The organism is Ruegeria sp. CL7 (assembly GCF_056536445.1).
Map to the genome: position 1 here is coordinate 1,235,349 of NZ_JBQFPQ010000001.1, position 57,192 is coordinate 1,292,540.

At 57.2% G+C, this 57,192-nt stretch carries 56 protein-coding genes and 1 tRNA gene (2 of these 57 running past the window's edge); 25 read left to right on the plus strand and 32 right to left on the minus strand.

From position 1 onward, the window contains the following. Together ACR0LI_RS06265 and infC are read left to right on the plus strand one after the other, a co-directional pair. Positions 1–158 carry the 3' portion of a ferredoxin--NADP reductase gene (locus ACR0LI_RS06265; protein ID WP_152457833.1) on the plus strand. It extends 676 nt beyond the left edge of the window, so only the last 158 of its 834 coding nucleotides appear in the window; its start codon lies off the left edge, out of view; its stop codon occupies positions 156–158. Between the two features lie 245 nt (positions 159–403). Next, on the plus strand, positions 404–865 hold the full coding sequence (gene infC / locus ACR0LI_RS06270) for a translation initiation factor IF-3 (protein ID WP_480608886.1): 462 nt from the start codon (positions 404–406) through the stop codon (positions 863–865). 57 nt (positions 866–922) lie between these two features. Here the strand turns inward: infC and ACR0LI_RS06275 are convergent, their stop codons facing one another. Genes ACR0LI_RS06275 through ACR0LI_RS06285 form a run of 3 tightly spaced genes read right to left on the minus strand, consistent with a single transcriptional unit; the run spans position 923 to position 3,477 of the window. Next, positions 923–1,336, minus strand: coding sequence for a hypothetical protein (locus ACR0LI_RS06275; RefSeq protein ID WP_480490073.1), 414 nt, complete (start codon positions 1,334–1,336; stop codon positions 923–925). Positions 1,337–1,390: 54 nt separating this feature from the next. Continuing rightward, positions 1,391–2,707: an aspartate aminotransferase family protein gene (locus ACR0LI_RS06280; RefSeq protein ID WP_209833265.1), complete on the minus strand. Its 1,317-nt coding sequence runs from the start codon at positions 2,705–2,707 to the stop codon at positions 1,391–1,393. Continuing rightward, complete coding sequence (locus ACR0LI_RS06285) at positions 2,704–3,477, minus strand: beta-keto acid cleavage family enzyme (protein ID WP_171723364.1); 774 nt, start codon at positions 3,475–3,477, stop codon at positions 2,704–2,706. Before ACR0LI_RS06285 ends, ACR0LI_RS06280 begins: the two co-directional genes overlap by 4 nt. A gap of 88 nt (positions 3,478–3,565) precedes the next feature. Between ACR0LI_RS06285 and ACR0LI_RS06290 the strand changes: the two genes are divergently transcribed. After that, complete coding sequence (locus ACR0LI_RS06290; RefSeq protein ID WP_480490070.1) at positions 3,566–4,465, plus strand: MurR/RpiR family transcriptional regulator; 900 nt, start codon at positions 3,566–3,568, stop codon at positions 4,463–4,465. A 65-nt stretch (positions 4,466–4,530) separates the two neighbouring features. Here the strand turns inward: ACR0LI_RS06290 and ACR0LI_RS06295 are convergent, their stop codons facing one another. Together ACR0LI_RS06295 and ACR0LI_RS06300 are read right to left on the minus strand one after the other, a co-directional pair. After that, positions 4,531–5,532, minus strand: coding sequence for a molybdopterin-binding protein (locus ACR0LI_RS06295; protein ID WP_480718193.1), 1,002 nt, complete (start codon positions 5,530–5,532; stop codon positions 4,531–4,533). After that, positions 5,529–6,497, minus strand: coding sequence for an XdhC family protein (locus tag ACR0LI_RS06300; protein ID WP_171723367.1), 969 nt, complete (start codon positions 6,495–6,497; stop codon positions 5,529–5,531). Before ACR0LI_RS06300 ends, ACR0LI_RS06295 begins: the two co-directional genes overlap by 4 nt. A 228-nt stretch (positions 6,498–6,725) precedes the next feature. Here ACR0LI_RS06300 and ACR0LI_RS06305 point away from each other — a divergent pair, with 228 nt between their 5' ends. Further along, entirely contained in the window at positions 6,726–7,226 is a 501-nt protein-coding gene (locus tag ACR0LI_RS06305; RefSeq protein ID WP_171632817.1) for a hypothetical protein, read from the plus strand. Positions 7,227–7,230: 4 nt separating this feature from the next. Here ACR0LI_RS06305 and ACR0LI_RS06310 read toward each other — a convergent pair whose 3' ends face one another. Both ACR0LI_RS06310 and ACR0LI_RS06315 read right to left on the minus strand, forming a co-directional pair. After that, the gene (locus ACR0LI_RS06310) at positions 7,231–8,490 is read right to left on the minus strand and encodes a vWA domain-containing protein (RefSeq protein WP_480718194.1); all 1,260 of its coding nucleotides are present in this window, start codon (positions 8,488–8,490) and stop codon (positions 7,231–7,233) included. A 6-nt stretch (positions 8,491–8,496) separates the two neighbouring features. Then, the gene (locus tag ACR0LI_RS06315; protein WP_171632821.1) at positions 8,497–9,405 is read right to left on the minus strand and encodes an AAA family ATPase; all 909 of its coding nucleotides are present in this window, start codon (positions 9,403–9,405) and stop codon (positions 8,497–8,499) included. 162 nt (positions 9,406–9,567) lie between these two features. Here ACR0LI_RS06315 and pyrC point away from each other — a divergent pair, with 162 nt between their 5' ends. Further along, entirely contained in the window at positions 9,568–10,605 is a 1,038-nt protein-coding gene (gene pyrC / locus ACR0LI_RS06320; protein ID WP_480718195.1) for a dihydroorotase, read from the plus strand. Here the strand turns inward: pyrC and ACR0LI_RS06325 are convergent. Together ACR0LI_RS06325 and ACR0LI_RS06330 are read right to left on the minus strand one after the other, a co-directional pair. Continuing rightward, a complete protein-coding gene (locus ACR0LI_RS06325) occupies positions 10,602–11,894 on the minus strand; it encodes an MmgE/PrpD family protein (protein WP_480718196.1) in 1,293 nt (430 codons plus the stop codon). The two genes, pyrC and ACR0LI_RS06325, sit on opposite strands and share 4 nt — an antisense overlap. A gap of 37 nt (positions 11,895–11,931) precedes the next feature. Next, a complete protein-coding gene (locus tag ACR0LI_RS06330) occupies positions 11,932–12,378 on the minus strand; it encodes a type II toxin-antitoxin system RatA family toxin (protein ID WP_171633839.1) in 447 nt (148 codons plus the stop codon). Positions 12,379–12,450: 72 nt separating this feature from the next. Here ACR0LI_RS06330 and hpt point away from each other — a divergent pair, with 72 nt between their 5' ends. Together hpt and ACR0LI_RS06340 are read left to right on the plus strand one after the other, a co-directional pair. Next, positions 12,451–12,993 (plus strand): hypoxanthine phosphoribosyltransferase, encoded by a 543-nt coding sequence (hpt, locus tag ACR0LI_RS06335; protein WP_171632829.1) that lies wholly within the window; start codon positions 12,451–12,453, stop codon positions 12,991–12,993. Positions 12,994–13,017: 24 nt separating this feature from the next. Next, on the plus strand, positions 13,018–13,470 hold the full coding sequence (locus tag ACR0LI_RS06340; RefSeq protein WP_480490061.1) for a hypothetical protein: 453 nt from the start codon (positions 13,018–13,020) through the stop codon (positions 13,468–13,470). Between the two features lie 11 nt (positions 13,471–13,481). Here the strand turns inward: ACR0LI_RS06340 and ACR0LI_RS06345 are convergent, their stop codons facing one another. Together ACR0LI_RS06345 and lipA are read right to left on the minus strand one after the other, a co-directional pair. Next, entirely contained in the window at positions 13,482–14,633 is a 1,152-nt protein-coding gene (locus tag ACR0LI_RS06345) for an amidohydrolase (protein ID WP_171723373.1), read from the minus strand. Further along, entirely contained in the window at positions 14,630–15,580 is a 951-nt protein-coding gene (lipA, locus tag ACR0LI_RS06350) for a lipoyl synthase (protein ID WP_152457817.1), read from the minus strand. The genes ACR0LI_RS06345 and lipA overlap by 4 nt, the downstream gene beginning before the upstream one ends. A gap of 263 nt (positions 15,581–15,843) precedes the next feature. On the opposite strand from lipA, the gene ACR0LI_RS06355 reads away from it, so the two are divergent. Beyond that, entirely contained in the window at positions 15,844–16,392 is a 549-nt protein-coding gene (locus ACR0LI_RS06355; protein ID WP_480718197.1) for a redoxin family protein, read from the plus strand. Between the two features lie 48 nt (positions 16,393–16,440). Here ACR0LI_RS06355 and ACR0LI_RS06360 read toward each other — a convergent pair whose 3' ends face one another. Then, a complete protein-coding gene (locus ACR0LI_RS06360) occupies positions 16,441–17,520 on the minus strand; it encodes a DUF6456 domain-containing protein (RefSeq protein WP_480490057.1) in 1,080 nt (359 codons plus the stop codon). Between the two features lie 240 nt (positions 17,521–17,760). Between ACR0LI_RS06360 and ACR0LI_RS06365 the strand changes: the two genes are divergently transcribed. Further along, entirely contained in the window at positions 17,761–18,060 is a 300-nt protein-coding gene (locus ACR0LI_RS06365; RefSeq protein WP_480718198.1) for a DUF6477 family protein, read from the plus strand. Here ACR0LI_RS06365 and ACR0LI_RS06370 read toward each other — a convergent pair whose 3' ends face one another. Together ACR0LI_RS06370 and ACR0LI_RS06375 are read right to left on the minus strand one after the other, a co-directional pair. After that, on the minus strand, positions 18,061–19,605 hold the full coding sequence (locus tag ACR0LI_RS06370; RefSeq protein ID WP_171632846.1) for a trimethylamine methyltransferase family protein: 1,545 nt from the start codon (positions 19,603–19,605) through the stop codon (positions 18,061–18,063). Between the two features lie 123 nt (positions 19,606–19,728). Beyond that, positions 19,729–20,178, minus strand: coding sequence for a GNAT family N-acetyltransferase (locus tag ACR0LI_RS06375; RefSeq protein WP_209833274.1), 450 nt, complete (start codon positions 20,176–20,178; stop codon positions 19,729–19,731). Between the two features lie 93 nt (positions 20,179–20,271). Between ACR0LI_RS06375 and guaA the strand changes: the two genes are divergently transcribed. From guaA to ACR0LI_RS06420, 9 genes are all read left to right on the plus strand, one after another. Continuing rightward, positions 20,272–21,831, plus strand: coding sequence for a glutamine-hydrolyzing GMP synthase (gene guaA, locus ACR0LI_RS06380; protein ID WP_480718199.1), 1,560 nt, complete (start codon positions 20,272–20,274; stop codon positions 21,829–21,831). A gap of 203 nt (positions 21,832–22,034) precedes the next feature. Continuing rightward, the gene (locus ACR0LI_RS06385) at positions 22,035–22,940 is read left to right on the plus strand and encodes a DMT family transporter (protein ID WP_480718200.1); all 906 of its coding nucleotides are present in this window, start codon (positions 22,035–22,037) and stop codon (positions 22,938–22,940) included. 129 nt (positions 22,941–23,069) lie between these two features. Next, on the plus strand, positions 23,070–24,233 hold the full coding sequence (locus ACR0LI_RS06390; protein WP_171723378.1) for an OmpP1/FadL family transporter: 1,164 nt from the start codon (positions 23,070–23,072) through the stop codon (positions 24,231–24,233). A gap of 101 nt (positions 24,234–24,334) precedes the next feature. Next, a complete protein-coding gene (locus ACR0LI_RS06395) occupies positions 24,335–25,231 on the plus strand; it encodes a DMT family transporter (RefSeq protein WP_480487400.1) in 897 nt (298 codons plus the stop codon). 48 nt (positions 25,232–25,279) lie between these two features. Further along, positions 25,280–26,152, plus strand: coding sequence for an ATPase (locus tag ACR0LI_RS06400; RefSeq protein WP_171613846.1), 873 nt, complete (start codon positions 25,280–25,282; stop codon positions 26,150–26,152). Positions 26,153–26,188: 36 nt separating this feature from the next. Next, a complete protein-coding gene (gene metA / locus ACR0LI_RS06405; protein WP_171632856.1) occupies positions 26,189–27,106 on the plus strand; it encodes a homoserine O-acetyltransferase MetA in 918 nt (305 codons plus the stop codon). After that, the gene (locus ACR0LI_RS06410; RefSeq protein ID WP_480718201.1) at positions 27,096–28,049 is read left to right on the plus strand and encodes an alpha/beta fold hydrolase; all 954 of its coding nucleotides are present in this window, start codon (positions 27,096–27,098) and stop codon (positions 28,047–28,049) included. Before metA ends, ACR0LI_RS06410 begins: the two co-directional genes overlap by 11 nt. Positions 28,050–28,098: 49 nt before the next feature. Next, the gene (ppk2, locus tag ACR0LI_RS06415) at positions 28,099–28,968 is read left to right on the plus strand and encodes a polyphosphate kinase 2 (RefSeq protein ID WP_480718202.1); all 870 of its coding nucleotides are present in this window, start codon (positions 28,099–28,101) and stop codon (positions 28,966–28,968) included. Positions 28,969–29,081: 113 nt separating this feature from the next. After that, positions 29,082–29,696 carry a TetR/AcrR family transcriptional regulator gene (locus ACR0LI_RS06420; protein WP_152457804.1) on the plus strand — a complete coding sequence of 205 codons (615 nt, stop codon included), beginning with the start codon at positions 29,082–29,084 and terminating at the stop codon, positions 29,694–29,696. A 5-nt stretch (positions 29,697–29,701) separates the two neighbouring features. Here the strand turns inward: ACR0LI_RS06420 and ACR0LI_RS06425 are convergent, their stop codons facing one another. Together ACR0LI_RS06425 and ACR0LI_RS06430 are read right to left on the minus strand one after the other, a co-directional pair. Further along, positions 29,702–30,760 (minus strand): adenylate/guanylate cyclase domain-containing protein, encoded by a 1,059-nt coding sequence (locus ACR0LI_RS06425; protein WP_171632863.1) that lies wholly within the window; start codon positions 30,758–30,760, stop codon positions 29,702–29,704. After that, on the minus strand, positions 30,757–31,125 hold the full coding sequence (locus ACR0LI_RS06430; protein WP_152457802.1) for a group I truncated hemoglobin: 369 nt from the start codon (positions 31,123–31,125) through the stop codon (positions 30,757–30,759). The genes ACR0LI_RS06425 and ACR0LI_RS06430 overlap by 4 nt, the downstream gene beginning before the upstream one ends. Positions 31,126–31,527: 402 nt before the next feature. Here ACR0LI_RS06430 and speB point away from each other — a divergent pair, with 402 nt between their 5' ends. Then, positions 31,528–32,502, plus strand: a complete 975-nt coding sequence (gene speB, locus ACR0LI_RS06435) for an agmatinase (protein WP_480718203.1) — start codon at positions 31,528–31,530, stop codon at positions 32,500–32,502. Between the two features lie 33 nt (positions 32,503–32,535). On the opposite strand, the gene ACR0LI_RS06440 is transcribed toward speB, so the two are convergent. The 7 genes from ACR0LI_RS06440 to ACR0LI_RS06470 all read right to left on the minus strand — a co-directional run bounded on the left by ACR0LI_RS06440 (position 32,536) and on the right by ACR0LI_RS06470 (position 40,773). Continuing rightward, positions 32,536–33,756: an aminopeptidase P family protein gene (locus ACR0LI_RS06440; protein WP_480619244.1), complete on the minus strand. Its 1,221-nt coding sequence runs from the start codon at positions 33,754–33,756 to the stop codon at positions 32,536–32,538. Positions 33,757–33,918: 162 nt separating this feature from the next. Further along, a complete protein-coding gene (locus ACR0LI_RS06445; protein WP_171723384.1) occupies positions 33,919–35,130 on the minus strand; it encodes an ABC transporter permease in 1,212 nt (403 codons plus the stop codon). Between the two features lie 5 nt (positions 35,131–35,135). Further along, entirely contained in the window at positions 35,136–36,410 is a 1,275-nt protein-coding gene (locus ACR0LI_RS06450; RefSeq protein ID WP_171723385.1) for an ABC transporter permease, read from the minus strand. 72 nt (positions 36,411–36,482) lie between these two features. After that, a complete protein-coding gene (locus tag ACR0LI_RS06455) occupies positions 36,483–37,574 on the minus strand; it encodes an extracellular solute-binding protein (protein ID WP_171632876.1) in 1,092 nt (363 codons plus the stop codon). 108 nt (positions 37,575–37,682) lie between these two features. Next, a complete protein-coding gene (locus tag ACR0LI_RS06460; RefSeq protein WP_171632879.1) occupies positions 37,683–38,783 on the minus strand; it encodes an ABC transporter ATP-binding protein in 1,101 nt (366 codons plus the stop codon). Positions 38,784–38,920: 137 nt separating this feature from the next. Beyond that, positions 38,921–39,631, minus strand: coding sequence for a maleate cis-trans isomerase family protein (locus ACR0LI_RS06465; RefSeq protein WP_171723386.1), 711 nt, complete (start codon positions 39,629–39,631; stop codon positions 38,921–38,923). Further along, positions 39,628–40,773 carry a M24 family metallopeptidase gene (locus tag ACR0LI_RS06470; RefSeq protein ID WP_209833282.1) on the minus strand — a complete coding sequence of 382 codons (1,146 nt, stop codon included), beginning with the start codon at positions 40,771–40,773 and terminating at the stop codon, positions 39,628–39,630. The genes ACR0LI_RS06465 and ACR0LI_RS06470 overlap by 4 nt, the downstream gene beginning before the upstream one ends. Positions 40,774–40,968: 195 nt before the next feature. On the opposite strand from ACR0LI_RS06470, the gene ACR0LI_RS06475 reads away from it, so the two are divergent. Next, positions 40,969–42,153: a M24 family metallopeptidase gene (locus tag ACR0LI_RS06475; protein ID WP_480619242.1), complete on the plus strand. Its 1,185-nt coding sequence runs from the start codon at positions 40,969–40,971 to the stop codon at positions 42,151–42,153. A 33-nt stretch (positions 42,154–42,186) separates the two neighbouring features. On the opposite strand, the gene ACR0LI_RS06480 is transcribed toward ACR0LI_RS06475, so the two are convergent. Next, positions 42,187–43,029: a LysR family transcriptional regulator gene (locus ACR0LI_RS06480; protein ID WP_171723389.1), complete on the minus strand. Its 843-nt coding sequence runs from the start codon at positions 43,027–43,029 to the stop codon at positions 42,187–42,189. Positions 43,030–43,135: 106 nt separating this feature from the next. Between ACR0LI_RS06480 and ACR0LI_RS06485 the strand changes: the two genes are divergently transcribed. From ACR0LI_RS06485 to ACR0LI_RS06505, 5 genes are read left to right on the plus strand one after another with little or no spacing between them, the layout of a single operon-like run. Continuing rightward, positions 43,136–43,735 carry an amino acid synthesis family protein gene (locus tag ACR0LI_RS06485; RefSeq protein ID WP_480718204.1) on the plus strand — a complete coding sequence of 200 codons (600 nt, stop codon included), beginning with the start codon at positions 43,136–43,138 and terminating at the stop codon, positions 43,733–43,735. Continuing rightward, positions 43,707–44,495 carry an alpha/beta fold hydrolase gene (locus ACR0LI_RS06490; protein ID WP_480718205.1) on the plus strand — a complete coding sequence of 263 codons (789 nt, stop codon included), beginning with the start codon at positions 43,707–43,709 and terminating at the stop codon, positions 44,493–44,495. Before ACR0LI_RS06485 ends, ACR0LI_RS06490 begins: the two co-directional genes overlap by 29 nt. Beyond that, the gene (locus ACR0LI_RS06495; RefSeq protein ID WP_480718206.1) at positions 44,492–45,409 is read left to right on the plus strand and encodes a flavin reductase family protein; all 918 of its coding nucleotides are present in this window, start codon (positions 44,492–44,494) and stop codon (positions 45,407–45,409) included. Before ACR0LI_RS06490 ends, ACR0LI_RS06495 begins: the two co-directional genes overlap by 4 nt. Before the next feature lie 3 nt (positions 45,410–45,412). Beyond that, positions 45,413–46,447 carry an LLM class flavin-dependent oxidoreductase gene (locus tag ACR0LI_RS06500; protein WP_171632899.1) on the plus strand — a complete coding sequence of 345 codons (1,035 nt, stop codon included), beginning with the start codon at positions 45,413–45,415 and terminating at the stop codon, positions 46,445–46,447. Between the two features lie 9 nt (positions 46,448–46,456). Continuing rightward, positions 46,457–47,935, plus strand: a complete 1,479-nt coding sequence (locus tag ACR0LI_RS06505) for an aldehyde dehydrogenase (protein ID WP_171723650.1) — start codon at positions 46,457–46,459, stop codon at positions 47,933–47,935. Between the two features lie 405 nt (positions 47,936–48,340). On the opposite strand, the gene ACR0LI_RS06510 is transcribed toward ACR0LI_RS06505, so the two are convergent. From ACR0LI_RS06510 to ACR0LI_RS06545, 8 genes are all read right to left on the minus strand, one after another. After that, a tRNA-Ser gene (locus ACR0LI_RS06510) sits at positions 48,341–48,430 on the minus strand. Positions 48,431–48,564: 134 nt separating this feature from the next. After that, positions 48,565–50,991 (minus strand): DUF3772 domain-containing protein, encoded by a 2,427-nt coding sequence (locus ACR0LI_RS06515; protein ID WP_480718207.1) that lies wholly within the window; start codon positions 50,989–50,991, stop codon positions 48,565–48,567. Further along, positions 50,991–52,025: a cysteine synthase A gene (locus tag ACR0LI_RS06520; RefSeq protein WP_480619234.1), complete on the minus strand. Its 1,035-nt coding sequence runs from the start codon at positions 52,023–52,025 to the stop codon at positions 50,991–50,993. The genes ACR0LI_RS06515 and ACR0LI_RS06520 overlap by 1 nt, the downstream gene beginning before the upstream one ends. 68 nt (positions 52,026–52,093) lie before the next feature. Then, complete coding sequence (locus tag ACR0LI_RS06525) at positions 52,094–53,209, minus strand: NUDIX domain-containing protein (protein WP_209833298.1); 1,116 nt, start codon at positions 53,207–53,209, stop codon at positions 52,094–52,096. Between the two features lie 27 nt (positions 53,210–53,236). Next, complete coding sequence (locus tag ACR0LI_RS06530; RefSeq protein WP_480718208.1) at positions 53,237–53,677, minus strand: TrgA family protein; 441 nt, start codon at positions 53,675–53,677, stop codon at positions 53,237–53,239. 15 nt (positions 53,678–53,692) lie between these two features. Further along, positions 53,693–54,901 carry a class I SAM-dependent methyltransferase gene (locus ACR0LI_RS06535; RefSeq protein ID WP_480718209.1) on the minus strand — a complete coding sequence of 403 codons (1,209 nt, stop codon included), beginning with the start codon at positions 54,899–54,901 and terminating at the stop codon, positions 53,693–53,695. Between the two features lie 69 nt (positions 54,902–54,970). Next, complete coding sequence (locus ACR0LI_RS06540; protein ID WP_480718210.1) at positions 54,971–56,395, minus strand: cryptochrome/photolyase family protein; 1,425 nt, start codon at positions 56,393–56,395, stop codon at positions 54,971–54,973. Between the two features lie 50 nt (positions 56,396–56,445). Further along, positions 56,446–57,192, minus strand: partial view of an aminotransferase class V-fold PLP-dependent enzyme gene (locus ACR0LI_RS06545; protein WP_171723399.1) — the 3' portion only. It continues 480 nt past the right edge of the window; 747 of the gene's 1,227 nt are visible here — the last part of the coding sequence; its start codon lies off the right edge, out of view — the gene reads right to left on this strand; the stop codon is at positions 56,446–56,448.

Sequence of the window (57,192 nt, forward strand, 5' to 3'; positions counted from 1 at the left end):
TTGAAGGCGGAATCAAACCCGAAACCGATCGCGCCATGGTCTGCGGGTCGCTGGCTTTCAACCTGGACATCAAGGAAATCCTTGAAGGTTTTGGTCTGCGCGAAGGCGCGAATTCCGAACCCAAAGAGTTTGTGATCGAAAAAGCCTTTGTCGGCTAAAGGCACCTTGCGTTCGGAACTTTGCAGCCCCGAACGCAAAATTCAGCGGACAAAACACTGTTTTTTCGCAACTGCCGGTGTTTATGCCGCTTGAAGTGTGGCCCGGCCCGGTTTAAATTCCGGGCTCGAAATTCTGCAATTATCAAAGGAATGAACCCATAGCTCGCAGACCTCACAACGCGCCGCCACAACGAGACACCGGCCCGCGCGTCAATGATAAGATCCGTGCCCCCGAAATTCGCCTGATTGGCGCCGAAGGTGAAAATGTCGGGGTGGTTCATCCCGCCAAAGCCATGCAGATGGCCGCTGAGGCCGGTCTTGATCTGGTCGAAATTTCGCCCAATGCGAACCCACCGGTCTGCAAGATCATGGATTTCGGCAAATTCAAATATGAAACGCAAAAACGCGAAGCCGAAGCCCGCAAGAAGCAAAAGATCATCGAGGTAAAAGAGGTCAAATTCCGACCCAACACCGACACGCATGACTATGACGTCAAAATGAAGAACGTCTTCAAGTTTCTGGAAAAAGGCGACAAGGTCAAAGTTACCCTGCGTTTTCGCGGTCGCGAAATGGCACACCAGAACCTTGGCCGCGAATTGCTGCAGCGTGTCGCCGAGGACGTCAAGGACTTGGGCAAGATCGAAAACATGCCCAAGATGGAAGGCCGTCAGATGATCATGATGATCGGCCCGCTGCCGCAGAAATAATCCGGTCCAAAGATCGAAACGGTCCAAGCCCCTTCTCTTTTGAAGGGGCTTTTTCGTTCAGGGCGATCGCCTGCTGCGCAGCCAACGGGCCGCGTCCCGGAAATCGAACACCAGCGAGGTGATATCGACGATCAGAAGCACCCGGAGAAAGCAAACAAAGGCTGGGCTCAGGGGGTCTTCGGAAAACAGCAGAAGCGTCACGATGATGACCAACGGCACCCAGCACAGAATGTGTGGCAACGCCATCGCGCCGCTCATCCCGCGTGCACCCAACATGATCGGCACGTTCAGCGCCATGCCCGAAAATGCAAGCAATGCAATCAGGTGCCCCTTTGGCTGATCCAGAAATGCCAGCGGAAGCAGGTTTACCGGTACCAAAATGAACGCTACCCAGACCTGAACCCACACAGGGAGCGTTCGGAAACTGCGCCAGATATCCAGCACCATGGACGTCGCCTTTTCCAGATCCATTGCCCACGACACATAGCAAACGTGTCGCAGGCAAACAGGGTGCTCACGGTATTGTCAGAGAACGGCTGAAAAAGAGCGTTCCAGTTTGCTGACAAGTTCGCCTATCTGGGCCTCTTCTATGATGAAAGGCGGCGCGAGAAGTATATGGTCTCCGTTCCGGCCATCCCGGGTGCCCGCCATGGGATAACAGATCAGGCCTTCGGCCAGCGCCGCCTTCTTTATCTTTCCGGCAATGCCCAACGATGGATCAAAGGGGGTCTTCGTCTCGCGATCCGCTACCAATTCCACACCCCGGAACAGGCCCCGGCCACGCAAATCGCCCACGTTCGGGTGCTGTCCAAACGCGGCTTCCAGTGCGGAATGCACTTTGCTGCCCATACGTCCGGCGCGCGCCGGTAAATCACCCTCTGTCAGTTCACGGACCACCGCAAGAGCCGCAGCCGTGGCGACGGGATGGCCGATATAGGTATGCCCATGTTGGAAAAACCCTGACCCATCGCGAATTGCGCCATAGATTTTACCGGTGCACAGCATCGCCCCGATTGGTTGATATCCTGCGCCCAACCCTTTGGCGATGCACAGAATATCCGGTGCAGCACCGTCGTGATCGCAGGCGAACAGATGACCGGTGCGCCCCATGCCGCACATCACCTCATCCAGAATCAGCAACACGCCATATTGGTCGCAGATTTCCCGGATGCGTTTGAAATACCCCTCAACCGCCGGAACCGCGCCAAGTGTAGCACCAACAACCGGCTCGGCCATGAAGGCCATAACCGTTTCGGGACCAAGGCGCAGAATTTCCGCCTCCAGCTCATTGGCGACGCGCTGACCATAGTCAAAGCTGCTCTCACCCTCGGGCTTTTCGGCATATTCATAGCAGGCCGAGATATGGGTCATTTCGATCAGCATCGGCGCGAATTGGGCCCGTCTCCAGGCATTTCCCCCGGCAGACAAGGCCCCCAGAGTGTTGCCATGATAGCTTTGCTTGCGCGCGATCACGTGGCGGCGCTCGGGCTGCCCTATTTCCAGAAAATACTGGCGCGCCAATTTGATGGCCGCTTCGGTCGCCTCGGACCCACCCGATACGAAATACACCCGGTCCAGATCCCCCGGCGCGTGCTGGATCAGAAGATCGGCCAATGCCTCGGCCGGTTCCGAAGTCATGAACCCGGTATGGGCGAATGCGATCTGTTCCACCTGCTGTTGCACGGCCCGGATCACTGCCGCGTTGGAATGCCCCAGACAGGACACGGCCGCATCGCCGCAATCCAGATATCGCTTGCCGTCGGCATCAATTAGGTATGCGCCGTCGCCACCCGCCGCGACGGGAAGTTCAGATTTGGTGTGGCGTGGGAAAACATGACTCATGTTCCGGTCCTTCCAAGTGTTTCTACCAAAGCCGCGACCGAGGCCGCGTTGTCCGTCCAGAGCGTGCCATCCGGTGCCGTCAGGCTGTTTTCGAATCCAACACGCAAGTCACCGCCGCGCCGCGCGGTTTCGACAAGACAATCATGTTCCTGCGTCCCAAAGGCGCACACCATCCATTTGGCCGGGCTGGATGGAAACGCATCCAGATCCGCTGGCACGGATTGCTGATTCTGACTGTAGCGTCCCAACACAAGCAATCGGTCTGTTTGGTCCGGCTGGACGATACCTTTTGACTGCCAGTCTTCCAGCAGCTTCACATCTTCCAAGTCGTAGAGAATATGCTGAACCCGCGTGCCCTGAGCCGCACATAGCGCATAGACCCGAGGCGCAAGATCAAGGGCCCGCGCGATTTCCCGGACTGAGATCGAGGCCCATTCAGGCTGAACCAGTTGCAGGCATTCAAACTGCGACTGGACATCGAACACGCCTGCTGCCTCGGTGGTGATCTGAACATCCATGCCCGGCACTTCCCTTTTCAGTTCCGCGATTGTTTCGCGATACAATCCGGCATCCAGCGTGTGATGTCCGTCGGCATCCCGTACATGCAGGTGGATGCCATTTGCACCAGCCTCGTGGCAGCCCCGCGCCGTTGCGACGATCTGATCCGTCGTGACTGGCAAAGCCGGGTGATCCGCGCGGCCCCGCCGGGCCCCGTTCGGAGCAACCAGTATATATGGTTTCCCGGTGGTTTTCACTGTGCTCTTGGTCATTGCGCCCTCGTGATCGTCTGTCCTCAGCTAATGAGCCCAAGCTTCGTTTTCAATTTACCAACTAGAAAACATATGTTTTGTTTACCGCATGACCCGCACTCTAACTGCCATCGTTACGCAATTGCGCCGCGAGATCGATGAAATGCCTGCGCAAATGCAGGTCGCTGTAAAGTATATCATCGATCATCCCGGCGAATTCGCGTTGAATTCGATCCGCACCACCACCGATCGCATCGGCATCAGCTCGAACGTTCTGATCCGGCTGGCGCAACGCATGGGGTATGACAGCTTTGACGCTTTTCGGCTCCCATTTCGAAACGCTCTGACAACCGATGGTGAGGACAGGTTTGGGCAGGATTGGCTGGAACACCTAAAGGAACAAGGGCAGTTTGGTGCGGCGCAGGCACGATTTGCGCAGAACGAAATAAATGTCGTGGCCAGATCGCTGCGCCTCATGGCCCCCCATTTGACGGAACAGGCCGTCGCATACATCAGGTCGGCGCGCCGCTGCTATGTGACGGCCACACGATCCAGCCATGCGCTGGCCTATTATTTTCACTACGCCGCACGCATGGCCCATCCCGGGCTTCAGCTGGTGCCCCGCCACATGGGTTCGGCCATCGACGATCTGGTCGAAGCCACCGCCGAGGATTGTCTGTTTGCAATCACGGTTCACCCCTATTCAGCCGACACGATTCAGGCGATGCGGTGTGCTCGGGACCGGTCGATGCGCATCGTCCTGTTGTCGGATAGCGAGGTCATCGCCCCGGGGGTTGAACCGGATGTCGTCCTGCCTGTCAGCACGCGAACCTTGCACCCGTTTTCGAGTTTTTCGGGGGCAATGGCTGTACTTGAATGCCTGCTGGGCCATTTGTTTGCCGCCGGCGGAGAGACCGCCAGAGAAAGAGTGGATGCCTATCAGAAAGCGCGGGAAGATACCGGTGCGTATTGGCGACCCGGCGTATTGCCAAAGCTCAGAAAACCATAAGCCGGTTCGGTCAAAGCCTCTGGGGTCAACCTCAGAATTCAGCCCCGCTCAGGATCAGTGGCGGATCATTCTTTTCGTTTGGCGCGCGGCTGCGGTCTGGTCGGGATTTCCTTCAGCAAACCTCCGACACCCATTCCGGCAATATCCGATCCGGTCGTTTCGATCCCGCAGGCAACCCGTGACAGAACCCAATCCGCCCCGTTCAACGCTGGAGATCGTGCACATCCGGGCAACCCGATCACCGGTCGATCCTGCATCGCACCCAGAAACAGCAGGTTTCCCGGATCAACCGGCATTCCGAACCGATCCACCCGCCCGCCGGCAAGCCGAACAGCAGACGGGGCAACATCGTCCGGATCCGAAGTCGCGGATCCGGTCAGGATCAAGAGCAGATCACCGGTCGTTCTGGAAACCGCCTTGGCCAGCGCATCCACGCGATGCGGCACGATCTGAACATCACACAAATCCAGACCCAGGGCTTCGGTCCGTCCGCGAATGGCGGCGATCCCCTTGTCGTTGGGCGGGCCGCCGGGGATATCCGTGACGATCAAACCTGCCGTCTTGTGAACGGGTCTTGCCAGACGCACGGCCCCTTGCGCCAAATTGGCAGCCCGCAGAACATCAGCCTCTGGCACGGCATATGAGATGACCTTGATGGTGGCGACCATGCTCTTCGGGCCCATCTGCTGGCATTGCGGAACCGTCGCAACCGTGATCATTGGGTTGACCTGATTGAACATTTCCAGCGCATCCACATCCAGAACCGCCACGCCCGGCCCGTCCGCCAACAGGTTGACCCGGCCGGTGAACGCGTCTGTCACGCGCAGATTGGCCGACGCCGCATCTGGCGCAAGAGCTGCGGCCAAACGACGTGCGGCCTCGTCTTCGTGACAATCGCCGGGTTCGAGGCGCGCAACGATCACTTCGCGGATGTCCGCCTGCGTCAACTGCGCCACATGCTCTGCGCGCAGTGACAGCCCCTTGCGCAGCTTTTGACCGTCAGCCGTCACCGAATGGGCCAGAATGGCGCCTTTTGCTTCAGAGACGGGTACCGGACCAAACCTCATGCCTTGCCTCGCAGAACGGCCGTCATCTGCGCCAGAATTGCAATGGCAATCTCGGATGGGCCGGCAGCCCCGATATCCAACCCGATTGGCCCATGAATCCTCGAGATTTGCTCATCACTGAAACCGGCCGCTTTCATACGCTCGACGCGTTTGGCGTGGGTACGTGTCGATCCCAAGGCACCAATGTAAAACACGCCCGCATCCAGTGCAGCTTGCAATGCCGGATCATCCAGCTTTGGATCATGCGTCAGCAGGACAATTGCGGTGCGCGCATCCAACCCGAGTATTGCAACGGCCTCATCCGGCCAATCCGTAAGGATCGTTTCGCCCGGAAAACGGGCGCTGGATGCAAACGCGTCGCGCGGGTCTATTATGGCCGGATCATACCCGGCAATTCGCGCCATCGGCACCAGTGCCTGCGCGATATGCACCGCACCAACAACGATCAATCGCAGCGGCGGGTTGTGAACGGCCACAAAGGTCTGACCATCTTCTTCAAAACCAGACCGATCCATGCGCAGCCGTTCCGCATAGGCGTTACGACGCAAGGCTCTGTGCCCGGTATCGATATTGACTTCGTAAGCGATGGGTTCACGCGCTGCGCGGGCTGCAACCAGTTCCGCAAGCATCGGTTCGGGCAGAACCTTTCCAACGGGTTCGACAAGAACGCGAATGGTCCCGCCACAGGCCAGCCCGACCGCAAAGGCATCTTCGTCGCTCACTCCGAATTCCAGCAAGCGGGCTTCGCCTTCGTCAATGGCCTCAAGCGCCTCGACGATCACCGCGCCTTCGACACAGCCGCCCGACACAGAACCCTCGATCCGGCCATCGCCGCCGATCACCAGCTGGGAACCCACCCGGCGTGGCGCGCTGCCCCAGGTTTCGACAACCGTGGCAAGCGCGGCGCCGCTGCCATTGCGGTGCCACTTCAATGCCGTTTCCGGGCTGTTGTCGAATCGTTCCATCAGGACCTCCAGACGTCGTCTGTCTCCAACATAGGCAGGATTGGCGGGATGAAAAGCGCAACGCCCCTGTCAAAACGTCTATGTTGAGCCCTGCAAGCCGATGCTAAAGCCTGAACAATATTCAATAAATCATAGTATTGATTGTTATGGGCCCGGGTTTTAGCTTGTGCGGGCAGCGGGCCAGTTGCCCAAGCTGCATACCAAACACATTTTTTCGGAGACAAGCAGTTGAAACATTATCTTGCACTGGGCGCAGTGGTTGGCCTTTTGGCTTCGACCGCAGCGTGGGCTGACACATTCGAACGTTATGGAGAGGTCGAGGGCTGGAAAGTCTTCATCGACAACGAAAAGAAATCCTGCCTGATCGAGGCCGTGGACGATGCGGAAAACGTCGTTCAGATGGGCCTGACCGAAGATCGCGGCGTGGGGTATGTGGGGGTATTCACCAAAGCCGATACCGACATCAAACGTGGCGAAACCCAAGAAGTGGCTATCCTGATTGGGGACAACATCTATCTGGGTGAAGCCACAGGTATGAAAGGCAACATCACCAAGGGTTATTCCGGTGGTTACATTCTGTCTGACAACCCGCAATTCGCGGATGATCTGGCCAAGAAGAAGGTCATGATCGTGTTCCCCGAGACATCCTATGCATTTACCGTCGATCTGACCGGCACCTACAAGGCCATGGAAATGGCCCGGAAGTGCAACGAAGAACAGTTGTCGTAACGGTCTAATCGGAAAGAGCGGCCATCAGCCGTGCTTTCTGCCCCTGGTCGTCGGGTTGTGAAATCACGGCGGCCAGGTCCTCGAGCGAGGCAATCGAGTGCCCTGCCCTGAAACTGTCGACATGGGGCAGCATGGCCGCCACACCCTGTGCCTTGGGGGCAAACCCGTCCCAGCGCAGCAGAGGGTTCAGCCAGATCAGGCGTTTGGAGGACAGGTGCAGCCGCTCGATCTCTTTCTCGAGGCTCTCCGGGTCACCCCGTTCCAAACCGTCGGTGATCAAAAGAACAACCGCACCTTGCCCCATGACACGTCTTGACCAGTCTCTGTTGAACTGATGCAGACAGTCGCCGATGCGTGTGCCCCCTTCCCAGTCCTGCGCCTCGGCCCCGGCAGCGGCGAGCGCTGCGTCAACATCCCGATGATGCAAGTGGCGGGTTATGTTGGTCAGGCGCGTGCCGAACGTAAAGGCATGAACCTTGGCCCAACCTGCCCCCTTGGCGTTCGAGACCGTGTGCAGGAAATGCAGAATGACTCGGCTGTATTGGCTCATCGAACCCGAGATATCGCAAAGCGCAACAAGATTTGGCCATCGCGGTTTGGGTTGCAGCCGGGCGATATCACGCAATTCGCCCCCTTGCCGCATGGCTGCGCGCAAGGTGCGGGCACGGTCGATACGGTGCCCCAGATGACTGGCCTGTCCGCGGCGCGACTCAATGGGTTTGACCGGCAGGGTCATCCGCGCCAATACGCGTTTGGCTTGCGCGATTTCAGCGGTGCTCATCTGTTCGAAGTCCAGATTGCGAAGACGCTCTTCTGACGATGCCGTTTGCGTGGCGTCAACCTCGATTTCGGTTTCGCCCTCGTCTTGCGCAGCCTGCTGGGGCGCGTCACGTTCGACACCCTCCAGCAGGGCCTCGGCTGCACGCTTTTCACCGGCATCCGCCTTGCGTTCCTCTTGCACGCCCCGAATGGCAGGAAGCATCATGGCCATCATGTGTTCCATGTATCGCGGGTCGCGCCAGTACATTCGGAAGACCTGCGCAAACACCGTGCGATGTTCGGGGCGGTTCACGAAACAGGCGTGCAGCGTCCAGTAGAAATCCCGTTTCTGAGTGAAACCCGCGGCTTGTACCGCGCGAATTGCATCGATCACCCGCCCCGGACCAATCGGCAGCCCCGCCTTCCGCAATGCGCGGGCAAAATGGGTGATGTTCTGCGCCAGCTTCGGGTTGTCGGGAATCTCCAGCGGGATCTGCTCGGCCATAGCGCGTCAGGCCGGCTCAAGGGTCGCTTTGGCCTCATCCAGAATGCGCTTGGCCTCGGACCCTTGCAGCTTCTGGATGTCGTCCTGATATTTCAGGATCGCCCCCAGCGTGTCACCGATCACCTCGGGGCTAAGGTTCATCACGTCCAGCGCCAGCAGACATTTGGCCCAGTCAATGGTTTCGGCCACGCCGGGTTTCTTGAACAGATCCTCGGTGCGCAGACGCTGAACGAAAGCCACGACTTCGCGGCTGAGCGCATCGGCGGCCTCGGGCGCGCGCGCGTGCAGAATTTCGATCTCGCGTTCAAAATCGGGATAATCGACCCAGTGATACAGGCAGCGACGCTTGAGGGCATCGTGCACTTCGCGAGTCCGGTTCGACGTGACAATCACAATGGGTGGTTGGGGTGCTGCAACGGTGCCCAGTTCAGGGATCGTGACCTGAAAATCACTCAGAGCTTCCAGCAGAAAGGCTTCGAACGGTTCATCGGTCCGGTCCAGTTCGTCGATCAGAAGAACCGGTGCTCCGTTTTCGTCCGGGCGCATTGCTTGCAGCAAGGGGCGTTCGATCAGGTATTCATCCGAAAACAGTTCCGCCTGCAACGCGCCCCGGTCGGCCCCGCCCGAAGCCTCGGCCGTTCGGATCGCAACCATCTGTGCCGGAAAGTTCCATTCGTAAACGGCCGAGGATGCGTCCAGACCTTCGTAGCACTGCAACCGGATCAAACGGCGGTTCAGACCGGATGCCAGCGCCTTGGCGATTTCCGTTTTGCCAACTCCGGCCTCGCCTTCCAGAAACAACGGGCGTCCAAGCTTCAGCGACAGGAACACAACCGTGGCAAGGGCCCGTCCGCAGACATAGCCCTGACGTCCCAGCATCTGCTGCACGGTATCGATGGAATTTGGCTGCGTCATGGAATTCCTCTCTACTTCGCGGACAAACAGGTCACGCAAGCGCCATTGCGTCAAGGCCCTAGCCCCTGTCAGAGCTACGACGTTCCGGTTGGTTGACAAGTTTTTTCGGCAACTCGTTCCGGGCTGGTTGGTCTTTCGGGGCAGCTATGCTAGCGGAAGGCCATGACTGATACCCTCACGATCCGCCGCCCCGACGATTGGCATCTGCATCTGCGCGATGGCGCCATGTTGCAGGCCGTTCTGCCCGAAACTGCACGTCATTTCGCCCGTGCAATCATAATGCCGAACCTCGTGCCGCCGGTCGTGCGCGGGGATCAGGCCGCCGCTTACCGCGACAGAATCCTGGCCGCCCTGCCCGACGGCATGGTGTTCGAACCACTGATGACCCTGTACCTGACCGAGGATACAGATGCGCAGGACGTCGCCGCCGCCCATGCCAGCGGGCTGATAAAAGCGGTCAAGCTGTACCCGGCAGGGGCCACGACCAATTCGGCCTCGGGCGTGCGTGACTTTGACAAAGTGCGCCCGGTTCTGGAAAAAATGGCCGAGATCGGCCTGCCCATGTGTGTCCATGGCGAAGTGACCGACCCCGAGATCGACATCTTTGACCGCGAGGCCGTGTTCATCGACCGCGTTCTGGACCCGATCCGAAAATCGACGCCGGGTCTGCGCGTGGTGATGGAACATATCACCACGTCCAATGGCGTGGACTATGTCAAAGCCAACGAAACGGATCTGGGCGCGACGATCACCGCGCACCACCTGATCATCAACCGCAACCATATTCTGGTGGGCGGGATCAAACCGCATTACTATTGCCTTCCGGTCGCCAAGCGCGAGGAACATCGCCTGGCCCTGCTGGCTGCCGCCACCTCGGGCGACACGAGATTCTTCCTGGGCACAGACAGCGCTCCGCACACGGATGCAAACAAGGAAATGGCCTGCGGCTGCGCGGGGTGTTTCACCGCGACGAATACCATGTCTCTGGTGGCTGAGATGTTCGACCGCAAAGGTGCGCTGGACAAGCTCGAGGCGTTCGTCTCGCTCAACGGGCCGGGCTTTTACCGCCTGCCTGTGAACGAAGAGACGATTACCCTGACCAAAGGCGAGCCGGTTGCATACCCGTCAAAGATCGACACCGGCGAAGGGCCTGTCACGGTGTTCGACGCCGGTTTTCCGCTGCACTGGAGCGTGGCTTAACCCGCCATACGTTCGGCCAGATCACGGGCGCGACCACCGGTGCGCAGCATCGACCAGATCGCGTCCGCCTCATCCGATCCGATCAGCTTCGACGCTTTGGCGCGCACGCGATCCTCGCGGTCAGACAGCGACATTGGGGTCATCAGGTCATGCGTCGCCTCGCGGCGGACACCGTCGCGACGCAACAAGGCCAGATGCGCCTGCGTTTCCGACAGGTTTTCATCCGCTTCGACCGTGATGCGATCTTGCAGAGACGTAATGCGCGGGTCCGCGCAGATCTTGTCGGTGTAGCTGCCCGGCAAAGCCGTATCATACCCCAGCGCCTGCATCGCAATGACCGTCCGGTAAGAGAACTTGGCCCCCAGCCCGGTTGTGGGCGAAAGCTGATTGCACACACTCATCCAACGGGGATGGGTTTTGATTTTAATCTCGGCCACTTCGGGTTCCGCGATGTCCAGCGCGCGCGCCGCTTCCAACGCCGCGTGCAGGCCGTGACAACAGGCGTGGAACTTGTGGCTTACCGTTTCGAACAACCATTCATCGCCCAAACCATCCAGCGCGCTTTGATCCGCTGCACCCTGATGGGTCGCGCCAAATCCATACGTGCCTTCCAGCGCGTCGGCGTTGGGTTGAAATCCACGCTGAACAAGCTTAGCCGCCTCGACCCCTGCCGAAGCGGCAAGCCCGGCATTGTAAGGCTTGCCCATTGTTCCGAACTGGGCCTTCAGCCCGGCCGCGCACGTTGCTGTCAAACCCAATACGGATCGCATCTGAACCTTGTCGAATCCAAGCAACCGCCCCACGGCGACAGCGGCCCCGAATGCACCGGATGTCGCTGTCTGGTGAAACCCGGCCTGATAATGCCCCCTGCCCAGCCACAGGCCGACACGGATTGACGTTTCCATACCGACCAGCGCGGCTTCGAGCAGATCGACCAGAATGCGGTCATCCCACTCGGCCACGGCAAGGGCCGCAGGCAGGATGGCGACTGACGGATGCCCGATATGCGCGAAATGCGTGTCATCGTAATCCAGCGCGTGGGATATGGTTCCATTCACCAAAGCTGCGCCGCGCAATGGGGCCGCGCCCCCTCCGAACAGATGGGCCTGAGCGTTCCCGCCCTCGGCCAGAACCATATCGCGAACTATGCAGGACACCGGCTCGGACGCCCCTGCACGACCAACTGCCATCCAATCCAGAACGGATAGCGACGTGACAATCCGTGCCTGAGCCGTCGTTGAAACCTGGCCCGCCGCGAAGGTGGCCAATGCTGCTGTGAAATCCGTCATGAGCGCAGTCTAGCGTGCGCCCTTGCCGCGTAAAGGCCTAGCCGTAGAGTTCTTTCGCACGCGCCTCGAAGGCGCGGACGATCCGCTGCATGGCTTCGTTGAACACAACGCCGATGATCCCCTGAAGGATGGCGTTCTTGAATTCGAAATCCACATGGAACGAGATGTTGCAGCCCCCATCGGGCGCGTCCTCGAACTGCCAGTCGGATTTCATGTATTTGAAAGGCCCGTCCAGATACTCGGTATCGATCTTCTTCTGATCTGCAAACAGGGTCACCCGGCTGCCGAACCGTTCGCGGAATACCTTGAACGAGATGACCAGATCGGCCTCCATCACCTCGGCCTCACCAACCGCATAGGTCTTGCGGATCCGGGACGCGGCGCACCAGGGCAGAAACTTTGGGTAGTTGCCCACATCCGCAACAAGATCATACATCTGCTGGGCTGTGTATGGCAGGTGGCGGGTTTCCGAATGGATTGGCATGATGTCCGGTATTTGCAGGTGACAATGGCGCGTCATGTCGTATGTTGCGCGCCAAAGATCAAGGGGGCTGCGATGACTAACCGCGCATATGTGATAGATGAGATGATCTCGGCCAAGGCCATCGCGGCGCGGATCGAGGAGTTATGCCGCGAAATCACGGATGAGTTCGGCGATACCGACAAGCTTGTCGTCGTGGGATTGCTGCGCGGCAGTTTCGTCTTCATCGCCGATCTGGTACGGGAACTGGACCTGCCGATCGAAGTGGATTTCCTTGAGGCGTCCTCGTATGGCGATTCGATGGAGAGCAGCCGGGAAGTGCGCATTCTCAAAGACTTGCGCGGCGCGATCGAAGGCCGCGACGTGCTGGTGGTCGAAGATATCGTCGACACCGGGCACACGCTGAACCACGTCACCAACCTGCTGCGCAGCCGCAAGCCGAAACGGCTCAAGTCGATTGCCCTGCTCGACAAACCCAGCCGTCGCGAAGTTGAATTCCGGTCAGACTGGATAGGCTTTGAAATTCCGGATGAATTCGTCGTGGGTTACGGGATCGATTACGCTCAGCGCAACCGCAACCTGCCGTTTATCGGCAAAGTCCGGTTCACCAAGGACTAGCTGCACTTTACCCAGGCAATTTGAGTGGCTACCCAGCGCCCCAAATTCAAAAACCCGAATAATAGTAGACAAACTTATTTGCGCGCCCTTACTCTTCCTATCAGCACGGGAGGATTATGTATGAAGCGTGTAGTTGCGACAGCTGCTGTCGTTATGGCGATCGTGGCACTTGCAAGTTCGGGTGCTGCAAAAGACAACAAGGGCAAAGGGCAAGGTGCCAATAAAAGCAAGGTAGAGAAATCCATCAAGTCAAACGGCAAAGCCGTACCGCCCGGTCAAATCAAAAGATACACGCGAGGGCAGAAGCTGCCGGGTGATCTGAGTTTTGACTATATCGACGATCTCGACAAATGGAAGCTCAAGCCTTTGGGGCCCGGCCAGCGCTATATCCGGGTGGATGATGAAATACTTTCGATATCTGATGATACGAAGACAGTTATAGAAGCCGTTGGAATCGTTGGCGATCTGGTCAAATAAGTGGATCGTGACTAGCAGGTTTTGCCAAGCACGACATCAATCGCGCTCAGGAAAATCCCGGTTCCAATCGGAATAAGCGCATCCGGGAAATCGTAATCCGGGTTGTGCAGTTGTGGATGGTCCTGCCCCGCCCCCAACCAGAACATGGCCGCCTGCGCGCCTTTGCCAAATTGGCCAAAGTCTTCGGAAAAACGCTGTGGCCGATCGACCAGCCGGCACGCGACGCCCCGATCGGCACAGGCTTTGGCCAAAACCGAAACGGCTTCACGGTCATTGACGCAGGCTTCGAATACCTCGTCATAGCTGATTTCGAACGCCAGCCCCTCGGCCTTCGCCGTGTTTTTTACCAGAGTTTCCGCCTCGGTCATCAGGCTTGCCATACGCGCGTCCGAAACCGTGCGTAGGGTTACCCACAATTCGGCCCAGCCCGGTGCGACACCAACTGTGCGCTCGCCCAGAGTGGCATGGGTAACCGTGGTCAAAGCGTAGGTGTCATCCAAGTCGCCACCCGCCCCCAATCTGGCCAATGCCGGCATCAACGTCGACAAAGCACCTGCCGGTGACACGCCGTCCTGAGGGGCCGCTGCGTGTGAGGTTTTGCCTGTCAGAACGATTTGCATCCCGCGCGAGGCACAGTTCGCGGGACCTTCACACAGTTCCACCGCGCCCAGCTCCAGCCCCGGCAAAGTATGCAGAGACAGCACGATGTCAGGGGAAACCTCAGCGAACTGAGGATCGGCCCGATAAGCAATAGCGCCATGTCCGGTTTCCTCGGCGGGTTGGAAAATCAGAACCACGCGGCCAGATTTCGGGCGCTGTTCTTTCAACGCCTCCGCCACCCCAAGGACCATCACCATGTGGCCATCATGGCCGCACAGATGCCCTTTGCCTGCAATCTGAGACGCGTATTCCAGATCCGAGCGTTCCTGAATTGGCAGCCCATCCAGTTCGCATCGAATTCCAACCGTGGGTCCGGCAGTACCGCTTTCGTAAAGGGCCGCGACACCGTGCCCGCCTATGCCGCACAGAACTCTGTCCGCACCCGCTTGGCGCAAAAGATCCGCAACCCGCGCCGCGGTATGCTCCTCTTGCCCCGAAAGCTCTGGCTGTTGGTGAAACTCGTGGCGCAGGCGGATAAGCTGCGCGATCCGCTCGGGTGTCACGCTTGCTGTAGCTTTGCTTGCCGGGCCGCGCGAAGCCGGGCGAAATCGTCGCCCGCGTGGTACGAAGACCGGGTCAGAGGTGTCGCGGATACCATCAGGAACCCCTTGCCATAGGCCGCCTTTTCGTAAGATGCGAACTCTTCCGGGGTTACGAACCGATCTACTCCGTGATGTTTCGGAGTCGGTTGCAGGTACTGGCCGATGGTCAGGAAATCGATATCCGCCGCGCGCATGTCGTCCATGACCTGGCGCACTTGCTGTTCGTTTTCGCCCAACCCGACCATGATGCCTGATTTGGTGAAGATCGACGGATCAAGTTCTTTCACGCGCTGTAGCAGGCGCAGGGAATGAAAGTACCGCGCCCCCGGGCGCACTTCGGGGTAGAGACCCGGCACCGTTTCCAGATTGTGGTTGAATACATCCGGTTTCGCTTCGACCACGGTCTCAAGGACAGTGTTGTCGCATTTCAGGAAATCCGGTGTCAGGATCTCGATCGTGGTTTTCGGAGAACGATGACGTACCGCGCGGATTGTCTGCGCAAAGTGCTCGGCCCCGCCGTCTTGCAAATCGTCACGGTCCACCGAGGTGATAACCACGTGGTTCAGGCCAAGTTTTTCGACCGCATGGGCCACGCGACCGGGTTCAAATGCGTCAAGATCGTCGGGGCGACCGGTTGCAATGTTGCAGAAGGTGCAGCCGCGCGTACAAATCTCGCCCATGATCATCATGGTGGCATGACCCTGGCTCCAGCATTCTCCTACGTTGGGGCACCCTGCTTCTTCGCAGACCGTCACCAGATTGTTGTCGCGCATGATCCGCCGTGTATCCGCATAGCCCTTGCCACCGGGTGCCTTGACCCTGATCCAATTTGGCTTTTTGGGCTGTGCATTGTCCGGACGATGGGCTTTTTCCGGATGGCGCTCTTCGGGGATCTTCAGATCTCGCACGGTCGTTTTCCTGACTTTGGGTCAACTCTTGTTACTCATAACATAGACAGAAGCGCGGTGTTAGACCAGCGGCGCATAGCCGCTATGCGTTGTACCCTCGCAAGCGCAGAAAGGTATCATGCGCGTATTCGTATTTGCGATTTAATTTCAATATCTAGCAAGACGTTGGCCTTATTCGCAATCGCAGCGTTTACGCGATTGAATGCGGTTTAGAACTGTTTTAATTCACACCAAAATCATATGTGAATCACAGGAGTTTGACTATGAAAACCGGCGCAAAACTGCCCAACGTGACCTTTCACACCCGTGTCCGTGACGATTCCATCGAAGGACCAAACCCGTTCCGTTGGGAAGACAAGACGACAGCTGACTATTTCGCCGGAAAGCGCGTAATCCTGTTCTCATTGCCGGGTGCGTTCACCCCAACCTGTTCGACTTATCAGCTGCCTGGGTTTGAGAACGGCTATGCCGATTTCAAGGCCATGGGGATCGACGAAATTTACTGCATGTCCGTCAACGACAGTTTCGTGATGAACAAATGGGCCCAGGATCAGGACCTGAAGAACGTGAAAGTCATCCCCGACGGATCGGGGGAGTTCACCCGGAAAATGGGCATGTTGGTCGACAAGGACAATCTGGGTTTCGGAATGCGCTCGTGGCGCTATGCGGCCATCGTCAATGATGGCGTTGTCGAGGCGTGGTTCGAAGAGCCCGGCCTGATGGATAATTGCCCGGAGGACCCCTATGGCGTGTCCTCGCCGGAAAACCTGATGAAACACCTGAAGGCGTCAGCAGAACCTGAAATGGCCTAAGCCTCAAATCCAAAGAAAAGGCCCGTATACACCGGGCCTTTTTTCTGTTCAGCCGATCATCCGATCTCGTTCCGCCTGCTCCTGATAATGCCGTTTCAGCCGTTGCAGGGCGATCCGCAGGACAATCTTGCCGGACCGCGCAGACCAACCCATTCGCTTTTCCGCCAGCTCCAACCCTTCCAGATAGCAGCAGCATCGCAACGCAACATCACTCAGACCCGGCCCCAAGTCGGATAAGGCACGTGCAACGCGGTCCTTCGCATCGGAAGCCCCCTTTCCACCATGGCTTTCACTGGCAAAACTGCTTCGACCACCTGTCGTCAGAAAACGATCCCAGTTCTGCGAAACCTGAGGGCCGATCTGTGCCAGCTCAAAATCTTCGCGCAAGCGCTCGCCGGCGCTGACGAGGGAGTCATCCAGAAACGGTTTTCCGTCACGATCCCGTCTGCGCGCCAATGCAATCAGCGGGCTTTCCGCAGCACTGTACCGAATGCGTTTGACCCGCTCGGCGGACCCACCCGAAGGCTTGCCCTGAAAGCTACTCTGAGCTTCGGCAAAACCAAAGTCAGTCCCGGCACGCGCCTTGTTTTCTGCCTTGGCGATCAAATGGCTTAGCGCCGTTCGTCCCGCTGCGGAAATCCGATATCGCGAAATGCGTCCGGGATTGTCGCAGGTGATCCAGTCTTTCAAAGCCAGGGCCTGCGCGATCCTGCATTCTACGACTGCGGTTCTTGTAGCCCCGGCATTGCCGGTGTCGCGTACGACGACCGCCTTGTCCATTTCCTCGGCCACGGCAAGGACCGAACCCGTCTCGCTCAGGCGGCGCAACACACGCAGTGCCTCATTTTCAAATTCTTCTTCAGCCGCGTTTTCTGACCCGCTTGTCGGGCCGTCGGCGCACTCCGAAACTGAAAAATGTGTCTCTGCAAGCGATTGCAAGGCCGCATCCACCAATGGATCGTCGCGGCGCATTTCGATGCGTCGAATTTGTCTGAGGATAGTTGACGCATGGCACCCGGCTGATCGCGCGATATCGCGGATCGAGCGACCGGTCTCGGTATGAGCAAGGTATCTTTGCGCCCCTTCTGGAACCCATGCCGGAATGGTGAAAGCCATGTTGTTTTCCATAATTATTTGCCCTCGTCGACAAAACAAACTGCCACTTTTCGCCCTCGGAATGTGGGTTAACCAAATCTAACTAGAGGTCCATTCGTTACTCGTTCGTTAACCACACAAGGCAAGAACCAGATTTGATTCAAAAAGATAAACAGTCGTGAAACCATCGTTCGGGAGGACTCTGACTAAGGCAACACCCGCTTAGGTTGTGCAAAACAGGATCCATCAATTTCCAAAAAAGGGACACATAACATGCAGGACCTGATGACAATGATCGCAACCCTCCGCCGCCCACGCATGTTGGCGCGTGCTGCAAGATTCGGGGCGCGGGATTACAATCGGGACAGGCATCTGCAACGCATTCTGGGATACGGGTCGCTGCCCGGTTCAGGTCAGGCGCTGCTGCGTTTGCTCGAGATGGAGAAAGAGGTAAATGAACAGCGAAAAGAAGATGATGCCGCCTACTCATTGGTGCGGCATCTGGATCTGCTTATAGCGCTGCTGGGTGAGGCGCAGCTGTATCAGGCCAGCCGCGTCTCGGTTCTTCAATAATCAGGAGAATGCGTCCGGCATGGAGGCCTTTTTCTCGGCGATATAGGCTTCCAGCGCCGCCGCGGTATCCGGGTCCATCTGCGGTTGCTGATAATTGGCCAGCAAATGTTCAACCCGCGCCGTGGCCAGAGCTCGCGTGTCACGCGCGCCCTCTTCCTGCCAGGTTTCATATGGTTTGTAGTCCAGCACTTCGGATTTCCAGAAGGATTCCTTGAAGTTGGCCTGCGTGTGGGCACAGCCGAGATAGTGACCACCCGGCCCTACTTCGCGGATTGCGTCCATGGCCTGCGCGTTTTCGTCATAAGCAACGCCCTTGGCCAGTGAATGCAGCACTCCCAACTGATCCGCATCCATGACGAACTTTTCGAAATCGGCGACCAGACCGCCTTCCAGCCAGCCGCAGGAATGCAGCATAAAGTTCACGCCCGAAAGCAGCCCCATGTTCAGCGAATTCGCTGTTTCGTAGGCCGCCTGCGCATCCGGCAGTTTCGAGCCACAGAACGACCCGGCCGAGCGGTATGGCAGGTTCAGACGACGCGCCAGCTGGCCTGCACCATATGTGATATGCGCGGCTTCTGGTGTGCCGAAGGTGGGTGCGCCCGAGTTCATATCGATCGACGTCACGAACGCGCCGAAAATCGCGGGGGCACCCGGACGGATGATCTGGCTGTAGGCAACGCCGGCCATCACCTCGGCCAGAACCTGTGTCAAAGTACCAGCCACCGAGACCGGCGCCATCGCTCCACCCACGATGAAGGGCGAAATGATGCAGGCTTGATTGTTGCGCGCATAAACCTCCAACGAGCCCATCATCACATCGTCGAATGTCATCGGCGAGTTGATATTGGTCAGCGAGGTCATCACGGTGTTTTCCTGCACGAACTCTTTGCCGAACAGGATTTCGCACATTTCAACCGAATCCTGTGCCCGGCTGGGATCGGTTACCGAGCCCATGAAAGGCTTGTCCGACAGGGTCATATGCGCCTTCAGCATATCCAGATGGCGCTTGTTCACCGGAATGTCGGTCGGCTCGCACACCGTACCGCCCGAGTGGTGCAACCACTTGGACATGTAGGCAAGTTTCACGAACTTGTTGAAATCGTCCATGGTTGCATAGCGGCGCCCACCCTGTGCATCACGCACGAACGGAGGACCGTATACCGGGGCCAGAACCATGTTGCGGCCACCGATTACAACCGATTTTTCGGGGTTGCGGGCGTGCTGGGTAAACTGGCTGGGGGCTGTCTTGATCAGCTCACGCGCCAGGCCACGCGGAATGCGCACACGCTCACCGTCGATATCTGCGCCCGCGTCACGCCACCGTTCCAAAGCTGCTGGATTGTCGACAAAGTTGACGCCGATTTCTTCCAACACGGTTTCAGCGTTGTTTTCGATAATCTCAAGCGCCTCTTCGTTGAGGATCTCGAAATTCGGAATGTTGCGTTCGATGTATTTCGCAGTCTCGATACGAACTGCGGTACGCTCGGCACGGCGGGCGGCGCCACCGCCACCTCTCGCCCTGCGCCGGGTGTTTGCCTCTGCCATGAGAAAATCCCGTCTGGTTGGTTAGATTGAGCGTTTTGATACAGGTTTGCCAGAACTCAAGCATAGGGATTGCGGCGCTCTGGGGGGAAAAGCGACATTGCCGCCCCACCGCGAAGCAGGCGGTCAGTCAGGATCGGCCGCCAACGCTTTCTCCATGGTAAGGCCGCTACCCACCTGATCCGTCACTTTCCAGCCCATGTGCCGGTACATCGCAATCGTGTCTTTCATCATTTTATGAGTTCGCAACTTCAACTTGGATAGATTCCGCGCCTGTGCTTCTTCTTCGGCAAACTGCATCAATTGCCGCGCAACCCCCTGCCCTTGGGCTTCGGGCGCAACCGCTAGGTTGAACACCATGATTGCGTCGTCAACTTGGTCAAAAACGATGACCCCAACTATACCGCCAGATACCGCAAGCAAGACGCGATGGGTCTTGATGTCATCCGCGATTCCGGCAGTAACGTCAGGCAGATCCTCGATCCGGCTTATTGCATCTTCATAAGCATTTTCCAGACACCGCGTTACCTTATCCGCATCCACCACAGCAGCCGTTCTGAACTCTATCTTCGACATGGCACCTGATCTTTCCGCCGGTTTGACTCAGCTTTTGTATCAAATGACGCCATACCGCTTGCACATGCAAGGCTTGCAACTTATGAGCCGGTTATGACCCAGACATCCCACGACCGCCTTCTGATCATCGACTTCGGCAGCCAGGTTACGCAGCTTATCGCCCGCCGCCTGCGCGAGCTGAATGTCTATTGTGAAATTCACCCTTACCAGAATGTCACGATGGATTTCGTGCGGGAAATGGCGCCGCGCGCCGTGATTTTCTCGGGCGGTCCGGACAGCGTGACGCGCGAGGGCTCGCCCCGCGCCCCGCAAGAGATTTTTGATTATGGCGTTCCGATTCTGGGCATCTGCTATGGCCAGCAGGTGATGATGCATCAGCTTGGCGGCAAGGTCGAAAGCGGCCATGGCACAGCCGAGTTTGGTCGGGCATTTGTTACACCGAAAAGCAAACTGGATATCCTGAATGGCTGGTTCGCGGACGGCGCTGAACAAGTCTGGATGAGCCATGGCGACCATGTCAGCGAAATCGCACCTGGGTTCGGGGTATTCGGAACCTCGCCCAACGCACCTTATGCGATCACGGCCGATCCATCGCGGCACTTCTATGCCGTGCAGTTTCACCCCGAGGTACACCATACGCCAAAGGGCGCGAAACTGTATGAAAACTTCGTAAAGCTGGCCGGGTTCAAGGGCGACTGGACCATGGGTGCCTATCGCGAAGAGATGATCCGCAAGATCCGCGAACAAGTTGGAGACAAAAAGGTCATTTGCGGATTGTCCGGTGGCGTTGACAGCTCGGTTGCCGCGATCCTTATTCACGAAGCAATCGGGGATCAGCTGACCTGCGTCTTCGTCGATCATGGGCTGCTGCGCAAGAACGAGGCCGCGGAAGTTGTTGGCATGTTCCGGGACAACTACAACATTCAGTTGATCCACGCCGATGAATCCGAGCTGTTCCTTGGCGAACTGGAAGGTCAGAGCGACCCCGAGACCAAACGCAAAATCATCGGAAAGCTGTTCATCGACGTGTTCCAGAAACACGCCGATACCATCGACGGCGCCGAATTCCTCGCGCAGGGCACTCTCTATCCCGATGTGATCGAATCGGTGTCGTTCTCGGGCGGGCCTTCCGTAACGATCAAATCCCACCACAACGTGGGTGGCCTGCCGGAAAAGATGGGCTTGAAACTGGTCGAACCGCTGCGCGAATTGTTCAAGGACGAAGTCCGTGCCTTGGGTCGCGAGCTTGGTCTGCCGCAGAGCTTCATCGGGCGTCACCCCTTCCCCGGGCCGGGTCTGGCCATTCGCTGCCCCGGCGAGATCACCCGCGAAAAGCTGGAGATTCTGCGCGAGGCCGACGCGATCTACATCGATCAGATCCGCAAACACGGGCTTTATGATGACATCTGGCAGGCTTTCGTTGCCATCCTTCCCGTCCGCACCGTCGGCGTGATGGGCGACGGGCGCACCTATGACTATGCCTGTGCGCTGCGGGCCGTCACCTCGGTCGATGGGATGACCGCGGATTATTACCCGTTCAGCCATGAGTTCCTTGGCGAAACGGCAACCCGGATCATCAACGAGGTCAAGGGCATCAACCGATGCACATATGACATCACCTCGAAACCGCCCGGAACCATCGAGTGGGAATGATCCGGCAAACCGCAACGGCGTTCGACGCCAAAACGACCCGATCCCGGGAAATCTTGCCAAGCCGTGCCTGAAAATGTCGGGCACGACCTTGAACCTGACGCTTCATAAGCGTTTCAATGATTCAACGAATTCAATCTTTTTGATCGCGTATCGAAAGCCCCGGTACCGGGGCCGTGACCGCGCGGCCAGATCGGGGTGCGCACGTGAATCAGACACAAAAAAACACATTCAAAGCCGCCTTGTGGATGACCGGAGCCATCGCGTCCTTCTCCTCGATGGCGGTTGCCGGTCGCGAACTGAGCCTCGTGCACGACACGTTCGAGATCATGATGTACCGAAGCCTAGTGGGGTTTCTTGTTGTCGCCCTCGTACTTACGGCCACAGGCGGTTGGGTTCAGGTTTCCACGCAACGCCTGGGGTTGCACGCCCTGCGAAACACCCTGCATTTCACAGGGCAGAATCTTTGGTTCTATGCGGTCGCTGTTGCACCTCTGGCGCAGGTATTCGCGCTGGAATTCACACAGCCGCTTTGGGTGATCCTGCTGTCGCCGCTGCTGCTGAACGAACGTCTGACGCCCCTCAAAATAACGGCAGCACTTATCGGTTTTGCTGGTGTTCTGATTGTCACGCGCCCAGGCAGTGCGCCTTTAAGCCCTGGCCTTGCTACCGCAGCCGCGTCTGCGATTTTCTTCGCATTTACAACGATTACAACAAAAAACCTCACTCGTTTTGCCAGCATCGGGTGCATCGTTTTCTGGCTTACTTCCATGCAGGCGGTGCTTGGGGCCATCGCAGCCGGTTTTGATGGGCAGATTGCCTTGCCCACGGCGCAAACCGCTCCGTTTGTGGTTCTGGTCGGGTTGGCGGGGCTGCTGGCCCATTTCTGCATAACCAACGCATTGGCCATTGCCCCGGCGACAGTTGTGATCCCATTTGATTTTGCGAGGCTTCCCACGATCGCAGTGGTCGGAATGATCCTGTACCACGAACCCATAGACCACTGGGTCCTGATCGGGGCGGCGGTCATCTTTTCCGGTATTTTCCTGAATATTTGGTCTGAAAGCCGTAACAGTTTAGCAACAGTTGAAAACACTCGTCGCAATACGTAACGCACCGTCACCAGTTGACCTTAAAGTAACCAAAAAGAGAGTATCGCTCATCATCATACACGGGACAGGCGTTCATTACACTCAACCAAACGCCAGTGAAGCCCGCCATGGATTGTTAGGGAGGACAGAATGAAAAAAACACTTCTCGCGACCTGCGCTTTGTGCGTTGGAGCGACGGCAGGATATGCAGGCGGCCTAGATCGAAGCGGTCAGGGCATCAACCTGATCTTCGAAGAAGGATCAGCTGTTCAGTTCCGGTTGGGATACACCAATCCCAGCGTAACGGGCACCATGCCTGCTTTGGCCGGACCAAACATCGGGCAACCGGTCGATTCCGGAGAGGTTGCGAACGACTTTTTCACACCGCATCTGGGCTACAAAACGTCACTGACCGAAAAGCTCGATTTCGCGATCATGTATGACCAGCCCTTTGGCGCAGACATTGAATACGCAAACACCTACCCTCTTTCGATCAACCCTATTCCGGGAGGTCGCACCGACACTCTGAGGGCCACAGCGGACACGGACGCCATCACGGCATTGCTGCGTTACAAATTCGATGGCGGGTTCAGCGCGATCGGCGGCATTCGTGCGCAGCGTGTGAAGGCTTCGGTCACCGTTCCCCTGGCTGCGGGATATCAGGTTGACTCCGATGCCGACACAGCATTCGGCTACGTAATCGGTGTCGCGTGGGAGAAACCGGAAATCGCGGCACGTGTGTCACTGACCTACAACTCCAAGATCAGTCACGATCTGTCACAAACAGAATCTCTGAACCCACCACCGATCCCGCCGATTCCACCAGGAACCGTGGCCACCTTCAACACAAACAGCGAAATCGAGACGCCCCAGTCGATCAACCTGGATTTCCAGACAGGCGTCGCGCCTAAAACGCTGTTGTTTGGTTCTATCCGTTGGGTCGACTGGCCACAGCTGGTGTACAACCCGCCAAACTACCCACCGACCAGCAACCTTGTTGACTACGCCGATGCGACCTTCACCTATTCATTGGGCTTGGGGTATCAATTCTCGGAAGAGTTCAGCGGCGCTGTGACGTTGGGCTACGAGACGTCCCAGGGCACGCCGGTATCAAACCTCGGCCCGACCGACGGGTTCTGGAGTGTTGGTCTGGGCGGGACGTACTCGCTGGAGAAGGCCAAGATTTCCGGCGGTGTTCGTTACACCGACATCGGTGACGCGACAGCCAACGGCGCTGGCCCGAATGCACGCGGAACATTCACCGGCAACAGCGCCTGGAGCGTGGGCTTCCAGATTACATACGCTCTGAACTAGTCCAAGGATGACCATCCTCAAGGCTCCGCTGTTTCAGCGGGGCCTTTTTTATGCGCAGGTTTCGGGTCGCGTATATTTCGATTGAATGAAACTGTGCGGTCATGAACACCCAAAAACACCTTTCTCGGCGCGCCTGGTCCGAGCTCATTCTTCTGGCCGTCATTTGGGGCGCATCCTTTGTGGCCATCCGGGTCGCTCTGGATTCCATTCCCGTTATGACATCGGTTTTGCACCGCACGTTCTGGGCGATGCTGGTGCTGTGGCTGGTGGCATGGGGCAAGGGGTTTACGCTGCCCCGTTCTCTGCGCATCTGGGGTGCTTTTCTGATCATGGGATTGCTGAACAATGTCATACCGTTCAGCTTGATGGCATGGGGTCAGCTTTACATCGACTCTGGGCTTACGGCCATTCTGAACGCGACCACGGCCATTTTTGGTGTTCTGGTTGCGGCTGTGTTTTTCAAGGATGAACGTTTGACACAAGCGCGCGTGATCGGTGTCGTCTTGGGCTTTCTCGGTGTCTCGATCACCATCGGACTAAAGACCTTCACGTCTTTCAGCCTGCAAAACACAGCGCAGCTAGCCGTGTTGGCCGGAACGCTCTCGTATGCTTTTGCTGCGGCTTGGGCACGGTATCATCTGTCTGACCTTCACCCCGTCGTCGCGGCCGCTGGCATGTTAACCGGCTCGACCCTGCTGATCCTGCCCCTGGCGCTGATGACGGACGGGGTGCCAACGCTTGCGCTGCCCGCGATCACTTGGGCTGCGATTGGCTATTACGCCATTGTGGCAACAGCAGGGGCATATCTTTTGTACTATCGAGTCCTGGCGATGGCGGGCAGCGGCAACCTGATGCTGGTGACGCTTGTAATCCCTCCTGTCGCCATCGTGCTTGGCGCAATTCTGCGAAACGAAGCGCTGCCGTCGAATGCCTATTTTGGCTTTGTTGTCCTTGCCATGGGTCTTCTGGTATTGAACCGAGCTGGCCGCCGTGATTGACGCCGTGCGCTGCCCGATTTAGCAAAGGCAAAAAAGGGACAGCACAAGATGATCTACAACTCAGCCGAAGACTGGCGCACGGCAAGCCGCAAGAAGGTGCTGTTCTTTGGTATGTCCGGTCTGGGCAAGACATATGTCTCGAACATTCTTCGGGACTCAGGGAACTGGTTTCACTACTCGATCGACTATCGCATCGGCACCCGGTACATGGGCGAATACATAACCGACAATGCGAAGGCCGAGGCGATGAAAGTCCCGTTCTTGCGTGACCTGCTCCTGTCGGATTCCATTTACATCGGCTCGAATATCTCGTTCGCGAACCTGACTCCGGTCGCAGCCTATCTGGGCAAACCGGGCAACCCTGCCCTTGGCGGATTGGAAATGCCGGAATACCGCCGCAGGCAGGAACAGTTTCGGCTGGCCGAAATACACGCCCTGCTGGATACCGAGTATTTCATCGACCGGGCCGAGCGATTGTACAAATACCCCCATTTCATCTGCGACACCGGTGGATCGATCTGCGAATGGGTAGACCCCGAAGATCCGAACGATCGGGTACTGTCCGAGCTTTCGCAACACACCCTGATGATCTGGCTGAAGGGAGATGAGGAACACACGGCAGAGCTTGTACGCCGTTTTGACAAAGCCCCAAAGCCGATGTCCTATCAGGCCGAATTCCTGACCAAGGCGTGGACAGATTATCTGGATCTGCAAGGCTGTTCGGAAGCGGATGTTGATCCCGATGATTTCGTCCGTTGGACCTATGCACAGGCCTTGGCGCACCGCCAGCCGCGTTACGAAGCCATGGCGAACAACTGGGGCGTGACGATTGCCGCCAACGACATCGGAAAAATCCGCGATGCCGCTGATTTCGATGAGTTGATCGAGCACACACTTGAGACCACGCGCAATAACGCCTAACTACCAGTTTTCACTGATCTCTTAGAAGCCTGACATATGCCCATCAAAATCCCATCGGAACTGCCTGCTTTTGACGTCCTGACCAAAGAGGGCGTCATGGTCATGGACGAAGATCAGGCAATGCGTCAGGACATCCGCCCGCTGCGCATCGGATTACTGAACCTGATGCCCAAGAAGATCCAGACCGAAAACCAGTTCGCGCGTCTGATCGGGGCAACCCCGTTGCAAATCGATCTGTCTTTGATCCGCATGACCGAACACCGGACCAAGAACACCGCCGCCGAGCATATGTCCGAATTCTATCGCCCGTTTCAGGAGATCAAGGATCAGAAATTCGACGGCCTGATCATCACCGGTGCCCCGATCGAACATCTGGAATTTCATGATGTCACCTATTGGGACGAAATCAGCGAGATCTTCGACTGGACCCAAACCAACGTGCATTCCACCTTTGGTGTGTGCTGGGGCGGGATGGCGATGATCAACCATTTTCACGGTGTCAAAAAGTACATGCTGGACGCAAAAGCCTTTGGGTGTTTCCGGCATCGCAACCTGGACCCGGCGTCTCCGTTCCTGCGCGGTTTCTCAGATGACTGTGTCATTCCGGTCAGCCGATGGACGGAAATGAAACAGGATGAAATCGATCGCGCACCCGGGCTGAGGACCCTGTTGGGCAGCGACGATGTCGGCCCCTGTCTGGTCGAAGATCCCGGCCATCGCGCGCTGTATATCTTCAATCACTTCGAATACGACAGTGATACGCTGAAACAGGAATATGATCGGGACGTCAGCAACGGCACGCCTATCAACGTGCCGATAAACTATTACCCCGATGATGATCCATCCAAAACGCCGCAGAACCGGTGGCGCAGTCACGCACATCTGCTGTACGGCAATTGGATCAACGAAATCTATCAGACCACGCCTTTCGACATGACAAAAATTGGCCACTAAAGTCCTGATATCCCTTGGCCTGGCCGTTCTGGGCCTTGTCATACTGACAACCTGGCGCAGCGCCCGGAACGAGGCGCTGGCCGAGGCGGCTTTCCCCCCCGAGGGTCGGATTCTGGATGTGGGCGGCATCGCCGTGCACGCCGTGGTCATGGGGGACGGCCCTGATGTCGTTCTGATCCATGGTTCCAGCGGGAACACGCGCGACATGACCTTTGCGCTGGCCCCCATTCTGGCCAGGTCATACCGCGTGATCGTTTTTGACCGACCGGGCCTGGGCTATTCCGAAAGCTTCAATCCGGATGGCGAAACCATCATTGAACAGGCGGATATCCTGCAACGGGCGGCGGCTCAGCTTGGTGCGGAAAAACCCATCGTGGCCGGGCAGAGCTATGGCGGATCGGTCTCGCTGGCCTGGGCCGTGACCCGACCCCAGAATATCTCGGCTCTGGTTCTGATCGCCCCGGCCGCTCTCCCATGGGAAACGCCTTTGGATGGGTTCAACCGGCTTGCGTCAACCACGGCGGGCAATATGCTGGCCTTGCCCTTGATCAGCTCTTTCGTACCCGAGTGGTACGTCACACAGGTGTTGGACAAAGTTTTTGCACCGCAAACGGCGCCCGAAGGTTATGCGGAACATTTCGGGCCGGGGCTGACGATCCGGCGTGGCTCGATGCATGCAAACGCCAAGCAACGCGCCAACCTGCTGGACGAAATTACCCGTCTGCAACCCAGATATGGCGAGATCTCCGTTCCGACGGACATCATCCACGGAACGGCCGACGACACCGTTGGTCTTGAATGGCATTCTGAACGCCTGATCGAACAGATCCCCGGCGCCGAGTTGATCGAGCTACCGGGTGTCGGCCATATGCCACAGGTGGTCGCGGCGCCTGAGGTGGCCGCCGCGATAGATCGCGCGGCGCAGCGCGCGGGTTTGCGTTAACCCACGCTCTAATCCATAGTTAGATATGGATTTTATCGCGAGGTGACATATGGCCCGGTCAGGAAAAGGCTCTATCGAAAAGTATTTTCTGAAAGACGCGCCCAGATCTGTACGGGAAGAGATTCAAAACGCGAAAAAAGGCGATATTCTGAACCCGACCTACCCGTATTCCGAAAAAATGAAGACCAAGGATTATGAAGAGCAGATGGACCTGCTTCAGATCGAATTGGTCAAAATGCAATCCTGGGTCAAGGAAACCGACCAGCGGGTTGCCATCATTTTCGAAGGCCGCGATGCCGCCGGCAAAGGTGGCACCATCAAACGGTTTCGCGAAAACCTGAACCCGCGCGGCGCACGCAACGTTGCGCTGGCCAAACCATCAGACGCCGAACGCAGCCAATGGTATTTTCAACGCTACATCCCGCATCTGCCCGCCGCAGGAGAGATCGTGTTCTTTGATCGCAGCTGGTACAATCGAGGTGTCGTCGAGAATGTCTTTGGCTTCTGCACTCAGGAACAGCGTGAGAGGTTTTTCCGTCAGGTCCTGCCACTTGAAACGGGCCTGGTGAATGACGGCATCCATTTATTCAAGTTCTGGCTCAATGTCGGGCGCGCAGAACAGCTGAACCGTTTTCTGGCGCGCGAAAACGACCCTTTGAAGCATTGGAAGCTCAGCGCGATCGACGTCGCAGGGCTGAACAAATGGGACGAATACACGCAGTCGATCTCGGAAACCCTGACCCGGTCACATTCCGATGCCTGCCCGTGGACGATTGTTCGTTCCGACGACAAAAAACGCGCGCGCCTTGCGGCCATCCGAACAGTTTTGCATGCCTTGGACTATGATGAGAAGGACAAGAAGAGTATCGGCGAGGTTGATGCCCGTATCTGCGGTGGCCCGGATATGTGGGAGGCGTAAATTGTCTCTCTGCCCTGCCCTGTCGATGCCTTCACGATCATGTATTGGACGACAAAGCGTCGGTGGTCTATGTCCTTGTCTTCCAACACGCAATCAATGCAACTGAGGCCGGGATGACGAAACGCGGTTATCACCACGGAAACCTGAAGCAAGCCCTGATCGAGGCTGCCTTGTCCCTGATCGAAGACAAGGGCCCGACCGGTTTCACGCTGTCCGAGGCGGCCAAAACGGCCGGTGTCACACCTGCTGCCGTCTATCGTCATTTTCAAGGGCGCGAGGACCTGATTGCCGAAGCCGCACGGCAGGGGTTTGAGATGTTCGCAGACCTGATGCAATACGCCTATGACGAGGGACAGCCTTCAGCCCTTGCCGCTTTTGAAGCAACGGGGCGTGCGTATCTGGCTTTTGCGCGCAAAAATCCCGGGCATTACATCGCCATGTTCGAAAGCGGGATTTCCCTGAACCGGACACCCGAATTGTCCTTGGCCGCCAATCGGGCGAAGGCCGTTCTTGAAAAAGCGGCCGCGGACCTGTCCCAGCATATTCCGCCTGACAAGCGCCCGCCCGCATCGATGTTCAGCGCCCATATCTGGGCGATGAGCCACGGCGTCGTCGAGCTGTACGCCCGAAATACCGGCGCAACTTCGCCTTTTCCTCCCGAAGATTTACTGGAAAGCGGTATCGGCATCTACCTGCGCGGTCTGGGTCTGATCCCTCAGGACGAGTGACGCGGTCAGAACGAACGGCTGCCCTGAGGCATACTCAAGCCCGATGTCACGTTGATAAGATCCATCTCACCCATCCCCTTGATATCAACGCACCCCAGATCCGAGACCTGAAACTCGTCAATCAAGGCATATTTCATCTCTTCCGGGGCCACGATGTTCATGGGGTTGGCAAAGACCTGCAACCGGGACGCGATGTTTACGGCAGGGCCAAACACGTCATAGACATATTTCTGAATGCCAACGACCGATCCAACCGCCGCACCCATCCCCAATCCGATCCGCGCCTGCCACTTATGCGGATGGCTTTCGTTGCGGCGTTCGAGATAGCGCAGGAACCTTACCGCACAATGCGCCACGGCGGTCGCATGATCCGGTGTTGGATCGGGCATGCCTGACACGGCCAGATAAGCATCACCGATCGTTTTGATCCGCTCACACCCGAATTGTTCCACGATCCGGTCGAAAGCCGTGAAGATGTCGTTCAGTTCACTCAAGGTGACCGTCGGGTCGGTCTTGGCCGCAAAATCCGTGAACCCGACAAAATCCAGCATCACCACCGAAACCTGCTGATACAGCTGCGGTGTGACAACGCCGAACGTCTTGAATTCTTCATACACGGCTCGGGGCATCAGGTTCAGCAACAGGCGTTCCACTCTTTCCTTTTCGCGCTCAAGCTCTCGGGTGTTGCGCTCGACCATGGTGGAATAGCTGTCGATCATGCTTTCCAATTCGCGAATGCGAGTGATGTTCTGACATTCCACAATCAGCACCTGCTCGGACAAGCCATTGGCCAGTGAGACAGCGACTGCAAAGATCAAGGTCCTGCGTTTCGGCTTTATCTGCAATTCGACCGAGTACCGAAGGCCGGACTGCTTTACATCCTCCAGTTCCTTGGGGTCGAGATCCGGCAGAACGTCGCTTAAGGTGCTGCCCTTTTCAGGAGTGCCGAACCATTCCGTGAAAGGCCCGTTGTGAAACACGAATTGCAGGTCGGATGCGCGCACCACGGCGACGCCGACTCCGATCGCACGTAGCAATTGCTCGTTTATCGCCAGAATGCTCATGCCGCGTTCCGGGTGACTATGATCGAACGTTTGCCTTCGATTGCGGTCAGCGCAGTTTTGATGTCTCCGTCGGACATGCCATGCTGACTTAGCGCGTCGCCAAACAGCTCGGCCATGACGTCAAACTCATTGTGCGAAATGTTCAGATGCCGATGAACTGCTTCGATCCTGTCATCACTGAAAGATGCGGGCCCACCAATCAAGGACGAGACGAACTTGGTTTGATGGTCGATCAGGCGCGGCATATCAATGTCTTCGAAATGATGGCCGATCTCATCCGAATCCAGCGCCATTTCATAGAAGGTCATCACGACCCGGCTGATCGTTTTGAAACCGCCATATTTCTCATAAAGTGTCTGTGCCACACGAATACCCGCGCGTTACCAATCAATAACCCCACAACTTTATATCAAATCGATATTTTTGTTAACGCTTATGATTTTCTGGCCCAGACGGATCAAAAACCGTCTTGCTGAAAAGGAAAATCTGCCAGAGCACCGCTGAGGCCGAAGGGGATCTTTCATACGTTCTTTGGGTATGGGAAATGAAGGAAAGGCAACACTATCAGCGGGATTATCTTTTGACTGATCTTGAAGCACTCTGATGGGCTGGGCCGGATCAGCTTTGAACGCAAGCCAGCCCGCCCTTCTGGAAGAAAATTTCCTCTGGTCCCCCAAAATCCGCCGTTCAAAGAGAATTTGGTTTCAAAACGGCGTGTCCTCATGTTCACATGCAGGAAAACGGCACAACAATCGAAAGGACCCAAAGTGCAGGAACATGGATATGCGTCCGGGCGACTGAATCTTCCTTTTGTCGGAATATCGACCTTCGCAAAATCTCCATATGTCGAGAACTGGGACCGAATCGAGGCCGACGTTTGCGTGCTCGGCGCGCCGTTCGACTTTGGAACGCAGTGGCGCCCCGGCGCGCGTTTTGGTCCTCGGGCCGTGCGAGAGGCATCGACCCTTTTCAGTTTTGGCCATGCCGGCGCCTATGATCATGAGGATGACGCTACCTATCTGGACAGTTCGGTTCGGATCGTCGACCTGGGCGATGCGGATATTGTCCACACCAAGACCGAGACGAGCCACGAGAACATAGCCTTTGGCGTGCAGAAAATTCTCGAGGCCGGGGCACTTCCGCTGGTGATTGGCGGTGATCACTCGGTCAACATCCCCTGCATTTCCGCATTTGAAAGCGACTGCGCTGAAAACGGCCCGATCCATGTTGTTCAAATCGATGCGCATTTGGACTTTGTGGATGAACGTCACGGCGTCACCAGCGGGCACGGAAATCCCATGCGCCGCGCGATCGAGAAAGACTATGTTTCGGGGATGACCCAGCTGGGCATTCGAAACGTATCGTCCACGTCCAAGGAAGGGTATGACGACGCGCGTGCGCGCGGATCGGATATCCTGTCCGTGCGGCAGGTTCGCAGATTGGGAACAGAGGCTGTTCTTGACCGCATTCCCGAGGGAAAACGGTACTATGTAACGATCGATATCGATGCGTTCTGTCCCTCGATCGCGCCAGGAACCGGCACTCCGAGCCACGGAGGGTTCTTGTACTATGACGTTCTGGAAATCCTTCAGGGACTGGCGAAAAGGGGCGACGTGGTGGGCATCGATCTGGTCGAGGTGGCCCCCGCCTACGACCCCACTGAAAGCACTCAGATTCTGGCGGCACAGCTGCTGTTGAATTTTCTGGGTTTCATTTTTCACGAACGTGCTCGGCGCACGTGATAAGCGGGTGGAGCAGAAGCTCCACCCCAAACCTCAGGCGTCGATAATGTTGTGTCCCGGCCCGTAGGGGAAGCCTGTGATGTTTTCGGCTCCGTCTTCGCTCACAACCAGAATATCGTGTTCCCTGTAACCGCCTGCACCGGGCTGGCCTTCGGGGATCCACAGCATCGGCTCGATCGAGACCACCATGCCGGGTTCCAGCACTGTGTCGATGTCTTCACGGAGTTCCAAACCGGCTTCGCGACCATAGTAGTGGCTCAGAACACCGAACGAGTGCCCATAGCCGAAGGAACGATATTGAAGCAGGCCTTCGTCGGCAAAAAACCGGTTGATCTCGGCGGTGATACCGGAACAGGTGGCACCGGGTTTGATCAAGCTCAGGCCAAGTTCATGCGCGGCCACATTGGCCTTCCACAGGCGCAGACTGTCGGCATCCGGCTCGCCCAGGAACAGGGTCCGCTCCAAGGCGGTGTAATAGCCCGAGATCATCGGAAAGGTGTTCAGCGAAAGTATATCGCCTTTTTGCAACGCGCGTTTGGTGACCGGGTTATGCGCGCCGTCGGTGTTCAAACCCGATTGAAACCAAACCCATGTGTCACGGTATTCAGCATCCGGATAGGCTCGCGCGATTTCCACTTCCATCGCGTCTCGACCAGCCATCGCGATTTCGATTTCGGTTGCTCCTTCGCGGATTGCGGCATGGATCGCAGCACCACCCACATCGGCCGTGCGCGCTCCTCCCTTGATCAATTCGATTTCTTCAGCGGATTTGATCATCCGCGCGGCCATGGTGTCGGCCGCGATGTCAACCAATTCTGGCTCGCCCAGCATGTTCAGCGCCGTGTCCCGCGCTGCAAGCGTCATGTGGTCGCCTTCGATGCCGATCCGCTTTGCATTCCCGATCAGGCTCGCAACTGCCCGCCAGTAGTTGTCGCGTTTCCAGTCAGTATAAATCACGTTGTCTTCAACCGACCGGCGCCAGGGTTGCCCGGCATCAATATTGGCGGAAACGGTGGTGCAGTTGTCTTGGGTTACAACACAGCCATAAGGGCGCCCGAACGCACAGTATAGAAAGCCCGAATAATAGGCGATATTCTGCATCGATGTCAGCAGCACCACCGGGATATCCCGCTTGGCCATAATCGCGCGCAGCTTGCCAAGACGGCGGTCATACTCAGATTTGCTGAAAGGCAACGGGGCTTTGTCGCCATTGTGGCAGGTGAAGAACTGAGGGCGGTTAGAAATGTCAGTCATCCTTGGTCTCTCATCTATGCCGGGCGTGCATCTCCCGGCCACATGTCCCGGCGTTCAGGACAGGCGGTCTCGGGGTCCGAGAGCCGATCACCTCGGTAGTCGCCGCGACGCCATCGCGGCAGAGATGAACAGGTGAATCGTTAGATCAGACGGTTTGCTGCGTCAAGCGGGCGAAAGACCTCGCAGACGCTCCGACCGGCGTCGCAACAGTTCGACCGTCGTCAGCAGGGCAATGGACAGGACCACGAGGATTGTCGCAACCGCCAGAATGGTTGGACTGATCTGTTCCCGCAGGCCGGTGAACATCTGCCACGGCAACGTCTTTTGCGATGAGGATCCCACAAACAAGACCACGACCACTTCGTCGAACGATGTGATGAAGGCAAACAGGCCGCCCGAGATTACGCCCGGCAATATCAACGGCATCTGTATCTTGAAGAAGGTCCGCACCGGCCCTGCGCCCATATTGGCTGCCGCCCGCGTCAGAGATCGATCAAAGCCCACCAGTGTTGCCGTCACGGTAATGATCACAAAGGGAATACCCAGCACTGCGTGGGCCAGGATAACTTTCAGATAGCCTACGAAGTTCTTGTTCATGCCCAGTGTTCCTTCGAGGAAACGCCCGATATCACTGTAGAAAAAGAACATACCCGTCGCCGAGATGATCAGCGGAACAATCATCGGCGAAATCAGAATTCCCATGATCGCACGGCGTCCGGGAACGTGAGACTGGCTGAGCCCGATCGCGGCCAGCGTTCCCAACGTTACCGAGATAACCGTCGCAATCGGCGCGATGATCAGCGAGTTCTTGAAGCTGCGCTGCCATTCGTTGTTGGTGAAGAAATCACGGTAGTGCTTCAGCGAATAGCCTTCGGGATCAAGCCGCAGCATCTCGGGCGTGAAGGTAAAGAAATCCTGCGCGTTGAAAGACAACGGCAACACCACCAGAATCGGCGTGATCAGGAACACGAAGATCGCACCACAGATCACGCGAAACAGGTAGTGATAGAAAACCTGCTGTGCCGTGAGATACGGCAGCAGCTTGCGCCGATACCGCCCCTCGTACAACCAATAGATAAACCAGGCGAAAAACCAGCCGCCGAGCAGGCCCAATACACCGCCCATCAGACCGGCCATTATGAAACCTATGACGCCGAACCCGATGATATTGATCCAGCGTGCGAGGTTTTCGTTCTTCACGATATTTATGTAGACCCAGGCCAGCCCCGCGATCAGGACAGCCCCGCCCAGTATGCCCAGAAGGACCGAACCATTTCCGGCCCCGACGAAAATGCCGGCAAATGCCCCGGCAAGTGCGACACTGGGCAAAACCATGGACATGGGTTTGCGGGATATCGGTGTCAGTGCTGCCATCTTGATTATCCCAACTTCACGTTATCGATGCCCACGATCTTGTCGTAGACCCAGTAGAGCAACAGCACGACCGCCAGAAGTATCGTACCCAAGGCCGCGGCCAGCCCCCAGTTCAGTGAGGACGAGATGTGATAGGCAATCCGGTTCGAGATGAAGACACCCTTTGTGCCGCCCACGATCTCGGGCGTGATGTAGTACCCAATCGCCAGAATGAACACGAGGATCGAACCGGCACCGATTCCGGGCACGGATTGCGGGAAGTAGATGCGCCAGAACGTCGTCCAGTTCGTTGCACCCATGGATTTGGCCGCGCGTGTATAAGACGGCGGAATGGTCTGCATCACCGAATACATGGGCAGGATCATGAAGGGCAGCAGGATATGTGTCATCGCGACGATAGTGCCGATCTGGTTGTTGATTATGATAAGGCGAGCATCATCTGCGACCAGCCCCAGCCAAACGAGGGTATCGTTAATAACCCCCTGTTGCTGCAACATGACCTTCCAAGCGGAGGTTCGCACCAGAAGGGACGTCCAAAAGGGCAAAAGGACCAGTATCATCAACAGGTTAGATACCCGCATAGGCAGCGTCGCCAACAGATAACTGACAGGGTAAGCAAGCAGGATACAAGCACCCGTAATCACGAGCGACATGAACAGAGTACGTCCAAAAAGCTTTATCAGGATTTGCTTGTCTTCGGGTTGAGCCTGCGCGCCTTCCGGGGTTCTGCGCATGTCGACGGCATTCAGGAAGTAACCATTGGTAATCACAGGTGAGTGGGTCTTGATCACCCGCCAGGTTTGCGGATCTCCCCATCCGTCATGAATCTCGATCAATGTTTCCTTGAACGGCCCATCCGTTTCAGGATCCAGTTTTTTGATCTGGCGCCCAGACCTGCGGAACATCGAAGACATGCCAGTCTCTTCGTAGTTCAAACGCGAACCGAGCCTTGTGTGTTCTTTGTTGTCAATCGCGACGATCATGTCGCGGACAAAGGCCTCGTAAACATCCTCGCCCGGCAACTCACCCGACTGTTCGTCCCAGTTGTTCAGGGCTTCGACGGTCAAGGGAAGTGTGTCGGACACGATGCTGTTTTCAACGGACCGAAACAACATCGATGCAATGGGAACGATGAATGAAAACAGGACAAAAAGAAGAAGCGGCGCAATCAACATCAACGCCCGGAGCTTCTGCCTGCGTAGAGAGCGCGCCAGCGACTGCTTGAGCGGTGTTCCATCAGCGGCCAGCATGGGGCCCGCGTTTTGGGTGGCGTCAGTCATTGTTGTCCCTTGGCTTTTCCTGGGTCAGGGGCAGTTTCCCGCCCCTGACAGTGTCACCAATTCAAAACCGGCTTATTGCGCCAGCCACGCCTGGAATTTGGCGTCGATGTCGTCACGGTAATCCGCCCAGAACTCGTAATTGTACAGGAACGTGTTCTTGGCGTTTTCCGGATCGGTTGGCATATGGGGCGCCATATCGATACCCAGTTCGGCATGCTCACCCACCAGCGGAGCCGACGATGCACGGGCCGGGCCGTACGAGATGTACTTGGCCTGATCCGCCAGACGCTGGGTGTCGGTCGCAAAGCGGAGGTAATCCAGCGCGCGTTGCTTACGCTCTTCGCTCAGACCGGCGGGAATGATCCAGCCGTCAATATCGAACACCTGCGCATCCCACAGCATGGCGACGGGCTGGTTCTGCTCCTCGATCACGCTGAACAGACGACCGTTATAGGTCGAGCCCATGATGACCTCGCCGTCGGCCAGCAGCTGGGGTGTGTCCGCACCGGCGGACCACCAAACAACACTGTCTTTGATAGTGTCCAACTTGGCCAGAGCCTGATCCTGACCTTCCGGAGTGGCCAGAACGTCATAAACTTCGTCCTTGGGAACGCCGTCGCAGATCAGTGCCCATTCCATGTTGTTGATGGGGCGTTTCTCCAGCGAACGTTTGCCCGGATAGGTTTCCAGATCGAAGACGGCGCAGACGTCCGTCGGCGGCGTGTCACCAACCAAATCGGTGCGGTATCCGAACGTGGTCGAATACACGATGCTCGGGATGTAGCAATCGCTGACGATCAGATCACCGAAGTCTTCAGATGCCGGCGTGCCATCGGGCGCCGGGGCCAGCATCGCGTCATGGTCGATTTCCATCGCCAGACCTTCGTCGCACAAGCGGATCGCGTCAGACGCCACGACATCGACCACATCCCAGGTGATGTTCCCCGCTTCGTTCATCGCGCGCAGCTTGGCCACCGCCTCGTTCGAGCTGTCATCGTTCAGAATGGTGACCCCGGTCTTTTCCGAATAGGGCTCGTGATACGCCTTCAACTGCGATTTGGAATAGGCCCCGCCCCAGGAAACGATGGTCATTTCCTCGGCCGAAACACCACCCGCCGCAATGGCGACGGCGGCCGTTGTCAGAAGGGTTTTGGTTGCTTTCATGTGTAAATAACTCCCAGTTAGTCCCGTTTATATGTGTGGTCAGCTGATGCACGGGCCTTCATCAGCCGGTCCCTCTGATAGAGCTGTGCTTGTTTCGCGCAGCTTGGTCTATGCGTCGAGCGCACGACAATCCTGGGCCAGCCAGCCGATCTCGATCTCCTGACCGGGGGTCAGGCGGACGGCATCTGGCGCGTTCCGGGTCTTGACGATGAACTCATCATTTCCTGCAACGGACATGCGGAAACGGAATACGTCACCCATGTAGATGAATTCTTTGACAGTCGCTTTCAGCGTATGAGCATCGGCGTGCAAGCGATCCTTGTTGAATTCCACCCGCTCAGGCCGGATTGACACCTTTGTCCTTTCGCCCGGATTGTGAACGTTGATCGGAACCGCGTCGATCTCGGACCCATCGTCCAGCTGGACAAGGCATGTGTCGCCATCAATCGATTTAACGACACCTTCCAAAGTGTTGTTTTCCCCGATGAATTGGGCAACAAAGCTGTTTTCGGGTTCTTCATAAAGCTGATCAGGCGGTGCAAGCTGCTGGATGCGGCCATCGTCGAACACGGCCACACGATCCGACATCGTCAATGCTTCGGTCTGGTCGTGGGTCACATAAACCGTGGTGATTCCCAATTCGTGCGCAAGACGTGTGATTTCGAACTGCATATGCTCGCGCAGCTGTTTGTCCAGTGCGCCCAGTGGTTCATCCATCAACACCAGTTCGGGTTCGAAAACCAAGGCGCGCGCCAAGGCTATTCGTTGTTGCTGACCGCCAGACAACTGAGCCGGGCGCCGGCCTCCAAACGCCCCCATCTGAACCATGTCCAGGGCACGTTGTACCTTTTCATCCCGTTCAGACTTGCCCAACTTGCGGACTTCCAAGGGGAACGAGAGGTTTTCGGCCACTGTCATGTGGGGAAACAGGGCATAGTTCTGGAAGACCATGCCAATCCCACGCTTGTGTGGAGGGATATTGTTGATGGGCTTCCCATCAAGAAGGATTTCGCCATGAGTGGCGGTTTCGAATCCGGCAAGCATCATCAGGCAGGTTGTCTTTCCAGACCCGGACGGCCCGAGCATGGTCAGGAATTCGCCTTTTGGCATTGCAAGGTTGAGATCTTTGACGACGAGATTCTCGCCATCATAAGATTTTTGTACGCGTTGAAATTCAACAAACGCGGCATCGGTATTTGTGTCGGTCACAAGACCCCCTGTTGCGTCAAATGATTATCCGAGTGTTGCGGATTTCATTGATCTGTAGTCAGCAGTTAAGACCATGCAGTGGGCACTTGGCAACAATAGATGACGCTTTTGCGAATTTTCATGTCATTTCTGCTGTTTCAATCAGCAAGATTGAGGCGGCGCATATGCCATGCAAGGCTTTGATTACTTGAAAGAACTGGCTTACCGATCCGCTTGCGAATCTCAGGAATCGCTTCAATCGTGCGCAGGTTGGTACAGCTGAGGAAAACGGCCTCGACCGATGGATCAGATCCCAGTTTCGTCGCGGCCTCGATCACCGACTGCACAGAAATCCGAGCAACCTTTGCCTCTTCGGCCTGCCCGAATGTCCCGAAAACATCCATGGTTATCCCGTTTTCCGAAAACGCGGCACGCAGCGGTACGTTGACCTCTTCGATGTAAGGCGACAGCAACGCAAACCTAGACACCCCAAGATCCGCGGCGCAGGCCGTGGCCGCGCGCAAAGGGTTCGTAACCTCTTTTGTATTGCACGACTGTTTGACAAGTTCCTCCACACGTTTTGAACCAATGACGGAACTTGCGGACGTGCAGCCATAACCCACCACCTCGAAAGGACGCGCGCTGGGCAGCAACCCTGCCGCCGCCGGCAGGGCCTCTTCCATCTCGGCCAGACTTTCTGGTGTCACTTCAATGCCGCTGGGTATCCGTGTTACATACAACGGGTTTTTCCGGTCCGAGAAAATCTTGCCGAACTCCGGCTCAATCGTCTCATCGACCTGAAGAACAATCAATCCAAGCGGCGGGGCTTGCGGGTCGTCCTCGTCAAGCGTGTATGGCACGTAGGTCATAGCTGGATCATCTCCGGCCCGATACGCGGGCTGATAAAGCGCGGAACATCGTCTGTTACGACGATGTTTTCTTCGTGAACCAAGATCTTGCCACCAACGGCAATGCCCGGCTCCAAGGTCAGCACCATGCCCGGCTCAAGAACGGTCTGGTCCGTCGGGATGAGCGACGGCCATTCGGTCAGCGACATTCCCAACCCATGCCCCAACCGACCGGCATCTGTGCCTTCGGACGCCTTGGTCAGCACCGTGTTCATGGCATGAAACAACTCTGCTGCGGTGGCGCCGGGGCGCGCGATTTCGAATGCAGCATCCGACGCCTCAATCAGCCTGGCGTAAGCAGATTTCACGTCCGGACTTGCCGGGCCGACAGACCAGTTGCGGTCGAAGTCACTGAAATAGCCATCCCAGACCAAGCCGGTGTCAAGCATCAGTACATCGCCAGCCTTCAAGGGGGACGACGACGCCGGAGAAATCACGTCAGAGTAACCGCCCTGCTCTGCCCCACCTGCGAGATACGGCACCCAGTCCGCGCCCTCTTCCAGACAGAGTATCTGGAAACCGCGAAATACTTCATCCAAAGGCACGCCGACCCGAGCAACCTCGGGAACCCGGGCGAAGGCTCGACCGGCTATGGCGCATGCGGTTTCGATTTTAGCTATTTCCGCCTCGGATTTGACCATGCGAAGTTGGCGCAAAATACCGTGATCTCCGGTGATGTGGCGCGAACCGAGCCTGTTTCGCAGGCGTTCAATATCCGACATGGGCATACGCGCGTGCGTCTCGTGACCATCGGGCATTCCGATACGGCCTTTGGGGGGTGTCAATTCCGTCAGGGTGTCCGTCAAAAGCGAGACGCCGTCATCCTGAAGATCGGGTGAGCTCCACGTTCGAATGTCATCGATCCAGGTTTGCCCCATCAACGAGGCGCCGATCGAGGGGATGACTGCAACCGGTTTACCAACCGCAGGCAGGATCAGGAACCAAGGACGAGTCGGGCTTTCCCAGAATCTGGTCAGGTATCCGGTAAAATAACGCACGTCGGTTTCCGTGGTCAGCAGCAGCGCCGACAGGCCAGCGGCATTCATCATCACCTGTGCGCGTTCGGTGCGCGCTGAGAATTCTGCTGGCTCGAACCCTCTCATCCGGCGACCTCAGAGGTGGGGCGCCGCATGCAGCCTGAAACGTGGAAATGACACCGCTTGAATGGCCCGATGCTTCGGCCCGTTCGGTGCGGATTGATATCGGTTTTCATGCAGCCCCCCTGAATTTTCGTTCGTTGACGTGAGCGGATCGGTAGGGTTCTGTCAACCAAAGTCTTTTGTTGACCGGAGGCGCCAATGACCCACTCTGATCCAGCCTTCAGCCGGGCGGAATATGATCGCCGTCTTGCCAAGACCCGAAAGGCGATGGCCGCAAAAGGAATTGATTGCCTTTTTGTCGAAGACCCTTCGAACATTGGATGGCTCACCGGGTATGAGGGCTGGTCTTTTTACGTTCACCAGGGTGCCTTGATCTTTCTTGACGCGGACCCGATCTGGTGGGGGCGCCGGCAGGATGCAAACGGTGCGCTGCGCACGGTGTGGATGGGGGACGATCGGGTTTTTGGATACGCGGATCACTTCGTGCAGTCGACCACACGACATCCAATGCAGGATCTGGCCAAACTTATTGCGGACTGCGGACACGGCCAAAGCCGCATTGGGGTGGAACTTGACAATTATTACTATTCGGCCAAAGCCCATATTACTCTGACGACGGAACTGCCCGGGGCAACCCTGATCGATGCAACGGCCTTGGTCAACTGGCAACGGGTCGTGAAATCTGACGAAGAAATCGCCCTGATGCGCAAGGCGGCCCGGATTTCAGAGTTTGTGACTGACGGCGTGCTTGAGCGCGTTGAACCCGGCCTGCGCAAGAACGAGCTGGTCGCACAGATTTACCATGACGCGATAACGGGCGTCGGTGATGACTGGGGGGATTACGCAGCCATCGTCCCACTTTTACCGTCAGGGTCAGACGCCGCCGCGCCGCATCTGACATGGAATGGAGATGTGTTCAAATCGGGCGAATGCACCTTCTTCGAGCTCTCCGGCTGCTACCGCCGATATCATGCTCCGTTCTGCCGGTCGGTATTTCTGGGTCAACCGCCTGATTATCTCAAAAGGGCTGAGGCGGCCTTGGTTGAAGGGTTGGAAGCGGGTCTGGAGGCTGCGCGCCCCGGCAATCGCGCAAAAGATATTGCCAAAGCGCTGGCGGCGCCTCTCGAACGTGCGGGGATCGAACGCGGCGCCCGCTGTGGTTATCCTGTCGGCCTCAGCTATCCTCCGGACTGGGGCGAACGCACGATCTCGCTGCGGGAAGAAGACAATACGATCCTCGAATCTGGCATGACATTTCACTTCATGCCCGGGCTCTGGATGGATGATTGGGGGCTTGCGATCACCGAATCCATCCTGATCACTGAAAACGGCCCCGCAGAGTGTCTGTGCAAACGACCACGCAAAGTATTCGTCAAGCCCTGAGTGGTGCACGAACGATCCTAGGCCCGCGCCTGATCAAACACGTATCTGTTCAAGCAACCAGTCACGAAATAATGCGGCCGCTGGATTGCTGGCGTCAGCTGAAAGATAATACCCTTCGTTGCAGTCGACAGTGCTGTCATGTGCGCTTTCGACAAGACCGGTTATCATCGCATGTTTCGCCAGAAACTCGCTGATCAGGGCAACCCCGCTGCCATGAACCGCCAATTGAAGCGCCATGCCGAACGTATCGACGAAAACGGCAGGCTGCCGCTGCACGCCCTGCTTGTCGAACCACGTCTTCCATCCGCTTGACGTGCCGACTGCCTCTATCAGCGGAAGGTCAAACGGATCCCCTGCAAGCGTCGGCGCCTTGAGAGCGACAAGCCTGTCAGGCCGCAAACGTTCGCCCCCCCTGCCCACTTGTTTTTCCGATCCGAACCTGACCTGAACGTCAGCTTGCGACGCGTTAAAATCGTCAGGCCAGATTGCGCTGAGCAGCCGCACGCTGATCTCTGGATTGCGGGTGGTGAAGTCCGCGAGGTTTGGGGCGATGACCCATTGCGCGACGCTGACAGATGTGGCCACTGTCAGGACATCTCCTGGTGCGCTAGCGTCGGCCCTTCCGGCGGCGGCGGCAAGCGCCTCAAGCGCACTGCCGACTTCGGGCAGCAGTTTCCGCCCTGCATCCGTCAGGGCCAGACTGCGCGGATGCCTTATGAAAAGCGCTGTCCCCAGACGCATCTCAAGGGATTTCACCTGCTGACTGACTGCCGATTGGGTCAGGCCGATTTCCTCGGCCGCTGCGGTAAAACTCAGGGTCCGGGCCGCCGCCTCGAAGGATCGGAACCAGGTCAGGGGGGGAAGTGATTTTGCCATTGATCAAGTTAGCCATTAATCTTTTTAATGCGAAAGCACATAATTCAATCATTTGTCAAAAACCACACCCGTTTCTACCTTTTCCCAGCGCGACAGGAGAGGTGTGATGAAGCCGGAAATACGCAAGATTGTAACCTACGACGAGGAAGTTCTTGTCGAGGGATTTCGCCCTGCGGAAATCCCATGGCGCATGTTCGCCGTGGCCGCAGTGATTACCAATCCCTGGGCGGGTCGATATGTCGAAGACCTCAAACCGGAAATCCACGCATATGGCCCCATACTGGGAAAGATGATGACGGACCGCATGATCGCGTTGGCCAGCAGTGGCGACGCAATCGAAGCCTATGGAAAGGCAGCCGTCGTCGGATTGAATGGCGAGGTCGAGCACGCCTCGGGCATTATTCATACCCTTCGGTTCGGCAATCACTACCGGCAGGCGGTCAGCGCGAAATCCTATCTGGCTTTCACAAACACGCGCGGCCCCGCAAATGCGCCGATCATGGTGCCATTGATGGACAAAAACGATGCCGGGCGTCGGTCTCACTACCTGACCGTTCAATTCGCGATCCCGGACGCACCGCGCGACGACGAAATTGTGGTGGTACTGGGGGCGGCAACATCGGGCAGACCGCATCACCGTATCGGCGACCGGTATCAGGATCTCAAGGATTTGGGTCATGACGTGGACAACCCGGCTGCGGTCTGAAATCGGCGGGCTGGCCGCCATCCAGGCAGGCACAGGTCCGGACATCCTGTTGCTGCACGGGGTTGGCCTGCGGGCCGAAGCCTGGGGTGCGCAGTTGGACGGTTTGGCGTCTGTAGCTCGACTGACAGCGCCGGACATGCCCGGTCACGGAGAAAGCCCACTGAGTTTTTTCGGCACGGAACTGTCGGAATACAGTGATGCTGCACACAACGTGCTTCGCGATCTGAACGGGCCCGTCCTTGTTGTCGGCCACTCGATGGGCGCAATGATCGCGTTGGACCTTGCCACCAAGGCGCCCGACCGGATTTGCGGCGTCGTGGCAATGAATACCGTTTTTGAACGCGGCGCAAAGGCCGCGCTGGCGGTTCAGGAACGAGCGGCGGCGCTGGATGGGGAAACACCGGTTGATCCAACCAGCACGCTGCGCCGGTGGTTTGGTGACATCGGTTCGCCTGAACGTGATGCCTGCCGCGAATGGCTGACGGCAATGGATCCGGCTGCTTACAAGCTGGCCTATTCGGTTTTTGCCCAAAGCCGAACTCCGCGGCGCGACGCGCTGGAGAAACTCGCCTGCCCCGCGCTGTTCATAACCGGCAGTCAGGAGCCGAACTCCACCCCAGACATGTCGCACAAAATGGCCGAAGTCACCCCGAACGGCCGCGCGCTGATCATCGATGGGGCGGCCCATATGATGCCGATGACCCATGCAAATCAGGTCAACGCCGCCATTTCCAGCTTTCAAAGCGAGGTGCAATCATGACCGAACTTGATCCCCGCGACCTTCGGCGGGCATTCGGCAAATTCATGACCGGCGTGACCGTCGTTACCACGCGTAGCGCCTCTGGCATGGCCCTGGGCTTCACGGCAAACTCCTTCACTTCGGTTTCGCTCGACCCGCCGCTGTTGATCGTCTGCCCCGGCAAGAACTTGTCTTCATACGGCGAATTCTCGACCTGCACCCATTTCACGGTGAGTGTTCTGGCCGAGGGGCAAGAGGATGTGTCCAACACCTTCGCCGGCTTCAAAGGTGACCGGTTCGCCAAAACCGACCATGATCTCGACGCGCAAGAGATCCCTTTGATCAACGGCGCGGTCGCAACATTTTCCTGCCGGACCCACCAAGTGATCGAGGCAGGAGACCACTGCGTTCTGATCGGACAAGTCGAAGCCTATTCCCACAACGACCACCCGGCGCTGGGCTACGCGAACGGGCAGTACTTCAGCCTTGGCCTGGAACGCGGCGCACTTGAACCGACGGGGCGCAGGATCGTCTGTGGCGCAATCATCGAACACGAAGGCCGCGTGCTGCTTGAGAAAACGGATGCCGGTTTCAGGCCGCCGCAGGTCACATTGTCCGACCGGCGACAGTTGCGCGACAGCCTGTGGCAGAATCTGCATGATCGTGGCATCGACGCACGTCTTGGCGTCGTCTACTCGGTCTATGACGATGCCACAGCGCATCATGTCTACATATTGGGCAATGCGCCGGAACTTCCCAAACACGGCAAGCTTGAGGCCGTCGCGATTGAAGACCTGGCAACCCTTTCCTACACGACGACGCCAATCACCACCATGATTTCCCGTTTCGCGCTGGAAAGCCGGACCCGCGACTTCTCACTGTATCTGGGCAGTGCGCAGCTAGGCGACGTGCACAGCTTTTCTGAAAGGACCTGATGGATGGAGTTTTCCCTTTTTGCACACATGGAACGGCTGAGCCCCGATCAACCCCATGAGAAGCTGTATGAAGAGTTCATCGCGCTGTGTAAAATGGCCGATGAGGCGGGAATGCGTGCCGTCTGGACCGGCGAGCACCACGGGATGGACTTTACGATCGCGCCCAACCCTTTGATGTCTTTGGTGGATATCGCACATCACACCAAGAACGTACGGCTTGGCACGGGTACAGTTGTTGCACCGTTCTGGCATCCGATCAAACTGGCGGGCGAAACGGCTGCGGCAGACCTGATGACAGGCGGCCGTATCGAGCTGGGCATCGCCCGCGGCGCCTATTCGTATGAATATGAACGGATGATGCCGGGAATGGATGCATGGGATGCTGGCCAGCGCATGCGAGAAATCGCGCCACTTTTGCCCCGGCTGTGGGAGGGTGACTGTGCCCATGATGGAGAATATTTCAAATTCCCCGCCACCACCTCGGCCCCCAAACCCGTGCAACCCGGCGGGCCGCCCATCTGGATCGCGGCGCGGGATCCGAACAGTCATGAATTCGGTGTGCAAAACGGCTTTAACATTCAGGTCACACCGCTCTGGCAGGGCATGCATGAGATTGAAACGCTGATGGGGCGCTTTGAAGATGCATGCGCAAACCATGAGGGGCCGCGCCCCAAGATCATGCTGCTACATCACACTTACGTTGGCAGCGACGATGGTGATCTGGGTCAGGCCGCTCGGGAATTGTCGCGCTTCTACAACTACTTCGGGGCCTGGTTTCAAAACAAGCGGCCGGTCCGGCAGGGCTTGATCCAGACGTTGACGGACAAAGAGATGGCGGCCAACACGATGATGGCACCGGAAAACCTGGCGCGCGATCTGACTGTCGGAACCCCGGATGGGGTCACGGAACGTCTGAAACGTTATGAAGATCTGGGCTATGATGAGTATTCGTTCTGGATAGACAGCGGTATGAGTTTCGAACGCAAACGCGCATCGCTGGCCCGTTTCATCGACGACGTCATGCCAAAGTTTCAGTGAGGATCGATGATGCATCAGAAACCACATTTCCAGCTTTACATCGACGGCGCGTGGACCGAAGGGGCGCGCGGGCAAGTGATGCATTCGCAAAACCCGGCGACGGGCCAAGACTGGTCCAGTTTCGCCTGTGCCGCATCCGAAGACGTTGACCGCGCCGTGTCCGCCGCGCGACGGTCACTTGATGATCCCGCGTGGCGCGACATGACGCAAACCGCACGCGGCAAACTGTTGTTCAAACTTGCCCAGCTGATCGAGGAAAACGCCGGACACCTAGGCCAGCTTGAGACCACAGACAGCGGCAAACTGCTTGCCGAAACCGCAAGCCAAACAGCCTATGTCGGTGACTATTATCGATATTATGCGGGGCTTGCGGACAAGATCGAAGGGGCGGTACTTCCGATCGACAAACCGGACATGCACGTCTTCACCAAACGCGAACCGATTGGCGTGGTGGTCGCAATCGTCCCCTGGAACGCTCAGATGTTCCTGACCGCGACCAAGCTTGGCCCCGCGATAGCGGCAGGCTGTTCGGTCGTGCTGAAGGCCTCTGAAATTGCACCCGCTCCGATGCTGGAGTTCGCACGGCTGATCGATGAAGCCGGCTTTCCGCCCGGTGTCGTCTCTGTCATTACGGGGGATGCCGAAAACTGCGCCATCCCGCTTACGCGTCACCCGGACGTGGACCGGATCGCATTCACCGGCGGCCCGGAAACAGCGCGCCATGTCGTGCGCAATTCGGCTGAGAACTTTGCGGTGACTACTTTGGAACTGGGCGGGAAATCCCCGATCATCGTTTTTGATGATGCCAATCTGGATGGCGCGGCCAATGGTTTGATTGCAGGAAACTTCGGCGCCTCGGGTCAAAGCTGCGTGGCCGGCTCGCGGGGGTTTATACATCGCCCGGTACTGGAAGCGCTTGTTGACAAGATCGAACAGAAGATGAAGGGCGTCGCAATCGGCGACCCATTGGAAGCGGCCACCCATATTGGCCCGCTTTGCACCACAGCTCAGGTGGACAGAATTCAGGCGACTTTGGCGAAAGCCACAGAACAAGGCGCACGCATCCGCTTCGGCGGAAACCCTCTGGACCGGCCGGGCAACTTCATGGCCCCTACGCTGGTGGAATGTTCGAGTCCAGAGACCGAGACGCTGAAGGTCGAAATGTTCGGCCCCGTGATGTCTCTGCTGCCATTCGATACGGAAGAAGAAGCGATCGCATTGGCCAACGACTCGCAGTTCGGGCTTGGATCCGGCGTTTTCACTGAAAATGTCGCCCGCGCCCATCGGGTTTCATCCCGCCTGAAATCGGGAATTTGTTGGATCAACACGTATCGCGCAGTGTCCCCGATCGCTCCGTTTGGAGGCTACAATCAATCCGGCTATGGCAGAGAAGCCGGGATCGAGGCCATTCACGATTACACAAGGACCAAAACCGTCTGGCTGAATACGTCGGAACAGCCAATGTCGAACCCGTTCGTCATGCGGTAGCCAGCACGGGGCGCTTTCGACACCCGAGGAACTGCCGGAGCATCGTTTCATCGCATGGCTGGCGCGGGCCCTGGCATCATCCCCAGTGCGCCAGATATATCGCTCGACGCCGAGGTCTTGCTGTCTGATCAGGCACTCTTCCGTGCTGGTCGGTATCCGGAGCAGGCGCTTCGGATAGGTGTGATACTGAGCGCGAACGGCAGCCAGACGCTCATCCCATTGGCGCAGCACTTCTTCCTTCGCGTCGGAAACATAGCGCAGGACCGTTTCCGCCATCCACGTCGCGGCGTGCGCCTGTAGGCCCGAGGGCCATTCTCTGAAAGTCGAGTGCCATCGTTAAACCCTTTTGAGACAGAAAGAAAAAGGCCCCGCTAGGGACCTGATATCGGGTTCGCGATTGGTAAGTGGCGGAGAGACAGGGATTCGAACCCTGGAGACGGTTTCCCGCCTACACACTTTCCAGGCGTGCGCCTTCGACCACTCGGCCACCTCTCCGTGCCGGCGATATTTGGACGAATGCTGTCGGATTTGCAAGGCCTCAATTCGACGAATTCAGGGGAATAGCGCAATTTAATCAATGCGCCCACCGAGGGGTGATCAACGGTCAACACGTGCCGCGTTTGGGCCACTCATGTCTCATCACTGGCACCCAGGTCCATATCCGCCTCGGTCAAATCCGCCGGAGTCTCTGCGACTTTGCGTGGCTCATCCTGCACAGAAACGGAAGGCTCCTGCTTGCTCGGGTTAGATGCCCGCAGGGTTTCGGGATTTCGCAACCAGACATCACGTTGTGCGAACGGGATCTCGATCCCTGCTTCCGAGAATCTGCGGTTGATTTCATGGTTCATGTCAGATTTTACCGACAGAGCCCAATTCACATCCCGCAGGATCGCCCGTATTTCGAAGTCCAAGGAATCTGCGCCGAACCCCTGGAACACAACGCTTGGCGCCGGGTTGGCCAAAACCATCGGATGGTTGTTGGCGATTTCGCCCAGAATGGTTTCGACCAGGCGCGTGTCAGTTCCGTATGCAACACCCACCGGAACGATCACCCGCCCGATCGTGTTGCCGCGGGTATAGTTTGTTACAACACCGCTGATCAGGTCAGAGTTCGGAACGATAACATCCGTCCTGTCGAACGTCTCGACCCGGGTCGAACGAACGGAAATGTCCTTAACATATCCCATCATGCCATTCACATCGATCCAATCCCCCTTGGAAATCGGACGCTCGACCAAAAGGATGATGCCAGAAACGAAGTTCGACACGATTGTCTGCAAACCAAAGCCGATGCCAACAGACAGCGCGCCAGCGACGATCGCCAGCGATGACAGATCAAATCCGGCCACCATGATTGCGACCAACGCGGCAAGAAATATGCCAACGTATCCCGAACCCGCGACAATCGCGTTTTGGCCACCCGGATCGATGTTGGTTTTCGGCAGAAGCGAATTGCGCAGCCCGCTTTGCAACAGACGCGTCAGCGTATAACCGATTGCAAACACGGCAACAAAGGTCAGAAAGTTGCTGGGCGAAATTGTGACGCCACCGATATCAAAACCAAGCAGCAGGCGCGACCATGCTTCCAGCAGATCGGTTTCCCGCGCACCCCAATAGATCGCCAGAATGGGAAGCGCCAAGATGGCCAATGCAAACCCGACCAGTACGGAAAAAAGCGAATCCCCCGCGGCTTCGCCCTGCCCGGTGACCCAGCCGTAAATCTGACTGATGAACCGTTGCAGGATGACCAAGGCCCCGATCAGTACCAATGTCTTGACGGCAGGAAACACGATGGCTTCGGCCGCATTGGTGTATCCGAAAATCGCCAGCAAGGGAGACACGATGCCCAAAAGGAACAAAGCCCGGCGCAGGAATTCGACCAATTGGCTGAACCCCGCGGAACGGGTCGAGGCAACCTGATCCGGTGGCCCGTCCGTTGTTCGAATCTGGCGTATCCGCAACAACAACAAAGCCGTTGCGACAATGACCGGGAAACTGACCACGGCGCGAGTCGCGTCGGAGATGTTTTCGATCCGTTCGAACAGCAACGCCAATTCGTGCAGAACCAGCATCAGGGCGAGCAGATCGATATACACGCGCAGTTCGGTGATGCGCGCAGCGGACAGACGTTTGAACCCTTGCGACGCGCCGATCACGTATACCTGGCGACCAATCCAGTCATAGAAAAATACGATCGCTGCCCAATACGGAATATTCTGAAGCAAAAGGCTGCCCCGCAGACCCGGAACCCCGGTGAGACTGATCGCCGTAACCACGGCCACCACACCGATCCATGGCAACAGAATTCGCAGCAGTGAGATTACGAACGACCAGACCCCCGTCCCGGCCCCGCCGAGCAACCTCAGGTAGTCGCCTCCAAGTTCGGACCACCGTTTTCCAAAGATCAGCAGCACGGCTGAAATGATCAGAAGTATGAAGATTGCGAGACCACGAGCGCGAATTTGCTCGCGCACGACATCTGAACGCAAGTTCGTGATCGTTTCATTTGCCAGGCTTTGAACGGCCTCTTTGACATCCACCCATGCCGGTCCCCAATGCGCCGGGTTGATCGGTGACGGGCCCTGTTCGAAGAACTCTTTTTTCTGCCGCGCGCGAATGATCCGATCAATTTCGCTGATCAGCCCGTTCGCACGGCTATACGCCTCTTCGGATATGATGCGCGGCACACGCAGACTGTTGAGCTGATCCTCAAGATGCGTGCGAAGCTTGGCTATGTCTTCAGGCTCGGTCGTGTCCCCTTCGGGTTTGGGGCCCAACGCTTTTAACTGGCTTTCCAGCGTCGTTATGCGGTCGGTATTTGCCCCACGAGCCCGATTGAAGTCTTCCCTGTAACCACTTATTTCCGAGCGCAAATTCTCTAGCGCGGCGTCAGAGGCGCGGTTCGCCTCGATAACGGCTTCGGCGCGGTTCGCGGTTTTCACCCAACCTTGGTAATATTCACTTTGCCGATCCGTCAGCTGCGCGACAGCGCTATTCGAAAAGCCGACTAAGCACAGGAATAGCAGGGTCAGAAACAGGCGGACCCGTCCAAGCATCACACGTCCTCGAAAACGCCGGGAATGCTACGCGGTGCCTCAGTCATCCAATCCGGAACCGGAAGCTCTTTTTCACGCAGGAACTCGGGGTTGAACAGCTTGGATTGATACCTTGTGCCATAATCGCACAGGATAGTCACAATGGTATGACCCGGTCCCATTTCCTTGGCCAAGCGCACCGCCCCTGCCATGTTGATTGCGGTCGACCCGCCCATGACCAGGCCTTCTTCGCGCAGAAGATCAAAGATGTAGGGCAGCGCTTCGTTATCGGTGATCTGATAAGAAAAATCCGGCGTGAACCCTTCCAGGTTTTTGGTGATACGCACCTGCCCGATACCTTCGGCGATCGACCCACCTTCCATCGCGATCTCGCCTGTCGTGTAATACGAATACAGGCCAGCCCCCATGGGATCGGCAAGACCGATCTTGACGCCCTTGGGTTGCAAAACCTGGGCAACGCCTGCCAATGTCCCACCCGAACCGACTGCGCTGACGAAACCGTCAACCTTGCCGTCTGTCTGCTCCCAGATCTCGGGCCCCGTGGTTTCCACATGTGCCTGGCGATTCGCCACATTGTCGAACTGGTTGGCCCAGATTGCGCCATTGGGTTCTGTCTGCGCCAGTTCCTCGGCCAGACGGCGGGAATAGTGCACGAAATTGTTGGGGTTGCGATACGGGGCCGCGGGTACCTGAACCAACTGTGCGCCCGCCAGACGCAGCATATCCTTCTTCTCTTCCGATTGGGTCTCGGGGATAACGATAACCGTTTTGAACCCCATCGACGCACCGACCAGGGCCAGGCCAATACCGGTGTTGCCAGCGGTGCCTTCCACGATGGTGCCGCCCGGTTTCAGATCCCCACGCGCGATGGCATCTTTGATGATAAAAAGAGCAGCACGATCCTTTACCGACTGCCCAGGGTTCATGAACTCGGCTTTGCCAAGAATCTCGCATCCAGTCTCTTCGCTGATGCGGCGCAGCCGGATCAACGGTGTTTTTCCTACTGCGTCAGCAAGATCTCGTGCAATGCGCATGGTCGCCTCTTGTCATTTGGTATCTTCGAAGATTTACAGGCGCACTGCCGGGACCACAAGCGCGATAGTCACGCGCGCAAACGATCCCGATGGCGGGCCAGCCAGTAAGCCAGAGACACCAGCTGCAAATCCTTGAAAAGATGACGGTCTGTCATATCGATGAACTCGTCGAACGGCAGTATCCGACTGCGAATATCTTCGCCTTCTATATCAAGACCGCCGGTGATGGTTGTCTGGGTCAAGTTGCCAAGCCCGACATAGAGATACATGAAACCCGTCGACGACCCGCTGGAGGAATACGCCCCGCCCGCATATTCCAGCCTGTCAAATCGAACTCCGGCTTCCTCCATGGCTTCGCGATGTGCCGTCTGTTCCGGCGTTTCGCCGGGGTCGATCATCCCGGCAACCGCTTCCCAAAGCCAGGGCTCTGGATCATCGATCAAAAACACCGGCGGTCTGAACTGCTCGACCAAAAGCACGGTGTCGCGAATCGGGTCATAGGGCAGAACGGACACGGCGCTGCCCTGCATCAAACCGCCCCGGTGCAGCACCGGACCCATGCTGCCGTCATGCTGCCGGTGCTGAAGGTCTATTTCCTCCATCCCGAAATAGTCGACGTAAACGCGTTCGTGCCGGTGCACGATTACGTCTTCGGCTATGTTCCGCAGATCGCCGGTTCGCCGTTGCCTGGCCATGATCTTTGCCCAGGCACGGGTTTGAATGGCACGGACACTGCGCGCCATGGTTTTGGGATCGACTTTGCCGAAATAGGCCATTTCTTCTTCGGCGGCGAGCGCCGTAACCTCGCCCAATTTGTCCGCCCAGCCCTGCAACGACCACAACTCACCGGGTTGCCACGCGCCCGGGGTCGGAAAAAAGACCTGCGCCTGTGCTTCGCCCCCGTCCTCCAGAATGACCGTCAACGATTTCAGGTCATAGTCGAAGGATCCTTCGTAATAAGCCAGTCTGGCCAGATCATCGGAGGACAGGCCCTGCACCAGCAGACCTTCGGCAGCGGCGCCCTTGGCGGGCAGGATCATCGGGAAATCCTGCCCCTGAACCGCGTGAACCGCGTGATCGCACAGCTTGGCAGCGTGAAACGTTATTTCGCTCAGCGGACGGCCCAGGACACGCTGCAACAGAGGCAGATACCGCAACGTTCCATAGAAAAACAAATCAGACAAATTCAATCTCTCTTGTGACGAAACGATTCAGCGCCATTTGCGACTGGCCTGTTCCGTCGCCAGACCGGCGACAACGGCGCCTATTGCAAGCGTAACCAGAATTTCGGGATAGATCAGCTGCTTGCCATAATCGATTCCAATCGAAAAAATGGCCATCACAGCTTCGAACGGACCGCCATATCGATTGCGCATTGCAAGGTCGAACATGCGGTAGCACCCCTGCACGAACAGTGCCCAGAAAATCAGCGAAACAACGCCGGTCAGGCCGTTGTTTATGCCCGCGGTCCAACCACGCCCAGCGCGCTTGCCCATGATTTTCCAACCACAGATCGCACCAAGAGCCATGTTCACATAAGTGAAGTAGCCATAGTCCTTACCCTCTTCGCCGTTTTCGATAACCATGCCTGAAACAAGAAAGGCCAGCACGACGAGACAAACAGCGGCGACGAGACGCGAGGCAGTGGGCATGTGACGGTCCGTGAGTTAACTTGGTTTTGCTATTGTGATCTGTGTCACATCGCAATTGCCCGTGTCAAAGGCCGCACCGCACGCAGTCAAATAATAATTCCACATGCGGCGGAAACGCTCATCAAACCCCATGTCCGAGATCTGATCCCATTTGTCGTTGAACGTTTCATACCAACGGCGCAGAGTCAGATCATAGCTTTTCCCGAATTCCTTCGAATGCACGACTTTCAACCCGGCCTGATCGATCTGCTGACGCAGGATGGTCGGCGACGGAAGCATCCCGCCGGGAAAGATATATTTTTGAATGAAATCAACGCCGTTCTTGTAAAAATCCCAGCGGTGATCACCCACGGTGATGATTTGCAAGGTTGCCTGGGCACCGGGCTTCAACCTCTCACGAACGGTTTCGAAATAGACCGGCCAGTATTTCTGACCCACGGCCTCGAACATTTCGATGGAAGCTATGCCGTCATAGACCCCGCGTTCATCCCGATAGTCTTGCAGCTTGAATTCAACCCGATCTGATAGACCAGCTTTTTCAATACGTTTCTTGGCGTACTTGAATTGCTCCTCACTGATGGTCAGGCCGGTGACACGCAAACCTCGTTCCTTTGCGGCATATTCCGCGAAGCCGCCCCAGCCACATCCGATCTCCAGTACATGGTCACCTGGTTTGGCACCCATCTCGTCCACAAGACTTGCGTATTTGGCGATCTGGGCCTTCTCGAGGCTTTCCTGCCCAGACTCAAAAATCGCGCTGGAATAGGTCATCGTGTCATCCAGCCAAGAACTGTAAAATTCGTTACCCAGATCGTAGTGATACGAGATATTCTTCTTGGCTTGGGCCCTGTTGTTTCTGTGCAGCCAGAACCGCAGCCGTTCATAGGCCTGAACAAGAAACTGGCCCGTAAACCCGTCATAAACGGTCTCGGTTCCAAGATGCACAAGATCCATGAAAGATCGCAGATCGGGTGTACTCCAATGTCCGTCCAGATACGCATCGGAGAAACCCAGTTCTCCTTCGCGGATCAGGCGCGCAAAGACATCGTCGTCGTGAATATCGACCTGTGCCACCGGCCCGGCCTTTGCGCCTTCTGCGCGAAACGTGCGACCGTCGGGTAGTCTAATATCAAGACGCCCGGTTTCCATCCGGTTCAACATTTTAAAGACCTGGGTGAAATATCTGGGCAGGTCTTTTTGCCCTTCGGTCGTCGTCAGGATCATCCGCTCTCCCCTCTGCGGTACGCCCACAAAGCTAGGCGGCGAAATTGTTTCTGGCAAGTTTTCAGTTCCTTAGTGGGGTTTTCGGCTTTCATATGCGCGTAACGCGCGGGTCCGCCCTTCGGGCAATTCGACTATGGGTTTGGGGTAATCCGCATCCGGACGCAGCCCCCATGAACGCGGGACGGCATCAAAATACGACAAAGCGGATTGACTGGGTTCGGTGTAACCTTCAGCGATCCAGCGACGCGTAAAATTCCCGTCAGGATCGAATTTTTCGGCTTGCGTCTGGGGATTGAAAATCCGAAAAAACGGGGATGCATCGGGCCCAGATCCAGCAACCCACTGCCAGCCCATGGCATTGCAGGCCGGATCCCAGTCGATCAGGCAATCCTCGAACCATGTCATCCCTATTTTCCAATGAGTCATCAGGTGCTTGGTCAGATAGCTTGCGACAATCATCCTCGCCCGGTTGTGCATTCGACCCGTCACATACATTTGCCGCAGCCCGGCATCGACAACAGGTATTCCAGTTCTGGCCTGCCGCCACGCAGTGACTTCGGGATGGTCCGGATCAGTATTCCAGGGAAAACTGTCCCATTCCGGCTTCCAGTTGGAAGCCACCAGTTGGGGCGTGTGATACATCAGGTGATAGGCAAACTCGCGCCAGACGAGTTGACGTAGATAGGCATCGGCACCGGGTGTACCGGTCAATGCGGCCCTTTGGACCATATGCCAGACTATACGCGGCCCAATTTCACCCAAAGACAGGTATTCCGACAGGTTGGACGTTCCGTCCTGATCCAACCTGTCCCGGTTGTTGGAATAGTGAGAAATTCGCTCAAGAAACGCCTCTAGATGATCCAAAGCGGCCTGTTCGCCGGGTTTTACATGAGGGCGAACGACGGCCGCGCCCCTGTTCATGGCATTCCCCATCTGCCAATCGCTCAATTTGTCAGAAGCGGGCCACGACACCGGGGCCTGCAAATCGGCAACCCGCGCATTGGGAAATTGTACATCCCGCCCCTGAACCGCACGCCACATGGGTGTGTAGACCCTGAATGGATGCCCCGACTTGGTGGCGACGGTCCAGGGTTCGAAAAGAAGATGCCCGGCAAATGACTTTGCCGTCACTCCTTCTTTTGTAAGCACAGACTTGATCTTCCTGTCACGTTCGATTGAGGCCGGATCGTAAGCGCGGGACCAGAAGACGGAGGTTGCGCCGGTCTCGGCCACAACCTGCTGCACCTGTTCAAGCGCGTCGCCGCGTCGAAAAATAAGTCGGCTGCCCATATCGGCCAGTGACGCTTTGAAAGCCTCCAACCCCAAGCCCAACCGCCACTTCGGCCCGGCCCCCATCTGTTCGACCAGATGGTCATGAATAAACAAAGGTATGACCGGACGGCCACTTTCGGCCGCCGCAGTCAACGCGGGGTGGTCCGACAGACGCAAGTCCTGTCGAAACCACAAAATGATCGGAGCCTGCTGTTGCTTCACAATACGCCCTTGAGGTTTTTTGATTTCTACGCACCCTCAAGAGTAGTGGATCACAAAACGCGCTCAAGAGCCTCCAATAGCTGATCAACTTCCTGCTTCGTGGTGTAATGGGTGAAGCTGACCCTCAAAACACCCTGCGCCGGGTCGACGCCCATCGCCTGCAAGGGGCGCACCGCATAGAAGTCTCCGCCACCCGCCATGACACCGTATTGCGCCAGTTCCGCCGCAACCGGTTCAGCCGGACGGTTCAACGAAAGCGCGACGGTGGGCGCGCGCCGGCTGGCATCGGAAGGACCGATCAGGCGCACAGCGTTTCGATCCTTTACCGCATCCAGAACCGGTTGCAGCAACGACACTTCGTGTGATCGCATCAGATCGTGGACAAATACGCCCTGTTCCGCCGCGCCCGTCTCGGGCCCGCCATGGTGGGCGCAAAGCAGCTCAACATAATCCACCATGCCTGCACTGGCCGCAATCTGCGCGTGATCGGGGCCAGCCGGGGTGAACCGCTTGTAAAGGACGTCACCGTTGAAATAATGCGCCTGGTTGGGCAACAGCTCACCCAATGTGCGGCGGATGACCATGCACCCCTGATGCGGGCCATAGGTCTTGTAGGCAGAAAACAAATAGATATCCGGCCCCAGATCACCAACATTCGGAAATCCGTGCGGGGCGTAGGATACGCCGTCAACGCAGACAAACGCACCCGCCGCATGCGCAATAGCAGTGATCTCGGTGACCGGATTGATCTCGCCAACGACATTTGAGCAATGCGGGAAACAGACCAGACGCACTTT

Excerpts from the sequence above, each read along its gene's own strand:
- ACR0LI_RS06275 (WP_480490073.1), bottom strand. The coding sequence starts at position 1,336 with ATGGATCTGGAAAAGGCGACGTCCATGGTGCTGGATATCTGGCGCAGT.
- ACR0LI_RS06280 (WP_209833265.1), bottom strand. The coding sequence starts at position 2,707 with ATGAGTCATGTTTTCCCACGCCACACCAAATCTGAACTTCCCGTCGCG.
- ACR0LI_RS06285 (WP_171723364.1), bottom strand. The coding sequence starts at position 3,477 with ATGACCAAGAGCACAGTGAAAACCACCGGGAAACCATATATACTGGTT.
- ACR0LI_RS06290 (WP_480490070.1), top strand. The coding sequence starts at position 3,566 with ATGACCCGCACTCTAACTGCCATCGTTACGCAATTGCGCCGCGAGATC.
- ACR0LI_RS06295 (WP_480718193.1), bottom strand. The coding sequence starts at position 5,532 with ATGAGGTTTGGTCCGGTACCCGTCTCTGAAGCAAAAGGCGCCATTCTG.
- ACR0LI_RS06300 (WP_171723367.1), bottom strand. The coding sequence starts at position 6,497 with ATGGAACGATTCGACAACAGCCCGGAAACGGCATTGAAGTGGCACCGC.
- ACR0LI_RS06310 (WP_480718194.1), bottom strand. The coding sequence starts at position 8,490 with ATGGCCGAGCAGATCCCGCTGGAGATTCCCGACAACCCGAAGCTGGCG.
- ACR0LI_RS06315 (WP_171632821.1), bottom strand. The coding sequence starts at position 9,405 with ATGACGCAGCCAAATTCCATCGATACCGTGCAGCAGATGCTGGGACGT.
- pyrC (WP_480718195.1), top strand. The coding sequence starts at position 9,568 with ATGACTGATACCCTCACGATCCGCCGCCCCGACGATTGGCATCTGCAT.
- ACR0LI_RS06325 (WP_480718196.1), bottom strand. The coding sequence starts at position 11,894 with ATGACGGATTTCACAGCAGCATTGGCCACCTTCGCGGCGGGCCAGGTT.
- ACR0LI_RS06330 (WP_171633839.1), bottom strand. The coding sequence starts at position 12,378 with ATGCCAATCCATTCGGAAACCCGCCACCTGCCATACACAGCCCAGCAG.
- hpt (WP_171632829.1), top strand. The coding sequence starts at position 12,451 with ATGACTAACCGCGCATATGTGATAGATGAGATGATCTCGGCCAAGGCC.
- ACR0LI_RS06355 (WP_480718197.1), top strand. The coding sequence starts at position 15,844 with ATGAAAACCGGCGCAAAACTGCCCAACGTGACCTTTCACACCCGTGTC.
- ACR0LI_RS06360 (WP_480490057.1), bottom strand. The coding sequence starts at position 17,520 with ATGGAAAACAACATGGCTTTCACCATTCCGGCATGGGTTCCAGAAGGG.
- ACR0LI_RS06365 (WP_480718198.1), top strand. The coding sequence starts at position 17,761 with ATGCAGGACCTGATGACAATGATCGCAACCCTCCGCCGCCCACGCATG.
- ACR0LI_RS06370 (WP_171632846.1), bottom strand. The coding sequence starts at position 19,605 with ATGGCAGAGGCAAACACCCGGCGCAGGGCGAGAGGTGGCGGTGGCGCC.
- ACR0LI_RS06375 (WP_209833274.1), bottom strand. The coding sequence starts at position 20,178 with ATGTCGAAGATAGAGTTCAGAACGGCTGCTGTGGTGGATGCGGATAAG.
- guaA (WP_480718199.1), top strand. The coding sequence starts at position 20,272 with ATGACCCAGACATCCCACGACCGCCTTCTGATCATCGACTTCGGCAGC.
- ACR0LI_RS06390 (WP_171723378.1), top strand. The coding sequence starts at position 23,070 with ATGAAAAAAACACTTCTCGCGACCTGCGCTTTGTGCGTTGGAGCGACG.
- ACR0LI_RS06395 (WP_480487400.1), top strand. The coding sequence starts at position 24,335 with ATGAACACCCAAAAACACCTTTCTCGGCGCGCCTGGTCCGAGCTCATT.
- ACR0LI_RS06400 (WP_171613846.1), top strand. The coding sequence starts at position 25,280 with ATGATCTACAACTCAGCCGAAGACTGGCGCACGGCAAGCCGCAAGAAG.
- metA (WP_171632856.1), top strand. The coding sequence starts at position 26,189 with ATGCCCATCAAAATCCCATCGGAACTGCCTGCTTTTGACGTCCTGACC.
- ppk2 (WP_480718202.1), top strand. The coding sequence starts at position 28,099 with ATGGCCCGGTCAGGAAAAGGCTCTATCGAAAAGTATTTTCTGAAAGAC.
- ACR0LI_RS06420 (WP_152457804.1), top strand. The coding sequence starts at position 29,082 with ATGACGAAACGCGGTTATCACCACGGAAACCTGAAGCAAGCCCTGATC.
- ACR0LI_RS06425 (WP_171632863.1), bottom strand. The coding sequence starts at position 30,760 with ATGAGCATTCTGGCGATAAACGAGCAATTGCTACGTGCGATCGGAGTC.
- ACR0LI_RS06440 (WP_480619244.1), bottom strand. The coding sequence starts at position 33,756 with ATGACTGACATTTCTAACCGCCCTCAGTTCTTCACCTGCCACAATGGC.
- ACR0LI_RS06445 (WP_171723384.1), bottom strand. The coding sequence starts at position 35,130 with ATGGCAGCACTGACACCGATATCCCGCAAACCCATGTCCATGGTTTTG.
- ACR0LI_RS06450 (WP_171723385.1), bottom strand. The coding sequence starts at position 36,410 with ATGACTGACGCCACCCAAAACGCGGGCCCCATGCTGGCCGCTGATGGA.
- ACR0LI_RS06455 (WP_171632876.1), bottom strand. The coding sequence starts at position 37,574 with ATGAAAGCAACCAAAACCCTTCTGACAACGGCCGCCGTCGCCATTGCG.
- ACR0LI_RS06465 (WP_171723386.1), bottom strand. The coding sequence starts at position 39,631 with ATGACCTACGTGCCATACACGCTTGACGAGGACGACCCGCAAGCCCCG.
- ACR0LI_RS06470 (WP_209833282.1), bottom strand. The coding sequence starts at position 40,773 with ATGAGAGGGTTCGAGCCAGCAGAATTCTCAGCGCGCACCGAACGCGCA.
- ACR0LI_RS06475 (WP_480619242.1), top strand. The coding sequence starts at position 40,969 with ATGACCCACTCTGATCCAGCCTTCAGCCGGGCGGAATATGATCGCCGT.
- ACR0LI_RS06480 (WP_171723389.1), bottom strand. The coding sequence starts at position 43,029 with ATGGCAAAATCACTTCCCCCCCTGACCTGGTTCCGATCCTTCGAGGCG.
- ACR0LI_RS06485 (WP_480718204.1), top strand. The coding sequence starts at position 43,136 with ATGAAGCCGGAAATACGCAAGATTGTAACCTACGACGAGGAAGTTCTT.
- ACR0LI_RS06490 (WP_480718205.1), top strand. The coding sequence starts at position 43,707 with ATGACGTGGACAACCCGGCTGCGGTCTGAAATCGGCGGGCTGGCCGCC.
- ACR0LI_RS06495 (WP_480718206.1), top strand. The coding sequence starts at position 44,492 with ATGACCGAACTTGATCCCCGCGACCTTCGGCGGGCATTCGGCAAATTC.
- ACR0LI_RS06500 (WP_171632899.1), top strand. The coding sequence starts at position 45,413 with ATGGAGTTTTCCCTTTTTGCACACATGGAACGGCTGAGCCCCGATCAA.
- ACR0LI_RS06505 (WP_171723650.1), top strand. The coding sequence starts at position 46,457 with ATGCATCAGAAACCACATTTCCAGCTTTACATCGACGGCGCGTGGACC.
- ACR0LI_RS06515 (WP_480718207.1), bottom strand. The coding sequence starts at position 50,991 with ATGCTTGGACGGGTCCGCCTGTTTCTGACCCTGCTATTCCTGTGCTTA.
- ACR0LI_RS06520 (WP_480619234.1), bottom strand. The coding sequence starts at position 52,025 with ATGCGCATTGCACGAGATCTTGCTGACGCAGTAGGAAAAACACCGTTG.
- ACR0LI_RS06530 (WP_480718208.1), bottom strand. The coding sequence starts at position 53,677 with ATGCCCACTGCCTCGCGTCTCGTCGCCGCTGTTTGTCTCGTCGTGCTG.
- ACR0LI_RS06535 (WP_480718209.1), bottom strand. The coding sequence starts at position 54,901 with ATGATCCTGACGACGACCGAAGGGCAAAAAGACCTGCCCAGATATTTC.